Annotated in this window: 49 protein-coding genes (1 of these 49 only partly in view); 15 read left to right on the plus strand and 34 right to left on the minus strand. The window is 36.4% G+C overall.

All coding sequences use genetic code 11. The features are described from left to right. The 3 genes from ctaD to cyoE all read right to left on the minus strand — a co-directional run. Positions 1 to 588, minus strand: partial view of a cytochrome c oxidase subunit I gene (gene ctaD, locus ACFYKX_RS24210; RefSeq protein WP_389364413.1) — the 5' portion only. The gene continues 1281 nt to the left of window position 1, outside the view; only the first 588 of its 1869 coding nucleotides appear in the window; the start codon lies at positions 586 to 588; the stop codon falls past the left edge of the window. Positions 589 to 619: 31 nt separating this feature from the next. Next, positions 620 to 1690 (minus strand): cytochrome c oxidase subunit II, encoded by a 1071-nt coding sequence (gene coxB, locus ACFYKX_RS24215; RefSeq protein ID WP_389364417.1) that lies wholly within the window; start codon positions 1688 to 1690, stop codon positions 620 to 622. Positions 1691 to 1800: 110 nt separating this feature from the next. Beyond that, positions 1801 to 2736, minus strand: a complete 936-nt coding sequence (cyoE, locus tag ACFYKX_RS24220) for a heme o synthase (RefSeq protein WP_389364419.1) — start codon at positions 2734 to 2736, stop codon at positions 1801 to 1803. 719 nt (positions 2737 to 3455) lie between these two features. On the opposite strand from cyoE, the gene ACFYKX_RS24225 reads away from it, so the two are divergent. Continuing rightward, positions 3456 to 4382, plus strand: a complete 927-nt coding sequence (locus ACFYKX_RS24225) for a COX15/CtaA family protein (RefSeq protein ID WP_389364502.1) — start codon at positions 3456 to 3458, stop codon at positions 4380 to 4382. A 60-nt stretch (positions 4383 to 4442) separates the two neighbouring features. Here ACFYKX_RS24225 and pyc read toward each other — a convergent pair whose 3' ends face one another. The 4 genes from pyc to glsA all read right to left on the minus strand — a co-directional run bounded on the left by pyc (position 4443) and on the right by glsA (position 11082). Beyond that, the gene (gene pyc / locus ACFYKX_RS24230; protein ID WP_389364421.1) at positions 4443 to 7883 is read right to left on the minus strand and encodes a pyruvate carboxylase; all 3441 of its coding nucleotides are present in this window, start codon (positions 7881 to 7883) and stop codon (positions 4443 to 4445) included. A 178-nt stretch (positions 7884 to 8061) separates the two neighbouring features. After that, positions 8062 to 9270 carry an FtsW/RodA/SpoVE family cell cycle protein gene (locus tag ACFYKX_RS24235; protein ID WP_389364423.1) on the minus strand — a complete coding sequence of 403 codons (1209 nt, stop codon included), beginning with the start codon at positions 9268 to 9270 and terminating at the stop codon, positions 8062 to 8064. 406 nt (positions 9271 to 9676) lie between these two features. Further along, the gene (locus tag ACFYKX_RS24240; protein ID WP_389364504.1) at positions 9677 to 9958 is read right to left on the minus strand and encodes a YlaN family protein; all 282 of its coding nucleotides are present in this window, start codon (positions 9956 to 9958) and stop codon (positions 9677 to 9679) included. Positions 9959 to 10152: 194 nt separating this feature from the next. Further along, positions 10153 to 11082, minus strand: a complete 930-nt coding sequence (gene glsA / locus ACFYKX_RS24245) for a glutaminase A (RefSeq protein ID WP_389364425.1) — start codon at positions 11080 to 11082, stop codon at positions 10153 to 10155. Positions 11083 to 11296: 214 nt separating this feature from the next. Between glsA and ACFYKX_RS24250 the strand changes: the two genes are divergently transcribed. Beyond that, complete coding sequence (locus tag ACFYKX_RS24250; protein ID WP_389364426.1) at positions 11297 to 11794, plus strand: peptidyl-prolyl cis-trans isomerase; 498 nt, start codon at positions 11297 to 11299, stop codon at positions 11792 to 11794. A gap of 66 nt (positions 11795 to 11860) precedes the next feature. Here ACFYKX_RS24250 and ACFYKX_RS24255 read toward each other — a convergent pair whose 3' ends face one another. Next, on the minus strand, positions 11861 to 13189 hold the full coding sequence (locus tag ACFYKX_RS24255) for a PhoH family protein (protein ID WP_389364428.1): 1329 nt from the start codon (positions 13187 to 13189) through the stop codon (positions 11861 to 11863). Between the two features lie 230 nt (positions 13190 to 13419). Here ACFYKX_RS24255 and ACFYKX_RS24260 point away from each other — a divergent pair, with 230 nt between their 5' ends. Next, complete coding sequence (locus ACFYKX_RS24260; protein WP_389364430.1) at positions 13420 to 14022, plus strand: YhcN/YlaJ family sporulation lipoprotein; 603 nt, start codon at positions 13420 to 13422, stop codon at positions 14020 to 14022. A 36-nt stretch (positions 14023 to 14058) separates the two neighbouring features. On the opposite strand, the gene ACFYKX_RS24265 is transcribed toward ACFYKX_RS24260, so the two are convergent. After that, complete coding sequence (locus ACFYKX_RS24265) at positions 14059 to 14514, minus strand: pyridoxamine 5'-phosphate oxidase family protein (protein ID WP_389364432.1); 456 nt, start codon at positions 14512 to 14514, stop codon at positions 14059 to 14061. 272 nt (positions 14515 to 14786) lie between these two features. On the opposite strand from ACFYKX_RS24265, the gene ACFYKX_RS24270 reads away from it, so the two are divergent. Together ACFYKX_RS24270 and ACFYKX_RS24275 are read left to right on the plus strand one after the other, a co-directional pair. Continuing rightward, on the plus strand, positions 14787 to 14987 hold the full coding sequence (locus tag ACFYKX_RS24270) for a YlaI family protein (RefSeq protein WP_389364434.1): 201 nt from the start codon (positions 14787 to 14789) through the stop codon (positions 14985 to 14987). Next, positions 14981 to 15430 (plus strand): hypothetical protein, encoded by a 450-nt coding sequence (locus tag ACFYKX_RS24275; protein ID WP_389364436.1) that lies wholly within the window; start codon positions 14981 to 14983, stop codon positions 15428 to 15430. The genes ACFYKX_RS24270 and ACFYKX_RS24275 overlap by 7 nt, the downstream gene beginning before the upstream one ends. A gap of 17 nt (positions 15431 to 15447) precedes the next feature. On the opposite strand, the gene ACFYKX_RS24280 is transcribed toward ACFYKX_RS24275, so the two are convergent. From ACFYKX_RS24280 to typA, 3 genes are read right to left on the minus strand one after another with little or no spacing between them, the layout of a single operon-like run. After that, on the minus strand, positions 15448 to 15738 hold the full coding sequence (locus tag ACFYKX_RS24280) for a hypothetical protein (protein WP_389364438.1): 291 nt from the start codon (positions 15736 to 15738) through the stop codon (positions 15448 to 15450). Beyond that, positions 15738 to 16058, minus strand: a complete 321-nt coding sequence (locus ACFYKX_RS24285; RefSeq protein WP_389364440.1) for a YlaH-like family protein — start codon at positions 16056 to 16058, stop codon at positions 15738 to 15740. Before ACFYKX_RS24285 ends, ACFYKX_RS24280 begins: the two co-directional genes overlap by 1 nt. A 20-nt stretch (positions 16059 to 16078) precedes the next feature. Beyond that, positions 16079 to 17917 (minus strand): translational GTPase TypA, encoded by a 1839-nt coding sequence (gene typA, locus ACFYKX_RS24290; RefSeq protein ID WP_389364441.1) that lies wholly within the window; start codon positions 17915 to 17917, stop codon positions 16079 to 16081. A 294-nt stretch (positions 17918 to 18211) separates the two neighbouring features. Here typA and ACFYKX_RS24295 point away from each other — a divergent pair, with 294 nt between their 5' ends. Next, positions 18212 to 18397 carry a YlaF family protein gene (locus ACFYKX_RS24295; protein ID WP_389364443.1) on the plus strand — a complete coding sequence of 62 codons (186 nt, stop codon included), beginning with the start codon at positions 18212 to 18214 and terminating at the stop codon, positions 18395 to 18397. A gap of 56 nt (positions 18398 to 18453) precedes the next feature. On the opposite strand, the gene ACFYKX_RS24300 is transcribed toward ACFYKX_RS24295, so the two are convergent. The 3 genes from ACFYKX_RS24300 to ACFYKX_RS24310 all read right to left on the minus strand — a co-directional run bounded on the left by ACFYKX_RS24300 (position 18454) and on the right by ACFYKX_RS24310 (position 20203). After that, on the minus strand, positions 18454 to 18921 hold the full coding sequence (locus ACFYKX_RS24300) for a GNAT family N-acetyltransferase (protein ID WP_389364445.1): 468 nt from the start codon (positions 18919 to 18921) through the stop codon (positions 18454 to 18456). Further along, on the minus strand, positions 18908 to 19705 hold the full coding sequence (locus ACFYKX_RS24305) for an inositol monophosphatase family protein (RefSeq protein ID WP_389364447.1): 798 nt from the start codon (positions 19703 to 19705) through the stop codon (positions 18908 to 18910). Before ACFYKX_RS24305 ends, ACFYKX_RS24300 begins: the two co-directional genes overlap by 14 nt. 303 nt (positions 19706 to 20008) lie before the next feature. After that, the gene (locus tag ACFYKX_RS24310) at positions 20009 to 20203 is read right to left on the minus strand and encodes a hypothetical protein (protein WP_389364449.1); all 195 of its coding nucleotides are present in this window, start codon (positions 20201 to 20203) and stop codon (positions 20009 to 20011) included. Positions 20204 to 20440: 237 nt separating this feature from the next. On the opposite strand from ACFYKX_RS24310, the gene ACFYKX_RS24315 reads away from it, so the two are divergent. Beyond that, on the plus strand, positions 20441 to 21061 hold the full coding sequence (locus tag ACFYKX_RS24315) for a YktB family protein (RefSeq protein ID WP_389364451.1): 621 nt from the start codon (positions 20441 to 20443) through the stop codon (positions 21059 to 21061). Between the two features lie 108 nt (positions 21062 to 21169). On the opposite strand, the gene ACFYKX_RS24320 is transcribed toward ACFYKX_RS24315, so the two are convergent. After that, on the minus strand, positions 21170 to 21445 hold the full coding sequence (locus ACFYKX_RS24320; protein ID WP_389364506.1) for a UPF0223 family protein: 276 nt from the start codon (positions 21443 to 21445) through the stop codon (positions 21170 to 21172). A gap of 43 nt (positions 21446 to 21488) precedes the next feature. After that, the gene (locus ACFYKX_RS24325; protein WP_389364453.1) at positions 21489 to 22448 is read right to left on the minus strand and encodes an NAD(P)H-dependent flavin oxidoreductase; all 960 of its coding nucleotides are present in this window, start codon (positions 22446 to 22448) and stop codon (positions 21489 to 21491) included. A gap of 237 nt (positions 22449 to 22685) precedes the next feature. On the opposite strand from ACFYKX_RS24325, the gene ACFYKX_RS24330 reads away from it, so the two are divergent. Continuing rightward, positions 22686 to 24155, plus strand: coding sequence for an aminotransferase class I/II-fold pyridoxal phosphate-dependent enzyme (locus ACFYKX_RS24330; protein ID WP_389364455.1), 1470 nt, complete (start codon positions 22686 to 22688; stop codon positions 24153 to 24155). Between the two features lie 122 nt (positions 24156 to 24277). Here the strand turns inward: ACFYKX_RS24330 and ACFYKX_RS24335 are convergent, their stop codons facing one another. After that, a complete protein-coding gene (locus ACFYKX_RS24335) occupies positions 24278 to 24394 on the minus strand; it encodes a GapA-binding peptide SR1P (protein WP_389364457.1) in 117 nt (38 codons plus the stop codon). A 268-nt stretch (positions 24395 to 24662) separates the two neighbouring features. Then, positions 24663 to 24962: a DUF3055 domain-containing protein gene (locus ACFYKX_RS24340; RefSeq protein WP_389364459.1), complete on the minus strand. Its 300-nt coding sequence runs from the start codon at positions 24960 to 24962 to the stop codon at positions 24663 to 24665. 176 nt (positions 24963 to 25138) lie between these two features. Here ACFYKX_RS24340 and ACFYKX_RS24345 point away from each other — a divergent pair, with 176 nt between their 5' ends. Continuing rightward, entirely contained in the window at positions 25139 to 25573 is a 435-nt protein-coding gene (locus ACFYKX_RS24345) for a DUF1885 family protein (RefSeq protein ID WP_389364461.1), read from the plus strand. 33 nt (positions 25574 to 25606) lie between these two features. Here ACFYKX_RS24345 and ACFYKX_RS24350 read toward each other — a convergent pair whose 3' ends face one another. Continuing rightward, the gene (locus tag ACFYKX_RS24350) at positions 25607 to 26443 is read right to left on the minus strand and encodes a polysaccharide deacetylase family protein (RefSeq protein WP_389364463.1); all 837 of its coding nucleotides are present in this window, start codon (positions 26441 to 26443) and stop codon (positions 25607 to 25609) included. A gap of 215 nt (positions 26444 to 26658) precedes the next feature. Here ACFYKX_RS24350 and ACFYKX_RS24355 point away from each other — a divergent pair, with 215 nt between their 5' ends. Both ACFYKX_RS24355 and ACFYKX_RS24360 read left to right on the plus strand, forming a co-directional pair. Beyond that, the gene (locus ACFYKX_RS24355) at positions 26659 to 28173 is read left to right on the plus strand and encodes a glycine betaine uptake BCCT transporter (RefSeq protein ID WP_389364465.1); all 1515 of its coding nucleotides are present in this window, start codon (positions 26659 to 26661) and stop codon (positions 28171 to 28173) included. A 765-nt stretch (positions 28174 to 28938) separates the two neighbouring features. Further along, a complete protein-coding gene (locus ACFYKX_RS24360; protein ID WP_389364466.1) occupies positions 28939 to 29325 on the plus strand; it encodes a small peptidoglycan-associated lipoprotein in 387 nt (128 codons plus the stop codon). A gap of 86 nt (positions 29326 to 29411) precedes the next feature. Here the strand turns inward: ACFYKX_RS24360 and lpdA are convergent, their stop codons facing one another. The 5 genes from lpdA to ACFYKX_RS24385 all read right to left on the minus strand — a co-directional run bounded on the left by lpdA (position 29412) and on the right by ACFYKX_RS24385 (position 35883). Continuing rightward, positions 29412 to 30821, minus strand: coding sequence for a dihydrolipoyl dehydrogenase (gene lpdA, locus ACFYKX_RS24365; RefSeq protein ID WP_389364468.1), 1410 nt, complete (start codon positions 30819 to 30821; stop codon positions 29412 to 29414). A gap of 3 nt (positions 30822 to 30824) precedes the next feature. Further along, positions 30825 to 32162: a dihydrolipoamide acetyltransferase family protein gene (locus tag ACFYKX_RS24370; protein WP_389364470.1), complete on the minus strand. Its 1338-nt coding sequence runs from the start codon at positions 32160 to 32162 to the stop codon at positions 30825 to 30827. Between the two features lie 332 nt (positions 32163 to 32494). After that, entirely contained in the window at positions 32495 to 33472 is a 978-nt protein-coding gene (locus tag ACFYKX_RS24375; RefSeq protein ID WP_389364472.1) for an alpha-ketoacid dehydrogenase subunit beta, read from the minus strand. 3 nt (positions 33473 to 33475) lie between these two features. After that, a complete protein-coding gene (gene pdhA, locus ACFYKX_RS24380) occupies positions 33476 to 34591 on the minus strand; it encodes a pyruvate dehydrogenase (acetyl-transferring) E1 component subunit alpha (RefSeq protein ID WP_389364473.1) in 1116 nt (371 codons plus the stop codon). Between the two features lie 620 nt (positions 34592 to 35211). After that, complete coding sequence (locus ACFYKX_RS24385) at positions 35212 to 35883, minus strand: YkyA family protein (protein ID WP_389364475.1); 672 nt, start codon at positions 35881 to 35883, stop codon at positions 35212 to 35214. A 531-nt stretch (positions 35884 to 36414) separates the two neighbouring features. Here ACFYKX_RS24385 and def point away from each other — a divergent pair. The 3 genes from def to rnjA all read left to right on the plus strand — a co-directional run bounded on the left by def (position 36415) and on the right by rnjA (position 39500). Continuing rightward, a complete protein-coding gene (gene def, locus ACFYKX_RS24390) occupies positions 36415 to 36969 on the plus strand; it encodes a peptide deformylase (RefSeq protein WP_389364477.1) in 555 nt (184 codons plus the stop codon). A 647-nt stretch (positions 36970 to 37616) separates the two neighbouring features. Beyond that, positions 37617 to 37829, plus strand: coding sequence for a DNA-dependent RNA polymerase subunit epsilon (locus ACFYKX_RS24395; RefSeq protein ID WP_389364479.1), 213 nt, complete (start codon positions 37617 to 37619; stop codon positions 37827 to 37829). 3 nt (positions 37830 to 37832) lie between these two features. Beyond that, positions 37833 to 39500, plus strand: coding sequence for a ribonuclease J1 (gene rnjA / locus ACFYKX_RS24400; protein WP_389364481.1), 1668 nt, complete (start codon positions 37833 to 37835; stop codon positions 39498 to 39500). 55 nt (positions 39501 to 39555) lie between these two features. Here rnjA and ACFYKX_RS24405 read toward each other — a convergent pair whose 3' ends face one another. The 6 genes from ACFYKX_RS24405 to ACFYKX_RS24430 all read right to left on the minus strand — a co-directional run bounded on the left by ACFYKX_RS24405 (position 39556) and on the right by ACFYKX_RS24430 (position 46485). Continuing rightward, positions 39556 to 40215 carry a potassium channel family protein gene (locus ACFYKX_RS24405; RefSeq protein ID WP_389364483.1) on the minus strand — a complete coding sequence of 220 codons (660 nt, stop codon included), beginning with the start codon at positions 40213 to 40215 and terminating at the stop codon, positions 39556 to 39558. Between the two features lie 76 nt (positions 40216 to 40291). Beyond that, positions 40292 to 41206: a DUF4349 domain-containing protein gene (locus ACFYKX_RS24410; RefSeq protein ID WP_389364485.1), complete on the minus strand. Its 915-nt coding sequence runs from the start codon at positions 41204 to 41206 to the stop codon at positions 40292 to 40294. A 142-nt stretch (positions 41207 to 41348) separates the two neighbouring features. Further along, positions 41349 to 43175 (minus strand): ABC transporter ATP-binding protein, encoded by a 1827-nt coding sequence (locus ACFYKX_RS24415; RefSeq protein ID WP_389364487.1) that lies wholly within the window; start codon positions 43173 to 43175, stop codon positions 41349 to 41351. Between the two features lie 12 nt (positions 43176 to 43187). Continuing rightward, positions 43188 to 44942, minus strand: a complete 1755-nt coding sequence (locus ACFYKX_RS24420; RefSeq protein ID WP_389364489.1) for an ABC transporter ATP-binding protein — start codon at positions 44940 to 44942, stop codon at positions 43188 to 43190. A 430-nt stretch (positions 44943 to 45372) separates the two neighbouring features. After that, entirely contained in the window at positions 45373 to 45828 is a 456-nt protein-coding gene (locus tag ACFYKX_RS24425; protein WP_389364491.1) for a TlpA family protein disulfide reductase, read from the minus strand. Between the two features lie 108 nt (positions 45829 to 45936). Next, complete coding sequence (locus tag ACFYKX_RS24430; protein WP_389364493.1) at positions 45937 to 46485, minus strand: peroxiredoxin; 549 nt, start codon at positions 46483 to 46485, stop codon at positions 45937 to 45939. 450 nt (positions 46486 to 46935) lie between these two features. Between ACFYKX_RS24430 and ACFYKX_RS24435 the strand changes: the two genes are divergently transcribed. Then, a complete protein-coding gene (locus tag ACFYKX_RS24435; RefSeq protein WP_389364495.1) occupies positions 46936 to 47802 on the plus strand; it encodes a mechanosensitive ion channel family protein in 867 nt (288 codons plus the stop codon). A gap of 45 nt (positions 47803 to 47847) precedes the next feature. On the opposite strand, the gene ACFYKX_RS24440 is transcribed toward ACFYKX_RS24435, so the two are convergent. From ACFYKX_RS24440 to ACFYKX_RS24450, 3 genes are all read right to left on the minus strand, one after another. Next, a complete protein-coding gene (locus tag ACFYKX_RS24440) occupies positions 47848 to 48975 on the minus strand; it encodes an N-acetyldiaminopimelate deacetylase (protein WP_389364497.1) in 1128 nt (375 codons plus the stop codon). A gap of 89 nt (positions 48976 to 49064) precedes the next feature. Beyond that, positions 49065 to 49775 (minus strand): 2,3,4,5-tetrahydropyridine-2,6-dicarboxylate N-acetyltransferase, encoded by a 711-nt coding sequence (gene dapD, locus ACFYKX_RS24445; RefSeq protein WP_389364499.1) that lies wholly within the window; start codon positions 49773 to 49775, stop codon positions 49065 to 49067. A 239-nt stretch (positions 49776 to 50014) separates the two neighbouring features. After that, complete coding sequence (locus tag ACFYKX_RS24450; protein ID WP_389364500.1) at positions 50015 to 50899, minus strand: LysR family transcriptional regulator; 885 nt, start codon at positions 50897 to 50899, stop codon at positions 50015 to 50017. Positions 50900 to 51098 lie beyond the last annotated feature (199 nt).

Here is a 51098-nt window from a genome sequence, read left to right on the forward strand (position 1 = left end):
AGTTGACCAAGTAAATAATGGCATACGCATGTAAGTCATACCTGGTGCACGCATATTAATAATCGTTACTAAGAAGTTAATACCCCCGATTAATGTACCAGCACCCGAAATCTGTAAACCTAGTGCATAGAAATCAATACCGTGACCTTCAGATGCTAAAGAAAGTGAAGCATAAGAAGTCCAACCAGCATCAGGAGCTCCTCCTAAGAACCAAGAAAGATTTAAGAATACTCCTCCAAAGAAGAATAACCAAAATCCTAATGAGTTTAAGAACGGGAAAGCAACGTCACGCGCACCAATTTGTAAAGGTACGACTGCGTTCATAAAAGCAAATATTAAAGGCATTGCTGCCAAGAAAATCATCGTTGTACCGTGCATGGTTAGTATTTCATTATATAGACCAGCACTTACAAAGTCATTGTTAGGTACGGCTAGCTGGATACGGATAAACATTGCTTCAAGTCCACCCACGATAAAGAAAAATCCACCAGCTATTAAGTAAAGGATAGCTATCTTTTTATGGTCTACTGTAGTTAAGTAGTCCCAAATCGTAGCGCCGAACCCTTTTTTCTGAGCATAGGTACTCACAATTCTACCTCCCTTTCAAAGTAATCCCCTATTAATCTTGAACTTTTAAGTTCATTAAGTACTCCGTTAAAGCATCAAGCTCTTCTTCAGACAAGTCAGCATACGTACCAGTCATTGTGTTTCCTGGCTTATATGTTTCAGGGTCTCTTAACCAATTTTTAAGCGATTCTTCGTCATGTTCTAAAACCCCAGCAATACGAGCACGTTCTCCAAAGTTTGTTAAGTTAGGAGCTAAACGAGCAGCCTCTGGAGCTGAATTAGCAGGTGTAACAGCGTGACAGCCGATACAGCTGTTGTTAAAGATTTCTTGACCTTGTTGAGCTAAAGGTGTTTCTGCTTGGGCAGGTTCTGCAACAGCCTGCATATCAGTCACCCATTGATCAAAATCTGCACGAGAAACTGCTTTTACTTTGAAGTCCATTAAACCGTGAGAAGGTCCACAAAGCTCAGCACATTTTCCATAGAATAGGTTACCAGCTTCTTCAGCTTTTTCCGGATCAAATTCTAACCAGAATTGATTTACCCCATCTGTATTCGTGTCGATTTTACCACCAGCTGCAGGAATCCAGAAAGAGTGCTTTACATCAGAAGCTTTTACATTGAAGTAAACTCTTTCATCAGTTGGAACTACAAGCTCTTGTCCAGTAACGATTTTTTGGTCAGGATACTCAAACTCCCACCAATAAAGATTAGCACGAACGTTGACAACTAGTACTTCTCTTTCACCTTCTTCATTCAGTTCTTCCATAGGTGAAACATCTGCAAGTTCAAATGTAGATGTTACCGTAGGAACAGCAAGAATTAGAAGTAAAATGATCGGAATAACCGTCCAGATGATTTCTAATTTGTGACTTCCCTCAACTTGTTTAGGAATCTTCTCGTCTTTACGACGGAACTTGAAGATCACAATTAAGAAAATCAGTGTTACTACGACAATAACTCCCACCATTATCGCCGTACTTAACAGCATTAAATCATATTGCATTTTAGCAACTTCGCCGGCAGGTCTTAACGTTGATAAAAACGGTTCACCACATCCGGAGAGAATCAGCGTCATGATTGCAAGAACTGAAAACAGACGCCATTTCGCAAGCCTTTTCATAGCTTAATCAAACCCCTCTTTCGTGAAATATTTCTTTGAATTGTTTGATCGTAAAAATTTATAGATAAATCCCCTTTACCAAATTGTAAAGAAAGAATTTCCTAACATAATTAAATAAATGTGACTAATACCATAGCTACAAACATAATAGTCAGATATTGTAATGAGTATACAAACATTAATTTCGCCCATTTCAAATCGTCTTTCATTTTACTATGTCTTAAACCAAGTAGTAACCACCCAATGTTTAGAGCTGTAGCAAGAATGAGGAAAGGTATTCCTAACGAAGTGAGTAAAAGTGGAAGCGGTAACAATGCAATAACCCACAAAACTATATGCTTTTTTGTTGTTTGAAACCCTTTTACTACAGGAAGCATTGGAATCCCAGCTGCTCTGTACTCTTCCACTCTTCTCATTGCTAGAGCGTAAAAGTGTGGAGGCTGCCAGGCAAACATAATAAGGAATAAACTCCACGCCATTAGGTCCAAGTTTCCATCTACTGCAGCCCATCCAATAAGTGGTGGAACCGCACCTGAAATACTACCAACAATTGTATTAGAAACATGACGGCGTTTTGACCACATAGTATATACTACAACATAGCTAAAAACACCAATAAGACCCATTATTGCTGCTGTAACAGTAGTTAATAAGAGCAATAGCGTTCCTAGTGCCACAAGTAAAAGTCCTAATATTACAACCTTCGTAGGATGGGCTTTTCCAGTAACAGTTGGTCTATCCTTAGTTCTTTCCATTAAATGGTCAATATCCCTATCATAGAAGTTATTTAAAGTAGCTGATCCAGCTATGATTAAGGAAGATCCAATTAATGTGTAAAGAACGATATCAAGATTATTAATAAAACCTTTATTGGTAAAATGAAGCGCTAGCCACAAACCAGTAAAAGTTGTAATTAAATTAGAATTAACAATACCAATTTTAATTAGAGCTAAGAAATCCTTCCATGCATTTGCTTTTGGTATATCTGCATGAAGGCTTCCTTCACTATCAATAGCAGCTTCAGTAAAAGCCCTCGAGTTAGCCATAGTTGCTTCTCCTCCTTTATCCCTATCACAAACACAACAAAAAGACACTACAACAACTACTATAAAACATTATCTGTCACAATGCTATATTCGCGACGAAAAACGAGGGGACAATATCCAAAAAGTAAGAAAAATAGTTTTCACTATCAATAATGTAATAATATTGTTAAATATTTGTGCAGAAAAATAACTAATCCTCCTGTATATTAAATCACACTTTTAACCGTTTTTGTGAACTTTTTTTGAAATATTTTTGAATAATTTGTGTCGATAACGTAATTAAATCGGTTAAATGTTATTTTTCTACCATAACAATTGCTAATCAGTTAACATATTTAATAAGGATCCATGTGAATTATAATTTACAGCATTCATCTCAAAAATCAATTGTTCACTGGATACATGTATAAATAATACCCCTATATATTTCTAGCAAACTCACAGCTTAGATGCAACACTTTTTAATATAACGACTGTGGTAAATATTTATTAGTATTGTAAAATTGCATATTATTGTGTACTATCGAAAAAGTGGATTAAAAAAGGTTAATTTCTGTTCTTTTTTTAAAAAATCAGATATGATTATACCGCATAATTTATTTATGTTTCAAATGTATTATAACTCTCTACTTATATTTGACAAAAAATAAAGTTCCTAATGAAGAAGGTGATTTCTTTTGCGACTCCTTAAATGGTTTGCCGTTCTTACAACTATAGGCATGCTTCTTATACTATTGGGTGGAGCTCTCGTAACGAAAACCGAATCTGGAATGGGATGCGGGCGCTCTTGGCCATTATGTAATGGTGAGTTAATCCCAACAAACATTACTGCCGAGCTAGTTATTGAGTTAGCCCATAGACTCGTTTCAGGAAGCGTCGGAATAATGGTATTGGTCCTTTCGATCTGGTCTTGGAGGAAAATAGGTCATATACGTGAAACTAAATTTCTTTCACTGCTTTCGTTCTTTTTTCTTGTTCTCCAAGGTCTAATCGGTGCTGCAGCAGTTATTTGGGGACAATCAGACTTTGTTCTTGCGGCTCATTTCGGAATATCTCTTATCTCATTTGCAGCTGTTTTTCTTTTAACACTTCTTATCTTCGAAGTGGACAAGAAGTTTGAAGCGGAAAAACTAGTAATCGATAAAAGAATGCAGTCTCATATTTTTGGTGTTACCTTATACAGCTTCGTCGTTGTATACACTGGTGCTTTAGTTAGACACGTTGACGCAAGTTTAGTATGCCGAGATTGGCCATTTTGTATTAATACAGCTATTGGATTGCCCGATAACTTTTACGAGTGGGTGCAAATGGGGCACCGATTAGCGGCAGGCCTGATATTTATATGGATTGGCTATATCACTTTTTTAGCCATTAAAAATTATAAACACCAAAAAGTCGTCTACTGGGGATGGATTGTTGCTTTTACACTTGTATCATGCCAAGTAGTTACCGGTGCACTAGTGGTACTAACAAGATTAAATTTATTTATAGCACTTTCACATGCATTCTTTATTTCTTGTCTGTTTGGTGTGTTAAGCTACTTCATATTATTAACCTCCAGAAGCAAAAAGAATGCTATTGCGTTAAATCAAGAGAAAAAACAAGCTGTTAAAGATGTTCCAATCCCACCTGTTACAGCACAATAATTCATAAAAAAAGTTGCAGCTAATGCTGCAACTTTTTTATTTCAACCTTATTTTATAATTCTATTTAGATAGTTCAATTAGTAAATCCCCAGTTTGAATTGCTTCACCATTTGTTACATAAATATCCTTAACCACTCCAGAGAAAGGTGCTTGAACAGTTGTCTCCATCTTCATAGCTTCGGTGATCATAAGATGATCTCCTCGTTCTACCTTCTCACCTTTTTCCACTAGTACTTTAATGACCGTACCAGGCATGGAAGCAGCAATATGAGTTTCATTCTTCGGATCTGCCTTTACCTTAGAAGCAACCGTAGATTTAATGCTCTCATCCTTTATAACAACTTCACGAGGTTGGCCATTCAATTCAAAGTAAACCACTCTTGTTCCATCTGCTTGTGGTTGACCAATTGAAACTAGTTTAACAATTAGTGTTTTCCCTGTTTCAATTTCAATTTCAACCTCTTCACCGAGTCTTAATCCATACAAGAATGTTGGTGTATCTAAAACTGAAATATCTCCAAAAAGTTCTACTGTATTTGTATATTCCTTAAAAACTTTAGGATATAAAGCATAAGCAATAACTTCAAAACTCGTAACAGGTCGCCCTAATTCTTTAAACAATTCCTCTTTAATGGCTTCAAAATTAACATCCTCTAAAAGCTCTCCAGGTCGAACGGTTATAGGTTCCTTCCCTTTTAAGATTGCCTTTTGTAATTCAGCAGGGAATCCACCATGAGGCTGCCCTAAATAACCTTCAAAGAGTTCTACTACAGAATCAGGGAAATCTAGATTTTGACCTCTAGTAATAACATCTTCTTCTGTTAACTGGTTTTGAACCATATAAAGAGCCATATCCCCTACTACTTTTGAGGATGGCGTTACCTTCACGATATCTCCAAACATCTGATTAACACGGGCATACATATCTTTTACTTTATCCCACTGATCACCCAAGCCAACCGCTTTCGCCTGTTGCTGAAGGTTACTATATTGACCTCCAGGCATTTCATGCTGGTACACCTCTGTGTGAGGGGACATCATCCCACTTTCAAAGTCCTGGTAGTACTTTCTTACATCTTCCCAATAGTGCGACAGCTGTTCTAGAGCTTGAATATCTGTTGAAGGTCTACGCTCCGTACCTTCAAGAGCATAATACAGTGTATTTGCACTTGGCTGTGACGTTAAGCCCGCCATCGAGCTTAGCGCTACATCGACAATATCAACCCCCGCCTCAATTGCCTTTGCGTATGTGTAAATCCCATTTCCACTTGTATCATGAGTATGAAGGTGAATAGGAATTTCAATCGTTTCTTTTAGCTCAGATACGAGTGCATATGCAGCTTGAGGCTTAAGTAAACCAGCCATATCCTTAATTGCTAAAATATGAGCCCCTTGTTGCTCTAATTCCTTAGCAAGCATTTTATAATAATCTAGATCATACTTTTTACGCGTTGGATCTAAGATATCACCTGTATAGCAAATTGCTGCTTGAGCGATTTTACCAGTATTCCTAACTGCATCAATCGCTACTTCCATCCCTTTTACCCAGTTCAGACTGTCAAATATTCTAAATACATCTATTCCAGCGTATGCAGATTTTTCAACAAACTCACGAATAACATTATCCGGATAGTTCTTATAACCAACTGCATTAGAAGCTCTTAGAAGCATCTGGAATAGTACATTTGGAATTTGCTTTCTTAAAGTCAATAGTCGATCCCATGGATCTTCTTTTAAGAAACGGTATGCAACGTCGAACGTTGCTCCACCCCACATCTCATATGAGAACATGTCAGGTAATAGTTTTGCGGTTGGTTCAGCAATGTGCTTAATATCAATTGTTCTTACGCGTGTAGCAAGTAATGATTGGTGTGCATCACGGAAGGTTGTATCTGTTAACAGGACTTGCTTTTGATCCTTAATCCACTTTACTAGACCATCAGCACCTTGCTCATCAAGAATTTGTTTTGTACCACGCTCTGCTTTTAAAGAACTACTAACCTTTGGAATACGTGGTTCGTCAAAGACAGGTCTCTTTTTCTTTTCAATACCAGGAAAACCGTTAACCGTAACGTTCCCAATATAAGATAGCATTTTAGTCCCACGGTCTTTACTTACTGGGAATAAGAAAAGCTCCGGTGTTGTATCAATAAAAGAAGTATCATACTGGCCATTGATGAAGCTTTCGTGCTTCACTACATTTTCCAAAAACGGAATATTCGTTTTGATTCCACGAATACGAAACTCTCGTAAATTCCTAACCATTTTTGAAGCTGCTTGTTCAAATGTTAGTGCCCATGTAGAAAGTTTTACGAGTAATGAATCATAGTAAGGCGTAATAACGGCCCCTTGGAATCCGTTTCCTGCATCTAGACGTACACCAAAACCACCGCCAGAGCGATAAACCATAATCTTACCAGTGTCTGGCATGAAGTTGTTTAAAGGATCCTCAGTTGTAACACGAGACTGAATGGCGAATCCGTGAGTTTTAATATCTTCTTGTTTTGGTACTCCAATCTCTTTTGAATGTAGTCCATGTCCTTCAGCTACTAAAATCTGTGTTTGTACAATGTCCACACCGGTTACCATTTCGGTAATCGTGTGCTCTACCTGTACACGAGGATTTACTTCTATAAAGTAGAACTCATTGTTTGCAACTAGGAATTCAACAGTACCTGCATTAATATAATTTACATTTTTCATTAACCTAACAGCTGCTTCACAGATCGCTTCCCTTAGGTCATCCGAAACCGATACACTGGGAGCTACTTCAACTACCTTTTGATGACGACGCTGAACGGAGCAGTCTCTTTCATATAAGTGAATAATATTTCCTAGATGATCACCAAAGATTTGTACTTCAATATGTTTTGGTTTTTCTATAAATTTCTCTACATATACTTCATCATTTCCGAAAGCAGCTTTCGCTTCAGATTTAGCTCTTGTATAAGATTCTTTTAATTCTTCGAGGCTTCTAACAATTCTCATTCCACGGCCACCGCCGCCTAATGAAGCTTTGATGATGATCGGGAATCCGTACTTTTTCCCAAAGCTTACAGCGTCCTCTAGTCCTTCTATTGGACCATCGCTACCAGGAATAACAGGAATCTCAGCTAATTGTGCCTGTGTTCTCGCTTTAACTTTATCTCCAAACATATCGAGGTGCCTTGAGTTTGGACCAATAAAAATGATTCCTTCTTCTTCACATCTTCGAGCGAAGTTTATATTCTCAGATAAAAATCCATAGCCTGGATGAATGGCATCAACATCACTATTTTTAGCAATCTCGATAATTCCCTCAATGTCTAAGTATGCATCGATAGGCTTCTTACCCTCACCTACTAAGTATGCTTCATCGGCTTTATAACGGTGGTATGCACCAGAGTCTTCTTTAGAGTATACAGCTACTGTTCGAATATTTAGTTCCGTACATGCACGGAATACACGAATAGCGATTTCTCCTCTGTTAGCTACTAACACTTTGTTGATTTGTCTGCTCAAAAGAAACACCTCATCTAATATGTATTTTATTGTTTTTTGCACCGTTTATAATAGCTTTACTATTTCCAAAGGTTGACCAATATTACGATGCCAAAGAGTAAAATAAATGCATAAAGTTTATTAAGAAAATTCACTCTTTTTATATTGGATAAAAAGCGCTAGAACAAGTGTCCCGCGCCTATTTGCGAAAATAAAAAGGATTTTCTGAAAGATTTTCACTTTGTACAGCTTTGGTTTCTGGCTTCTTATTTTTATACTTGTTCTCATAGTTTACAAACATCGAAACATTCACAAGTATCCCCATTGCAATAGATAACTGAATGAGTGAAGAACCACCATAACTGACAAAGGGAAGCGGAACCCCTGTTAAAGGAATAATCCCTGAAATTCCACCTAAATTTATAAAACTTTGTATACCAATCATGCTTGAAATCCCTATTGCTAGTAAACTACCAAATGGATCTTTTCCTTTTAGACCTATTAAAATACCTTTTAGAACAATATATCCTAGGGCTAATAAAACAAAGCTTACGCCGAATATCCCCAACTCTTCGGCTATTACCGCCATAATAAAATCTGTATGTGATTCAGGCAGATAGCCTAGTTTTTGGACACTCTGTCCCAGTCCTAACCCTTCAATACCACCTGAACCCATGGCTAAGTATGAATTAACCAAGTGGTACCCAGTGGTTTGTTCAACAGAGAATGGATCAGCAAATGCTTCAAATCTTCCTAATCGAACTTTGGACAGCACTTTATCCTTTAGAATTAAGATAATTGGAATGGATAAAATCAGTCCTAAAATCCCTAATCGGAATATATTTTTCAGGTTCATTCCCGATGAGATAATAATGGTTCCTGCAATCAATACAATGATTGCTGCAGTACCATAGTCCGGTTGTAACGCAATTAAAAAACACACAAGAATTAAATATAATAGAGGGGGTACTACACCTTTATTAAATTCGTTTATGTATGACTGTTTTTTTGCATATACAGCAGACAAATAGATGATCAAACTCACCTTTACAAATTCTGAAGGTTGAATGCTAATTGGCCCTATCTTAAACCAGCTTTGCGCATTCCCTGCAACATGACCAAACACAAGAATAGCTCCTAACACGAACAACGATAAAAATACCATTGGAACGAGTATCTTGTTGCTCAACATTAGCTTGTATGGAAAAACCGCAAAGAATAAAAATACAAGTGAGGCACCGATAATATGTAGCTTTTGTCTATCGTAAAAATAATCACTTTCCACGCCATATCTTTGAATCGCAGTAACCATACTAGCACTGTAAATCATAATCAATCCAAAAATCGTTAATAATGCTACGACGAGTATCAATGAAAAATCATACGATTTAATAATTTTTTTTACCATTCAACCTCTTCCTCATCTTCTAGTTGTATTACTTATTCTACTATAGTATTAAATGTCCTGCATCAAAGAGAAGAAAAGTTAACGTGTAAAATATGGATGGGATGAAAGTGATATACCCATTATGACATACTAATCAATAAATGTGTTATACAAATTTTACGAATAGGTGAAATTTTTTATAATAAACGAACATGGATAATGGATACAGGGGAAGTTTTTTAAATCATATTACCTTTTAAAGGCTCTTTTCCTATACTTTGTTGCTATTTTAATACTACACTTTTAAACGGAGTATGGTGCATTGAGTCAGCGTTGGTGACCATATACGAATAGCAACAATATATGCGAAAACAGCCTTATAAAAAAACTCAAACATTCTTTTAAGATGTTTGAGTTTTTTAATTTTTTATTTTTTTTGTGAAGCATCATGAAGAGCAGAAAGTTCTCTTTCTAGCTTCTCTAAAATAGCTTTTCCTTCATTCTCCTCAATTAATCCAAGGCGAACGGCGAAATCTATCTCTCGAGATAACCCAAACATTTGAGTGTCCAACACTTCTTCATATAATGGACATTGAGGCATAGTTAAGTTATCCATCTGCACTTTTATAAGCTTCAATATCTTATCAGCGTCAGCCTTTAACAAGGCATTTGCTTTTTCACGATGATCCAGTACTGTTTCAGACGCCAACATTGATCCCCCCGTTTCCGAGCGATTATCTATCTTTAAATTTTATACGGAAGTATGAAAAAAAGCAAGAAATATACCAGTTTACAGTTTTCCCACAAAATATTCCGTATAAATTTCCCCTATGTTTATTCTAATATGAAAAACAACTTATTTATAGTAAAAACTTTATGGAATTTAACTAGTAATTTTTTCAGCTAGAATATACTAAAGTCATATTCATTTGCTAAACTTTGAAGAAGTTTCAACCCTGCTATGCTATTCCCTTTCTCATCAAGAGCAGGGCCAAATATACCAATCCCATATTTCTCTGGTACAACAGCCATAATACCGCCAGAAACACCGCTCTTTGCTGGTATTCCTACTTTCATGGCAAATTCACCAGATGCATCATACATCCCACAAGTCACCATAAAGGTTTTGCATATACGGGCAATATCTTTTGGGATTATTGTTTCTCCGGTGTCCGGATCTTGACCATTTAACGCAAATACCGCACCAATTCTCGCTAAATCAAAACAATTCATCTCAATGGAGCATTGTCTAGTATATAACTCCATCAATTCCTCTATATCCCCCTCAATAATTCCATGCTGCTTCATAAAGTAACACAAGGCTCTATTTAGATGTGCTGTTTCATATTCAGATTGTGCAACTTCCTTATCGTAATCAACCTCGGCATCACTTGCTAGTTTTTGAACAAAAATAATCAGTTTGTCCCACTTATCTTCTAAATCATATCCTGGGATCATGTTTGTAACAGCGAGTGCCCCTGCATTAATCATTGGATTTAGGGGCTTAGAGGGAATGGACGTTTCAAGCTTCGAAATGGAGTTAAACGGGTCTCCTGTTGGCTCCATCCCAACCTTCTCGAAAACATAATCTTTTCCTCGTTCCATTAATACTAAAGCTAGAGAAAGAACCTTTGATATACTTTGGAGTGTAAATTTCTTTTGATAGTCACCCGCATATAAGCACTCTTTCTTTATATCATATAGAGCAATTGATAAATCTTCTCCATTTACTTTACCTAGGGCAGGTATATAATCCGCAACTTTCCCATGTTTTGTAAGGCTTCGCACTTGTGCAACGAGTTCTTCTAAGTGTTCATTTGTTTCGCACTTCATTCTTGGTACCCCTTTTTGTTTTTTTGTTAGTTTGAATGATAATGAACCATTTCATCCTTTATAGGGTACGAAAAATGACATTTAATCTGTTTATCGGTATACTTTTATAGTACTCAACCTTTTAAAGAAGTAAGGAGTAGGAATACCATACTCCCAAATGCTTTCGAATGATGCTCCTTAGTGACATAAGGTGTAAAAACATAGGAGGACCATGATGGAAAATATTATTTCAATTAAGGGAAAAGTGAAGTTTCCCATTACTTTAGATCCTGGTGTTTGGATATTTGATGATCGTAAGGTAGATTTAAACACTTATTTTGATTCAATTCCAACTTCAAAGGATGAGCTTGAGGATTATAAAAAGGCAATTTCAGCACACTGGGATAGAGAGATTATGGAGGGAGCTGTTTATCCTCCTACTCTTAAAACAGAGAAAAAATTTGAAAAAGAAAAAGTACTTACAGGAACCTTTGGTATTCCACTAAAGCCTTTTCTAAAAAATGCTGAGATACAAGAAGATGCCAAGGTCTTAGTCATTGAAACTGCTAATGATGAAATCAAATTGTCATTCGATAAAGCCAATGAACTAATACTGGGGTTTTCAAATGAAGGAAAGCCTCTAAGAGACGATGGTCCAATTTATGTTTTTTACGGGAATGGGTCTAATCGAGATAACCCAATTAAAGCAGTAAAGGCCTTTAGGATAGACTAAAATGGAACAAGGGGCTAACTAAGCCCCTTTTTTTGTTAGGTCAAATGATAACCACTCATTTTCGCTTTAGAGAATATCTGCTGCTAATTGAGCAAGCCCAGAGCGCTCTCCCTTGAATAATTTAACATGTCCAGAAATTTGTTGGTTTTTAAACTTCTCCACTACATATGTGAGGCCATTATTATAAGCATCTAGATATGGATGATCAATTTGTTCAGGATCTCCCATGAGGACAATCTTGCTTCTTTCTCCTACACGGGTTAAGATCGTTTTGACTTCATGTTTTGTTAGGTTTTGCGCCTCATCAATAATGATAAATTGATCTGGAATACTTCTTCCCCTAATATAGGTTAAAGCCTCAACTTCAATAGATCCCATACCAGCTAATATAGCATCTAGTTCCCCGGGCTTCTTAACATTAAATAGATATTCTAGGTTATCATATATCGGCTGCATCCACGGTCTAAGCTTTTCCTCTTTTTCACCAGGCAAAAATCCTAAATCCTTTCCAACAGGTACAATCGGTCTTGCAACCAGGAGCTTTTTGTATTCCCCATAATCCTCTGTCTGCATTAATCCAGATGCCAACGCAAGGAGTGTCTTTCCGGTCCCAGCTTTCCCAATTAGTGTTACCAGCGGAAGATCCTTTCGTAGGAGAAGCTCAATGGCCATGGTTTGTTGAACATTCCTTGGCCTTATTCCCCATATATGGTCGTGATCAAAGACAAGCTTCTTAACATGGATACCCTTATGGTCCACCATTCCCACTGCTGATGATGAAGAGCCTAGCGAGTCTCTCATAATTAAAAACTGATTTGGATAAAAATTAAGGTTGGATATTTCAGATAATCTTAGTTCTCCTTTTTCGTAAAAGAGATTTAGTGCATCAATACTTACATATAGCTCCATACTACCAGTGTATATATGGTCATTTTCAATTACACGATCACTTAGAAAATCTTCGGAGTGTAATCCAATCGCATCAGCCTTAACTCGAACTAATGCATCTTTACTAACTAGAGTCACTCGTCGTCCATCATCTTTTGTTTCTTCTTCAAGAGATAAATTTTTTGCAACAGCAAGGATTCTATTGTCATTCGTTTTTTCAACAAAAATATCTTGTAATTGATGAAATGATCGGTGATTTAATTCAATTCTTAGGGCACCACCATTTTCAAGAGGGATTTTTTCGTGAAGTTTTCCAGTTTGCCTAAGACTGTCAATTAGCCTGGAAACTTGTCTGGCGTTTCTACCTATTTCGTCCATATACCGCTTTTTAGAATCAACTTCCTCTAGTACTACTGCTGGAATTACTACTTCATTATCTTCAAAGGAAAATATCGAATATGGGTCTTGTAATAAGACGTTGGTATCTAACACGTATATTTTACTCAATACTATGCCTCCTGCTCCTTTTGGGTCTTTATTTATGTTTGCTACCGTAGGACGGATAGAGCTTTTGTAAAATATATGATTTCTCGAATAAAGATAGAAGAAATTTTGCACAATAATCGATAATGAATCCTTTAAAAGGTTAATTTTTTGTGATTTTTTCCCTATAGAAAAGATTGCAAGGAGAATTTTTACAGAATAATGAAAGTGAATACTAGTCGGAGGTGAAGCTAGTGAAAAAGGTTTTGCTCTTAACTTTAATGGCTATGACCATATTATCTGGTTGTGGTACAAATAATGAGGCACAAAACGAAAAACAAGAGGAACCACACACGATTAATGTTAAAGAAAGTACGATACAAAATGTTGATCGGTACTCAGGACAAGAAATCTCAAAACATCTAGTAGAGCTTGCAACGAGTTTACCTAATGTAAATGATGCGACTGCCGTTGTTCTAGGTAGATATGCTATTGTGGGGATTGATGTAAATGAAAAGCTTGACCGATCAAAAGTAGGATCAATCAAGTACTCTGTGGCTGAGAGCTTAAAAAAAGATCCACATGGGGCTAATGCTGTTGTCATTGCAGATCCAGATATGACAGCAAGACTTAGAGAAATTGGTGAAGATATTGAAAATGGCAAGCCTATTCGGGGGATAATGAATGAACTTGCAGCCATTTCTGGAAGATTGATGCCTGAAATACCGGCTGACATTATTGAACCTGACCCAGAAAATTCATTTGAAGATCCTAAAAACAAACTGAATAATAAAGAAGAAAAACAGTTTGAAGAACATCGTGAAGAACAATCTAAACATCATCTAAATCAAAATTAAAAATTGTATTAAAACATAAAAAGCTTAGTCCAGGGACTAAGCTTTTCTCATTGCCTCCATCACTTGATTATCAAGACGTGCTGCCGCATCTTTATCGTATGTTTTATCATATTCTGGCTCAACAGTTATCTTAGAACCATAAAACATAACATCTCTAACTTCACTAATTTTGATTTCGACTAGAGCGAGCTTTAGAGGTACTTCTTCTAGTTTTTCAACTTTAACCGCAGCTTCTCCAGCGATGGAATATGTAGATTCATTAGCAATTATATTAACAACTACTTTATTGTTATTTTGAATGTTTTGAATAATTCTTGAGCGATTATCAACAGCAAAGTATACTGTCTCCTCATCTTTTGCAAGAATCCATGAAATAGCACTTACATTTGGTCCATTTGTTTCAAAGTCAACTGTTGAAAGTGTTACAAAACGCTCTTTCTGTAATTGGTCATATAATGGTTTAATTAATTTTGGTTCAACTTGGTTTGCCATCCATATACCTCCTTTTTTCACTATAACCATATTACTACTATTCCTTTATTACAACAAATTAAACACTCTCAAAAGGAGTGATTTTTTTCGATTCTTATAAAAATTTATGTAATCCCTATAATTTGTTTATGAAAAGGGTTAATTCAATTAACAGAGCCTTTTATAAAATGATATAGTATAATTACAATGAATTAACATGATGATTCAACAAAAGCTGTTTTTGATATAAAAATCTTATAAAAAATATAGAAAAGATATTAAGAGGTGTACTTATGCGAGTAAAATGTGTAATATGCGATAAAATTGAATCTATTCAGGATGAGTCTTTTCAAGCAAAGCGACTTCGTAACCGTCCTATTCATACTTATATGTGTAAACCTTGTGAGACGAGGATTACAGAGCGAACCAACGAGAGAATAGCTACAGGGAACTTTAACCTTTATCGTTCACGTAGCGTAGAGGATGAATGGTAAGTCGTATACTTAATGCTACAGTCATCGGAATCATTTCTGGAATCGTCCTTGGTGCAGTTCTAAAAGTGATAGAAGAACAAACAACAAAAAAGGTCTACACACTATTATTGAATATTGATTTTATTCCTATATTAAATTCAATTCAGTTTGGTGAAATGGGTGAGTTTTTGTTTCACTTGCTGTTCTCGATTATATTGAGCTTTATCTATATGTCTTGGACGGAAAAATCTAGCCCAAACTCAGCCCTAGCCTACTTTGTAAAAGCTTCCATCGTCACATTTCCTACTATTTTATTGTACTTCCCATTAAGTTTTCTTGCTTTAAAAGAAGTCCCAGCCATCAATGATATACAATCCATTATGTTTTGGACTTTTGGACATTTCATGTATGTCATAGCCTTATCAGTTTTAGTGTATCTTCAACAGAAGAAACCCCGCTCATAGGTTGAGCGGGGTTTTTCCTATTCAGAAGGATAATTATGATACTTCTCAGGCTCATTGTTAATCTGGTTCAACATCACGTCAATCAATTCTTGTGGGAACCTGCTTGATTTTGATTCGCCATCTATTTTATAAGACACGTAGTACATAATCTCGTCTTTTGTTATTTCTATGTCTGCAAGCGCATGTTCTTCAGTTAATATTTCATAAAACATTTGTTCAGTTTCTACCGCAGCTGTATCATCCGGTCTAGCGTCACTGACAATTTTAATGGTTAACCAATTATAGAGTGCATCTTGTAAAGATTTCATTATTCTTTAACTTCCAAATCTTTGTTTTTTCGTTCCTGTTTAAGACGGACTTTATAGATAATTAATATCAAAGCAGCAATTGCTAACCCTTCTAATATAGGGAACCTATATGAGAACACTAGAAGAATAATACAACCTATAATAAGACAAGTATATACCACAATATTCTTTAAAATCGGTAGCTTTTTTGCAAAACCTAATCGGTATACGATGATGGTCAAAATAATAATGGAAATAAATTGTAACCATACACCTATCTGAACATCAGTAAGTTCAATAAAGAAACGTAAGCTCGGTGTAAATCCATTAAGTTCTTCCAAACTTCTCCTCTCCTTTAAACCTAGCTCATTTCAGCATATTTCTTTTTCTTAGCAATTCTGTCACGCTCATTCTTGTCTAGAATCTTTTTACGAAGACGAATGGATTCTGGAGTAACCTCACAGTATTCATCATCATTTAAATACTCTAAAGCTTCTTCTAAAGTCATGATTTTTGGCTTTTTCATCGTTGTTGTTTGGTCTTTGTTAGCAGAGCGGATATTCGTTGCTTGCTTAACCTTTGTAATATTTACTGTAATATCATTTTCACGGTTATGTTCGCCGACAATCATACCTTCGTAAATTTCAGTTCCAGGTTCAACGAAGATCACACCGCGGTCTTCAACGCCCATAATTCCATAAGTGGAAGCTTTACCTGTCTCCATAGATACAAGTACACCTTGGCGTCTTCCTCCAACTTGACCTTGAGCCATAGGCTGGTAGCTATCAAACGTATGGTTAATAATTCCGTATCCACGAGTTAACGTTAAGAACTCAGTTGTATACCCAATTAATCCACGTGCTGGAACCATAAAGATTAATCGAACTTGTCCAGTTCCATTGTTAATCATGTCTAACATTTCACCTTTACGAGCACCAATCGACTCCATTACAGCACCTGTGTGCTCTTCAGGGACATCAATTTGAACGCGCTCAACAGGCTCACATCGAACTCCATCAATTTCACGCACAATTACTTCTGGCTTCGATACTTGCAGCTCATATCCTTCACGACGCATGTTTTCAATAAGGATAGATAGGTGAAGTTCCCCACGCCCAGAAACAATCCAAGCATCCGGAGAGTCTGTATTTTCAACTCGTAAGCTCACATCTGTTTGAAGCTGAGCACGTAGTCTTTCCTCAATTTTCCTTGATGTAACATACTTTCCTTCTCTACCTGCAAATGGACTATTATTAACTACAAATGTCATTTGAAGTGTTGGCTCATCAATTCTTAATACAGGTAGCGCTTCTTGATGCTCAACAGGACAAACTGTTTCCCCAACATTGATATCTTCCATACCTGATACGGCAATTAAATCACCAGCGTATGCTTCTTGAATTTCTTGACGTTTTAGACCGAAGAAACCGAATATTTTAGTTACACGGAATTGTTTAACAGATCCATCTAACTTCATTAAGGCAACTTGTTGCCCAACTTTCATCGTTCCACGGAATACACGTCCAATTCCAATTCTTCCTACATAGTCATTGTAGTCAAGTAATGCTACTTGGAATTGTAACGGCTCTTCACGATTATCAACTGGCGATGGCATGTGCTCAACGATAGTATCGTATAGGCATTCCATGTTTTCGTCCTGTTTTTCTGGGTCTAGGCTTGCTGTACCATTAATGGCAGAAGCATAAACTACTGGGAATTCAAGTTGATCCTCATTTGCTTCTAATTCAATAAACAAGTCAAGAACCTCGTCAATAACTTCTGTTGGACGCGCAAAATCACGGTCTATTTTATTTACAACAACAATTGGTGTTAAGTTTTGCTCTAACGCTTTTTTCAGAACGAAACGTGTTTGAGGCATACATCCTTCATATGCATCAACTACTAGAAGTACACCATCAACCATCTTCATGATACGCTCTACTTCTCCACCGAAATCAGCGTGGCCTGGCGTATCAAGAATATTAATTCTTGTATCTTTATATTGGATCGCAGTATTCTTCGCCAATATGGTAATCCCACGTTCTCTTTCTAAATCATTGGAATCCATTGCACGCTCTTCGACATGCTCGTTTGTACGGAAAGTACCAGATTGCTTTAGTAATTGGTCCACGAGTGTTGTTTTACCATGGTCAACGTGGGCAATGATGGCGATATTACGAATATCTTCTCTTAATTTCAACTAATTTCACTCCTGCCTTTATTGTTCAATCAAATAGATTAGCTTTTTTTATCATAACTGAAACATTATAACATAATTGAAGTGGAAACCTAAAAGCTTTTTGTGTAAAATAGTAATCATATTCATTTTTTATTGCTTTTTTGTCATTTGAGTTTTGGATGATGATTACTTTTTATACTTCCTAGCTAAACGAACTAAGCTTTTTCTAAATAGTTTCTACATTATTTATAAAAAATCTCCCTAAGTTTGTTTGGTATTATAGAACTAAGTAAACACCTAAAGGATGTTGATTATATGAAACAAATTAAATGGCCATTATTATTTTTTGCATTTGCATCAGCAGCATGCATGATTTGGACAGGTATTGCTATTGGATTTCGCAGCCCCCTTGGAACCATTGCATCATTAATCGCTCTAGTCATCGTAATGGGCTTTGGGTTTAAGACAAAGAAAAAAATGCGTGAGAACGGGGAACTATAAGCAAGTAAAAAAGATTGGCTTGTGCCAATCTTTTTTACTTGTTACCGATGTTTATTTTATAGAGGATAAATCATAATCATATATGAGTAATCCTCACTTTTTTCCACCTTTAGTTGTTCAAAGCCACATTTTGAAAGAAAGTCCATCCATTCTGATTGATGTATCGGAACCCCTGCAAAAACCACATTGTTCCCTAACTCTTTACATTCCTTACATATACCTTGGATGATTCCTCTACCTATGTCTGTTCTTCTAAATTCTTTGGTCACCAAAACTGTACCTATCCATGGTTTCCCATTAGATGGGGCTTTGTCGAGATGAAAGGAGATGGCGACTGTTTCACCTTCCCTCTCCCATACCCTCCATTTTCCCTTTAATTGAGCATAACTTTCGACAAAACTGGTAATGTCTTGATAATTTATAAGTTCTTCTTTCTTCCATTCCGGACTTTCATCAGCAAGCTTCTTTAAAAAAACTAAATCATTAAATTCCATTTTTCGAGATTGTACTTTACCATTTTCCATCTCGCAAATATTCCTTTAAAACTACATCATGAAAACCAGGCTTACTAATAAATACTGAATTTTGATTTAAAAAATCGATTGGTTCTCCTTTTAGTGTTGATGCGACACCACCCACTTCTTCTACAAGGATAATTCCAGCTGCAAAGTCCCATGGCGATAATCTTAAAGTAATATAGGCATCTAGCCTTCCTGATGCTACATAAGCCATTTCTATTGCAGCTGATCCATATGACCTTGTTCCACGTACATCTCTTACTAGAGAGGCTAAGATAGTAGGATCTATTCTTCTATTAGCCGTTACCCAAGTGGAATTTAGTCCTATTACAGCTTCCGAGACAGGCACACTACTTAATTTTCTTAGTGGGCGTTCATTAAGAAAAGCTCCCTCTCCCTTAATTGCATGATAGAGCTCATCATGAACAACATCATAAATTAAACCAATTTTTCCAACACCATTTTCATAAATACCGATAGAAATGGCAAAGTTACGTTTTTGATGAACAAAATTCATCGTTCCATCGATAGGGTCTATGATCCAAACAACCCCTGTTAGCTCATTGAGTTCATCTCCAAATCCTTCTTCACCTAGAATTTTATGATCTGGAAACTTTTCATTAATTTTTGAAATAAAAAATTTCTCCGTTGCTTTATCGATGTCTGTCACTAAGTCGTTGGCATTAGACTTTGTTTCAATATGTAATGTTTTTTCGAACGAATTGTTTATTCGATCCCCCGCTTCTTTAATCCATAGCTTTGCAGATTTATCAATTTCTTCCCAATTCATTTAGATCAACTTCCTTTGTAGTCTCTAGTAGCCTAAAGATTAGTTATAACTAGCTTAATTCAATGTCAATAAGAGTTCAAACTTTATACTCCCCATCTAGATAATATTTCATTTGTAAATTAATAGGATGGAAGCAGTTGTCCTTAACAAAATCTGTTAATCTTAAAGGGGCGAGAAAAAATTAACGAACCCTACTGTTAAGTATAGAGTTCGCATTAAGGTGAATATAACAGGACTAACCTAGTTTTTTTCATTTTTTCTAAAGTACTCCTTGTCATTGTTATAAGCTAAACTTCTAGTAGGTTAAAGAGCCTTTAACTTTAGAAGTTCCAACCTAATTTTTTCTAACTTTTCTTTTGTTTCACTTTGCTTTTTTTCATTACTTTCTTGCATTGCTTCGTAAAGGGTTGCTAATTCATAATCCATTTCCATACGTAATACAGCTGTTCTTTCTTTTTCAACCGCTTTCTTTTTCAAATTATTCATAAGCTGTTTCATGGACAAACACTCCTTTCTGACATTTTTTATTTATTCAGACTATTTTTACTTTTATAATATGAGCGAAGTATTTTAGTTGCAACTAATTTGTGCTCTAACCCAATTTATTCTTAGATTAAAAAAGAATTAGGACCACACCCAAGTAAACATCCTTCTAAATGATCAAAAGTGGCTTATCTTATACTTTTTTCTAACAATATGCTACAATATCTGACAAAGTTACTAGGAGGTAAAGAAATGTCATTTTCAGGTTTTACTAATACAGATTTTGATGTTTTTAACATAGATGGTCTTGACGAACGGATGGAAGCACTTAAAATGAACATTCGTCCAAAATTAGAGGAGCTAGGTAAGCACTTCTCCCCTACCCTATCCGCTTTAACAGGGAATGAAATGTTTCCTCATGTTGCGAAACACGCTAGAAGAACGATTAATCCACCAAAGGACACTTGGGTAGCCTTTGCTAGTAACCCTAGAGGATATAAAATGCTTCCTCATTTTCAAATTGGATTGTGGGAGACTCATGTATTTATTTGGTTTGCAGTGATTTATGAGGCTCCAAACAAAGAAGATTTTGGTAAAAAACTAGGAAAAAACCTTAAAAAGATCTACAAGGAAACTCCAAAAGATTACGTGTGGTCTGGTGATCATACAAAACCAGAAGCAGAATTACATAGCAAAATGTCTATAGATGACTTACAAACATTATTTGAACGATTACAAAGTGTTAAGAAAGCTGAAATCTTATGTGGCCTTCATATTCCTAAGGAAGAAGCCATTAATATGTCACCTAATGAGTTTCTTGACAAAGTCGATAGTGTATTTAAAACCTTATTACCCCTATACAAATTGGCATAAACGTGAAACGTTGCCCATTTTAATTACTTAAACGTTTTTGAAAAATCCAGAGGCTGAATATGTTCATACTAAAAACCACCCTTTGAAAAAAATCAAAGGGTGGTTTTTTTATTTATTCATTTTAATTCTTTCTCCAGATTCGCTTTCTTTACTTAGCTTTATTGTCCGATAAGAAGAATAGCCGCTCATTTCTTCAAACTCTCCGCAGACCTTCTTTTCCTCAGCTTTACTTGGTACTATTTCTTTAAACCTCCGATAAGAAGCTAACAACGTATCTCGGTCTATGCCTTTTTCATAAGCCATTTCAATGTGCTCAAAAAACTTTATGACATCAACAATTTCCTCTGTTGACCACTGATAATCTATTGGGTATTGATATTCCATAATTTCACCTACTTTATATTTAGAATACACGACAGTTCCTATTCTAGTTTGCCCACTTCCCTCTAATCTTTTCCGCATCAGAAATCATCTTATTGAAAAGCTCCTGCACAGTCGGAACGTCTTTGATTAATCCCATTACCTGACCAGCCCATGCATAACCCTCATCGAGTTTTGCCTCATGGATATACTTTTTATTAGCGTTTCCAGATATATAGTTCTTGAGTTCTTCATATCCACCTTGGGACTTTTCAATCTCAAGGATCTTATTAGTCCAAGAGTTTGAAATGGCTCTAGCTGGTGCCCCTAATGAACGCTTAATAACGACAGTATCGCTTTCTGAACCTTTCACAAGATTCATTTTATATTCATCACAAGCATGCACACACTCTTTTGTTGCAATGAATCGAGTACCCATTTCAATCCCCTCGGCACCAAGGCTTAACGCAGCCATTAATCCCCGGCCATCTCCTATTCCACCGGAAGCAATAACTGGGATGGTAACAGCATCTACCACTTGAGGAATTAATACCATCGTTCCAATATCATCACGTCCTAGATGGCCTCCCCCTTCTTGGCCAACCACCATCACGGCATCAGCTCCTAGCTCCTGTGCTTTTACGGCCTGTCTTTTGGCAGCCACAAGGACAAGTTTCTTTATATTTGTTCCTTTTAATTTTTCAAAAATAGGAGTTGGATTCCCACCAGTCATCGTAATAACAGGTACCTCTTCTTCGATTGCAATATCTAAGAAATGCTCAAAAGGTCTTCCATGCTGTCCAATTGCAAAATTCACCCCAAAAGGGTTATCCGTTAATTTCTTTACTTTTTGTATTTCTTCTCTAAGAGCTTCAGGGCTATCTAATGACATGGCAGTTATTTGCCCAAGGCCACCAGCATTTGAAACGGCTGCTGCTAAATCAGAGTATGCTAAGTGGGCTAGTCCCCCCTGAATAATTGGATATTTAATATTAAGCAATTCAGTTACTCTTGTGTTCCAGTTCAATATTTCTCCCTCCACAAAGTATCTTTTTATGTCTTATTTCTACTTTTATGTTTTAATTTCCTGTAATCTTCTAAAACTAATTAAAGAATCAACGAAACTTAGACATTTCTAACTATGCAAAGAAAATGAATAGTGCTATAATTCATTTGTTTTATCATATATGGACTCCCTCTATATCTGAAACGATCTAAGGGGACTCATATTTATTACAAAATATTAAAGAGGTGTGGGAAACAGTTGTCTCAATTTGATACACCGTTATTCAGCGGTTTACTTAAACATGCAAAAAATAATCCGGTTCAATTTCATATCCCAGGACATAAAAAAGGTACCGGGATGGATCCAGAGTTTCGTGACTTTATTGGTGAAAATGCATTATCCATTGATTTAATAAATATAGGACCTCTTGATGATCTTCATCAGCCCAAAGGTATGATCAAGCAGGCCCAAGATTTAGCTGCAAAAGCTTTCGGAGCTGACCATACTTTCTTCGCTGTACAAGGAACTAGCGGAGCGATTATGACCATGGTGATGACCGTATGTGGACCTGGAGATAAAATTATTGTTCCGAGAAATGTTCATAAATCTGTTATGTCAGCAATCGTATTCTCAGGTGCTACACCAATCTTTATCCATCCAGCTATTGATGAGAAGCTAGGAATATCACATGGGATTACGACTGACTCCGTATCAAAAGCGTTAGAACAGCACCCTGACGCTAAAGGAGTACTTGTGATAAACCCTACTTATTTCGGGATTTCAGCTGATTTAAAGAAGATTGTAGAAATTGCTCACTCTTATCATGTCCCTGTACTTGTTGATGAGGCGCACGGGGTTCATATTCATTTCCATGAGGATTTACCGATGTCTGCAATGCAAGCAGGTGCTGACATGGCAGCAACTAGCGTTCATAAGCTTGGTGGCTCCATGACTCAGAGCTCTGTTTTAAACGTGAGAGAAGGACTTGTTAATGTAAAGCGTGTACAATCTATATTAAGTATGTTAACAACTACCTCTACTTCTTATTTGCTTCTAGCATCTTTGGACGTTGCAAGAAAAAGATTAGCTACAGAAGGAAGAGATCTAATTCAAAAAACCATTGAGCTTGCTCAATCCATGAGAAAAAGAATAAATGAAATTGAACATTTATATTGTGTTGGGGAAGAAATCTTAGGTACAAAAGCTACATATGATTATGACCCGACTAAGTTAATTATCTCGGTTAAAGAGCTTGGCTTAACAGGTTATGACGTAGAAAAGTGGCTACGTGAAAAATACAATATTGAAGTTGAGCTTTCTGATTTGTATAACATCCTTTGTATCGTTACTCCTGGGGACACTGAAAAAGAAGCGGACATTTTAATAAATGCCCTTTCTGATTTATCAAACACTCCATTAAAGAGTACACAGATTGTGGATGCTGAAGTTCTATTACCTGATATCCCTGTCCTTGCATTATCTCCACGTGATGCATTTTATGCTGAAACTGAACTTGTTCCATTTGATGAATCAGAGGGCAGAATCATAGCAGAATTTATCATGGTCTATCCACCAGGTATTCCTATTTTCATACCTGGAGAAATCATCACTTCAGAAAACCTAACTTATATTAAGAAAAATATTGAAGTAGGACTTCCTGTACAAGGTCCTGAAGATTACGATTTAAAAATGCTTCGAGTTATCAAAGAACATAAAGCCATTATGTAGGTAAATGCAGCCTTTCCTGTTTTAGGAAAGGCTGTTATATTTCTCCCCTGCTACAATTTACAGTGATTTAGAAACAAAAAAAGAGCACACATTAGTATGCTCATATTCATCATTATTGAAATTTATTTTTCGTCCTTATTATCTTCGCAACAGTCACACTTTGCATAAAGCACGGTTACTTTTTCATCTTCAAAATGATCAATTGTTGAATTGCAAGCTTGGCATACAAGTGTACCCATCTTCATTCCCCTTTTCGTGTAAGTAATCTCGTAAACTTTGAAAGCGCTTTAAAATCTTTAATTAAATAATAATATAACATAATTATATTTTCAAGCCTAATTTGTATAACACATTTAAAAATCTTAACTGTATATTCGTATGTATGATTACATCAGCTTTTATAATAGTATGGCAGATTCTTCTAAAGTATTACGATGAAATAATCCTATAGAGAATTCCTCCTATTAAAAAATAAAACAGACCTGATCCGGCCTGTTTTACATGTATTTAATCATATTGTTCTTCAAATGGTACGGTCGGCAATGCGCCTGAAAAGAACTCAACTAGATCTGCTGCTTGTTGTCTTTCTTGGATTCTAAATACAGTTTGTATATGTTCGATGTCTTCGAGGTCTTTAGGGTCGAGGAGAGTTGAGCGGCCTGTTTGCATACAAATAACAAGAGGTTTTCCGAAAAACATATTTGTGTAGACAATTCCAAAGTCGTAACGAGTTGTTTCGGTTGTAAAACCAACAAAACGTACCTGAACTTTTTCATTCTCATCATAAAGCTTATCAAATAGCTCCATAAGTTTCCTCCTTTGATTTAATATTTAGAATATTATTATAATTCATATTTTACTATTTAGCAACCTTCATAATAATTCCGCTAGTAGTTGTCACTTTATTTTATTCAGTGCTAGAATATAGAAGGGTTTATTAAATGTAAAAGTATTATGTAAAAGAAATATGGGGGGATAGATGAATGGCAAGTAATGCTTATATCAAACTTGTACCATCATCAGCAAAAGATCACGTTACAACTGATGAGCTTAAGGAGTTATTTAATTATTACAAGGAAATTACTGCTAAAACAGGTGAACAAGTAAGTTGGGGATATAATGATGCCTCGTTTCCTTATGAAATAAAAGAGAAACCTGAGGGAAAGGGAACATGGTTCTATCTTTTTTCAAACAACGACCGTTATCAAGCGATACTGCTCGGTGTAGATAAAGAAGTGGTAAAAGATGAAGATGGTACAGAACGAGAACAAACATACATACAGGTAACCCTTCCTGAATTATCTACTTATGGAGACAAAGGGAAAGCAAATGAGTTCTGTAAATTCTTGGCGAAAAAGCTCCAAGGAGAACTTCACTTATTTAATGGAAGAGTTATGTATTATTATCCAAGAAAGTAGATTTTAAAGAAGGCGACCGTAGAGGCCGCCTCTTTATTTTGGTGTCTCAATTAACCCTGGATCCACTATTTCAAACCCCTTTGCCCTTAGACCTTTCACAATGTCTTCTAATGCAGCATTTGTCCATTCCCTGTCATGCATTAAAAGGTTAGCCCCCTTCATTAGCAACGGGGTATTAACCATTATATCTACTAGGGATTCTTTTGTTTGAAAATCCTTCTCCCAATCGTATCCATAAGTCCAATTCATGAGGACCATTTTTTCTTGCTCTACGACTTTTTTGCTATATTCAGTATTGGCTCCAAAAGGTGCTCTAAAAAACTTCGGTTTCTCTCCGATAATTTCTTTAATTCTATTATTTAAGGATACAATTTGATCGTATTGCTCTTCTTCAGTTAAGTCCTTCAATGAATGATGACTATAAGTGTGGTTTCCAATCGGAAATCCTAGATCATATATTTCTTTTAAAATTTTGGCTTCTTCCTCAGTGTCAATAAAGTGCCCGTTCACAAAAAATATGGCCTTAACACCCAAATTATCAAGAGTTTTTGCCATTTCCAATGCATATTGCTGTGGTGCATCGTCAATCGTTAATAAAACGACTTGATCATTCGCAGTACCAGTTGGCTCTATCAACCAGTTTGATTGGTTTACTTTGTACTCTGCTTCCCTTTGTTCTACGTTAACTTCTTCAATCTCTTCCTTCGACCCACTTTCGGTAGAACCAGCTTGTACATCTTCTTTTGTTTCAATTGTAGGCTCAACTTTGTTGTCTGAACCCTCTTCTTTTATGGGCATGCTTACTTCTTCCTGGCTACACCCAATGAGTATCAAAGATAATAATAAGGCGATATAGAATATGTTTTTCATGGTGTATCCTCCCGTTTTCATGACTAGTACATAAATCTACTATGGTTGAGAGGGAAATTACATGCTCCTCTCACTGTGTTCTTTACATCATCACTTTTCCTGTATCTATCTATCTTTATTTTAACAACTATGTGAAGGCACTTAAATGATTAATCAGAATAATTTTTCCACTGCGATAAATACTCAATATATGGAATAAAAATCGGAGGGGTTTGATGAAGCGGCTAACACCTGTATTCACAGTTTCGGTCATTGTAACCGTTTTATTTATAGTTTGGGGACTACTGCCTAAATCTATATTACCTAATGGAAACTTAGATCATGTAACAACTATGGTCCAGAGCTTAATTTTAGAAAAGTTTGGATGGTTTTATTTGTTATCTGCTTCTACGTTTCTTGTGTTTTCTATTATCCTGATCTTCACTAAATATGGAAATATTCGCTTAGGTAAGGATAGCGATACACCAGAGTATAATTATTTAACCTGGTTCGCCATGTTATTTAGTGCTGGTATGGGAATCGGTTTAGTATTTTGGGGTGTATCTGAGCCAATGTACCACTATTATTCTCCCCCATTCTTAGAAGGTCAAACACCCGATGCAGCAAGAGCAGCGATGAGATACTCCTTTTTCCATTGGGGGTTACACCCATGGGCGATCTATACAGTCATTGCATTGGGTCTAGCTTATTTTCAATTTCGAAAAGGAGCACCTGGTGTAATTAGCTCCATTTTACGCCCTGTTTTTGGAGACAGAGTAGAGGGTGGTCTAGGTGTATTAATCAACTTTGTTGCCGTGTTTGCTACGGTGTTTGGGGTAGCAACTTCTTTAGGACTTGGAGCCATTCAAATAAGTGGAGGGCTTTCTTATTTATTTGAAGGAATCAACAACACCATCGGCACGCAATTAATTATTATTGCAATAGTAACCGTCCTATATATGCTTTCTGCTCAGACCGGTTTAAATAAAGGTATAAAATACTTAAGTAATTTGAATATCATTCTGGCTATTTCTTTATTATTATTTTTACTGTTTGTAGGTCCCACTAATTTCATAATGGATTTGTTTACGACTACCATTGGGGCCTACCTACAAAACCTTCCTTCAATGAGTTTTCGTTTAAGCCCTTTTGATCAAGAACTAACCTGGTTTCAAGATTGGACTATTTTCTACTGGGCTTGGTGGATCGCCTGGGCACCCTTTGTTGGTACTTTCATTGCTAGAATATCAAAAGGAAGAACGATTAGAGAATTTGTAATAGGAGTTTTAGCCGTTCCTACGATATTTGGTGCGCTATGGTTCTCCGTTTTTGGTGGAACAGGTATATACCTAGAGTTTTTTGAAGGCAATCCAGTCATGTCAACCATTGAAGAAAAAGGGATGGAAGTTGCTCTATTTACTGTATTTGGGTACTTCCCTTTATCCACAATCTTGTCGTTATTAGCTATTTTTCTAATTACAACGTTCTTTATTACTTCAGCTGATTCCGCTACCTTCGTTTTAGGGATGCAAACGACGAATGGGAGTCTGAATCCCTCTAATCAAGTTAAGTTTGTATGGGGAATCATACAATCCGCTTCAGCTGCCATATTGCTATGGACTGGGGGTCTTGAGGCGTTACAAAGGGCCTCTATCATTGCTGCCCTACCTTTTACAGTAATCATGTTACTGATCGTTGTTTCATTAGTAAAAGCTTTTAACAGTGAAACTATTCATTTCAAGGACAAATAAAAATTTACATTAAAAGACGGCAAATTTTAAGGTAAGTTAGTTAGTGATAGGAGCGGCTAAGCGCTTGACTTTTGGGGATTAGCGTTTCAAACAAAAATCCCACAGGAGCTCGCGACGAAAAGGCTCTGCGAACGCCGCTTAAATAACAAGCACCTGGAACAGAAATCAAAAAAGAGTCTTATTAGATATATAAAAGGGTATCGAGAATTCACTAGATGCCCTTTTGACAACAATATTGGGCAACCTCTATTGGTTGCCTTTTACTCTAAATGGACCCTTATCAATACTGTAGCACTCTAAGTTAACGGACATCATCTTTTTACAAAAATATTAATATGCAAAAAAAGTGATCGCAAAATGAAACGAGCTATAAAGAATTAAACTTGCCATTGTTATAAAGAAGGTTTTTCTTCGCGACTGCATGATGTAGTTTCCAATAAGTATGGCGATGTAAAAAAACACAAAAAACATCAAAATATTATATATTAGCTGATCATGCTTCGATAGCCACTCTATTAAAGTATATCCACTCCATATAATTAGCTGTATTAGTATCACTGTATAAGTCTTCATGTTTATCCCATTCCCTAATATAATCTCATTTGAAAATTACAGAGAATGTTAAATGTGTTTATTTCCCCTGTAATTTTTCATTTATGTAACATTTAGGTGACATTACCGGATAATGAACCTTTGTATGATAAAATATGGTCTAAATTGAGGAATTATTCTGATTTATATTTATAGTAAAGTGAGGCAATAGAAATGAGAAGGATCCCACTTATCTTAATCGTTTCTCTATTAGTGATAACCACTTCTTGCAAGAGCAAGGGTAGTGAACTTGGTGGTGAACTTAATATTGATGACAGTATAAAACAAGTGATATTCTTTTCAGATGAAACAGAGTATCAATATGAAGCCTCATATTATGATGCCATCATTGAACTCAAAAAAGAGTTTCCTGAAGAAATGAAGAATATGAAAATCCTCCCCCCTACTGAAGCTAAAAGATATTATAGTACGTTCAAGGTAAAAGAATGCCCAGCAATATTCGTCTTATACAATGAGCAAATTGTTGCACAGGTACATGGAGAAAGTTCTAAGGAACAAATTATACAACCAATTGCTAAAGCTTTATCGACAGGTTTATAATTTTTTCTTTTCTTACATCTTATGTAAATTCCTAAAAATCATTCAAAAAGTCCTTTTCCGATTTGGAAAAGGACTTTTAAGTATATTTATTTTACAACATGTATTGGGTTACCTAGCGCAACTTCAGCTGCTTCCATCGTAATCTCACCAAGTGTAGGGTGAGCGTGGATAGTCATAGCTAGGTCTTCTGCAGTCATACCTGCCTCAATTGCTAGACCAAGTTCTGCGATCATATCAGATGCACTTGGACCTGCAATTTGCGCCCCAATTACTAATCCATCCTCTTTACGTGTTACAAGTTTTAAGAATCCGTCAGCATTATCTAATGCTAACGCACGACCATTTGCTGCAAATGGGAATTTAGCCGCAACGATATCGATCCCTTCATCTTTAGCTTGCTTTTCAGTATAACCAACTGATGCAAGTTCAGGATCAGAGAATACAACAGCTGGAATTCCAAGATAATCAATTTCAGCGTTATGCCCGCCAATTACCTCAGCAGCAATCTTCCCTTCGTATGAAGCCTTATGAGCCAGTGGTGGCCCCTCAACAACATCGCCAATAGCAAAAATATTACTTACATTAGTGCGGCATTGCTTGTCAATTTTAATGATTCCGCGTTCACCTAGTTCTACACCCGCTTGCTCTAATCCAAGCTCATCTGTATTAGGGCGACGACCAACCATAACGAATACATAATCAGCATCAACTGTTTTTTCTTCGCCTTTTACCTCATACTTAATCGTTACTCCGTCTTCTCTTTCTTCTACACCTTTAGCAAGGGCCTTTGTAATAATTTCGGCACCTTTCTTTTTAAGGTTTCGGGCAACAATAGAAGACATTTGTTTTTCAAATCCATTTAAGATTTCGTCTGCACCCTCTAGAATTGTTACTTTAGTCCCGAAGTTAGCATAAGCACCGCCAAGTTCAGTTCCGATATATCCTCCACCAATAACAACGATGTGATTAGGAATTTCTTGAAGAGCAAGTGCTCCCGTAGAGTCTAATACACGCTTTGTATATTTGAATGTAGGTAATTCTATTGGACGTGAACCTGTTGCAATAATCGCATTTTTAAATTTATAAGTTTGAGCTGAATTTTCATCCATAACACGTACAGTTGTATTATCTACGAAATAAGCTTCACCACGAACGATATCAATTTTATTACCTTTTAAAAGTCCTTCAACTCCGCCAGTAAGTTTTTTTACAACTCCGGCTTTCCATTCTTGGACTTTAGTGAAATCAACTTTAACATTCTCAGCTGTAATCCCGATTGAGTCAGAATGCTTAGCTGTTTCATAACGGTGACCAGCAGCGATTAATGCTTTTGATGGAATGCAACCAACATTTAAACAAACGCCACCAAGATTGCCTTTTTCAACGATTGTTACTTTTTGACCAAGCTGTGCAGCACGAATAGCCGCTACATATCCACCTGGTCCAGCACCAACGACAAGAGTATCTGTTTCAATAGGAAAATCTCCAACTACCATTTATTACGCCTCCATTAACAATAGTTCTGGATCGTTCAACAAACGCTTAATATGGTTAAGTGCATGTTGAGCAGTTGCACCATCAATAATTCTATGGTCAAAGCTTAAAGATAATGCTAATACAGGAGCTGCTACAATTTCTCCATCTTTTACAATTGCTTTTTCAGCAATTCTTCCAATACCTAAAATAGCAACTTCAGGATGGTTAATTACCGGTGTAAACCATTGGCCTCCAGCTGAACCAATGTTCGTAATCGTACAAGACGCACCCTTCATTTCTTCACCTGAAAGTTTTCCATCACGAGCTTTTGTTGCAAGTTCGTTAATTTCATTAGAGATAGAGAAAATCGATTTGCGATCTGCGTCTTTCACAACAGGAACTAGCAGTCCTTTTTCAGTATCTGCAGCAATACCAATGTTGAAGTAGTGCTTGTGAATAATTTCGCTAGCAGCATCATCTATAGATGTATTAAGCGCTGGATATTCACGTAAAGCACTTGTTAATGCTTTTACCACATAAGGTAAGAATGTAAGCTTAATTCCTTTGTTTGCTGCAACCTCTTTGAACTTCTTACGATGTGCAACAAGTTTTGTTACATCAATCTCATCCATTAAAGTAACATGAGGTGCAGTATGCTTAGAGTTTACCATAGCTTTAGCAATTGCCTTACGGATGCCGCTCATTTTTTCGCGAGTTTCTGGATATTGACCCTGAGGTACAACTGGTTTAGAAACTTTAGTCTCTTCTTGTGCTTCAGTAGCATCAGCTTGTGGTGCTTCAACAGCTGTTTCAGCTGTAACTTTTGCTCCACCACTTAAGAATGAATCGATATCCCCTTTTAATACACGACCATTTTTACCTGAACCTGCAACTTGACGAATGTCTACACCTTTATCTCTTGCATACTTACGTACTGATGGCATAGCGATTACACGACGGTTCGGATCTACAGCCGTTTGAGTGTCAGCGATTCCATTATCTGTAGTGCTTTCAGCATTAGCTGTTTCTTTTACTTCTTTTGTAGGTGCTTCAGTTTTCTTTTCTTCTTGCTTAGGAGCTTCCTCTTCTTCATGGTCTCCTTTGAACTTTAAGTTCTCATAACCTGGAGCGTCAAACGTTACAAGCACTTGTCCTACAGTTGCAACAGTTCCTTCGTCTACTAGTATTTCCTCTACCGTACCTGCTACTGGAGAAGGAATTTCAACTACTGCTTTATCATTTTGGACTTCACATAAAACATCATCTTCTTGAATTTTGTCGCCTGGCTTTACAAACCATTTAACAATTTCACCTTCATGGATACCTTCACCGATATCAGGCAATCTAAATTGAAATGCCAATGGATTCAACCTCCTATTAATGCAATCCGTATTATGTTTTTAAGAACATATAGGGTAAATGGACCGATCCATTTCCCCCTTAATGCGCGTCATTTCATAAGGCTGTTTTTGCATAGATTGTTGCTATTCGTAATTATCTCGAACACGGATTCTATGCCGCTTCATGGCATCTTTTCTTCCCAGACCAATGAAAACAGCACCATCATCCATTTAAAAGCAGTTCTAAGTATTTCAATAACAACAAAGTTTACGAAAAGAGCCTTTCATCATGTCACCGATAACTCATTATTCAGCTATAGATTCCCCATAATGAAATATCTTAGTTAGATTTATTAGAAATTAAGTACTTTTTTCGCAGTTTCAATAACATCCTTGTAATTAGGAAGCCATACTGTTTCAGCTTGTGGGAAAGCAAATACTGTATCAGGTGCTGCTACACGTAGTACAGGAGCCTCTAAGTGTAAAATAGCACGATCATTGATTTCCGCTACAATGTTTGCAGCTACTCCAGCTTGCTTTTGTGCTTCTTGAACAACAATTGCACGACCTGTTTTTTCAACAGATCCGATAATAGCGTCCATATCAAGTGGAGCAACTGTACGTAAGTCGATAACCTCTACTGAATGACCTTCTTTTTCAAGCTCTTCAGCAGCCTTTAGTGATTCATGAACCATTGCACCATAAGTAATAATAGATAAGTCCGTACCTTCTCTCTTAACGTCAGCTTTACCTAAAGGAATTGAATACTCCTCCTCAGGTACTTCTTGGCGGAATGAACGGTATAATTTCATGTGTTCTAGGAAAATAACAGGATCGTTATCACGTATAGCAGAAATTAATAACCCTTTTGCATCATACGGAGTTGAAGGGATAACTACCTTAAGTCCAGGTTGTTGTGCCATTAGACCTTCTAAGCTATCTGCATGCATTTCCGGTGTATGAACACCTCCACCAAATGGTGAGCGGATTGTTACTGGTGCATTATATCTCCCACCAGAACGGTATCTCATACGAGCTAATTGACCAGAAATAGAATCCATTACTTCATATACAAATCCAAAGAACTGAATTTCAGGAACAGGACGGAAGCCTTGTAAAGTAAGACCAACCGCTAAACCACCAATACCAGATTCAGCAAGTGGAGTATCAAACACACGATCTTCGCCAAATTCTTTTTGAAGACCCTCTGTTGCACGGAAAACCCCACCGTTAACCCCTACGTCTTCACCGAAAATTAATACATTCGGATCATTTCGTAGTTCTGTACGTAACGCATCCGTGATTGCTTGAATCATTGTCATTTGCGCCATGGCTTACTTCGACTCCTTTTCTTTATAAATTGCATATTGTTCTTCAAGGTTTTGTGGCATTTCTTCATACATAATAGAAATTAAGTCAGTAACTTTTTGTTTCGGAGCATTATCTGCTTCTTTAATCGCTTCTTTAATATCTTCTTTCGCTTTTTCAATGACTTCATTTTCCATTTCTTCGTTCCAAATACCCTTCTTCTCTAGGAATTTACGGAAACGAACAAGTGGGTCTTTCTTTTCCCACTCATTATCTAAGTCAGCTGTACGATAACGAGTTGGGTCGTCACCAGCCATTGTGTGTGGGCCATAACGATATGTTAAAGTTTCAATTAACGTTGGACCTTCTCCATTAATTGCACGCTCACGCGCATCACGAACTACTGCATACACAGCTAGTGGATCCATTCCATCAACTTGAACTCCAGGAATACCAGCAGCTACCGCTTTTTGTGCAATTGTTTTTGCAGCAGATTGTTTTTCTACTGGAGTTGAAATCGCGAAACGGTTGTTTTGAACGATAAAGATAGCTGGCGCTTTATAAGCTCCTGCAAAGTTAATACCTTCGTAGAAGTCCCCTTGTGAAGCCCCACCATCACCTGTGTAAGTAATCGCAACCGTCTTTTGACCACGCTTCTTCATTCCTAACGCAACACCAGCTGCTTGGATGATTTGCGCACCGATAATAATTTGTGGCGCAATCACATTTACACCTTCAGGAATATTTCCACCTTGGAAATGTCCTCTAGACCATAGAAAAGCCTGAGCTAACGGGAATCCGTGCCAAATCATTTGAGGAACATCACGATATCCAGGTAAAATGAAGTCTTCTTTTTCAAGTGCGAATTGAGACGCAAGTTGAGAAGCCTCTTGACCAGCAGTAGGTGCATAGAAACCTAAACGTCCTTGTCTGTTAAGAGAAATTGAGCGTTGATCTAGTATACGTGTATAAACCATACGACGCATTAACTCTTGAAGTTGCTCATCGTTTAAGTCCGGCATTGCTGCCTCATTTACTACTTCTCCATCCTCGTTAAGAATTTGAACCGTTTGGAACTGATCTTCAACTTGTTCTAACTGTTTTTTAGCATTGAACTCTGCCTTCTTCGTATTAGAAGCCATTTGAGTCACCTATCCTTTCTAATAAAAGACGTTATTAAAAGTTAAATACACAAAAATTAGGATACCCAATTCTGAACCATATTAGAAACGATTCAATTAGCTAGTAAGCTGTGACCTAACCATTGAAATCATGTTTATCTACTGAAATACGAAATCTAGTCTATTTTCAAACATACTTTAAATAGTTTTCCACAGTTTTTTCTAGAAAAAACCTATTTGAATCTTTTTTGCTTCCTAATATTTATGTTATTTCTAAAATAGGATTGCTGAAGGAGCGTTTCCTTGTTTTGGAAACCAACTTTCATTCATGAATATCATATTCTGTATTAGTTTGAATTGCAACTAAAATGATACAACATCCTAACCTGTTTTTTAGTTTACAATATTAAAAACAACCCCGTCAATTAATTGGTGTTATGTTTTTTTATCATTTTCACATTAGTAATATAATTTCCCTTACATAAATCTGTACTACTATTTGTTTATAACTGTATTATAAAAAGTAGATCTTTTGAAAACTGTTATAATAAAGATACTCATTTAATAATTATATTAATAAAGTAAAACATTCCCATAAAACAAAAAAGTCGGCACAACTAAATGCCGACTTTTTTCTACTATCATTCAGACTTTTGTTTTATATCTAGCCCAGCTTCTTTGTAAAATTCGAGCTTAATATCATTATATTTCTCTGTTTTCTCATTAAATGTTTCATTTGCTTTCAGAACTTTTGCATAGATTTCATTAATTTTCGTAATCTGCTCTTCAAGCTCATCAATGGAAAGGTCTTCTTGTTTAAATAAATTATATAATTCTCTATCATATTGAATTCCAGTAGAGTAGTTTTCATATAATTCCTCGTGTGTCTCGTAACGTTCAAGCATGGTTTGATGAAGAGCATTAGCTTTTTCTCTCAGCTTTTCTTCTTCTAACTCTTCAATAAAAGGTACTATTGCTACGAACTGTTCTTTGGATGAGGTAATACTTTGTTTTTCTCTATCAATATGTTCTTTTCTCTGTTCAACAACTGCCAGTGCTTCATCAGAGAGCTTAACAATCTGATCGAACTCTTTCATTCCTAAAGAAATGATCTGATCATATAGCACTTTTTCTTTTCTCTCAAGTTCGACAAGAGGGTCTTGTTGCTCCTCAAAGTCCTTTTCTGTTGCTACCACTGTTTCTAGAAGTTCATAGATTTTATCTGTTGGAGTTTGTTTATTAAGACAACCGGTCATGACAAGCATAACAATCACAAACACCATAAAGAGACAAGTTTTACGAAAAATCGACATGTCGTACCCCCTTACTATAACAATTCTTACTATATCGATAGTTGTGTTGTTTGACAATACTGTTACTGCGAAAAAAGTGTCGAAAGGTAATGGCAGCTTGTCCTAATTACTGTATCTTATTCTTTAACTTAAATACTTATGACAAGATAATAAAAAAACATGTTTTTGTCTTTAAACGATTACAATCGATATTAACATTTCTTCCCTTCTCTGTTAGACTTATGTTTAATGTTATAACAAGGTTCTTTTCGTAAACTTTGTTGCTATGAAGTACTTTAAACTGCTTTTAAACGGATGATGGTGCTGTATTCTTTATTTTGGGGAAGAAAAGATGCCACGAAGCAAGAAGAAACTACCCTTTGAAATAGCCGGGAGTAGGGCTTTTTTATGTTTCTTTTCATTTAAGTACTGATGAAGAAGTAATTCAAAATAGCAACAATGAATGTGAAAACAACTTATAACAAACATATTAATATAAGTTCATACCATATATAAGGGATACTTGTAATATCGTTATTAGGAGTGATGAGTGTGTTAACGATGGATGATATTATTAGGGATGGTCACCCTTCTTTGCGTGAGGTAGCGAAAGAAGTACAACTTCCAGCATCTGATGAGGATATAGAAATTTTAGCTAGTATGCTTGAATACGTAAAGAACAGTCAAAACGCAGAAAAGGTAAAAAAATATGGCTTACGACCTGGAATAGGGTTAGCAGCTCCTCAAATAAATGTGTTAAAACGAATGATTGCTATTCATCTGAACGATGAAAAGGGTGAGACCCACAGTTATGCGCTTTTCAACCCGAAAGTAGCTAGTCATTCTGTCGAAAAAGCATACTTAACCTCTGGAGAGGGATGTTTATCTGTTGATGAATCCATTCCGGGCTTCGTTCCAAGATATGCAAGAGTAACGGTAAAGGGTTTTGATATAGAGGGTAAAGAGGTTAAACTTCGCTTAAAGGGTTTACTATCGATTGTATTTCAACATGAAATTGACCATCTAAATGGAATCATGTTTTATGATCATATTAATAAGAAAGATCCATTTTCTGTACCAGAGAATGCTATTGGTATTGAAAGGTAACCCTAATAAAACACTAGGACTACACGAATATATTTAGTGTAGTCTTTTTTATATTAATTCCGTCACATTTAGGACTTTTTACACCTTAATTATTCTTACAAATTCCATCTTTAACCATGAGAAATTAATCTATTTTGTCATATAATAGAATTAAGAGATACAATATTTTGAACGATAATTCTTTACATTGGACAAGGATGGTTTAATATTAGAAATAAGGTAAGGAGTTGATCCACAATGTTAAAAAAGCTTAGAAGAAAGCTTGCAAAACAGTGGAAAGACATGCTACGTAAAAAGTCCATTGCTTAATGTACGAGCCCTTCCAACTTGCGGAGGGCTCATTCCTTATTGTAAAATTGATATTTGACCGACTTTACATATATTCATTATTAGTTTTTCTAGCAAATTTTACATGGTATTAACTATACCTGAATGTTACATTGAACTAGTCTACCTTTTTTGTAAAAGCATGCAGAAATCTTGGTTGCATGGTTATGCAATGTTTTACTTCCATGAGTGGGCACAAAGTTTAGAATCAGCCCCTAATAATCAAGTACTTAAAATTAGCCATAAAGAAAAAACATGAAAAACATGTTAATTTTTTATATAATAGAAAAAGTTACTAACGGACGAAGGAGAGAATTTTTATGATTTTTAAAGTTTATTTTCAAGAACTAATTAAAGAAGTACCAGTACGTGAAAACACAAAAACAGTATATGTTGAGGGAGACTCTGAAAGAGAAGTTCGTACAAAGCTAGCAGACCGCCCATATAACATTGAATTTGTAACCGCTGTTACAGGTGATTTCTTAGAGTACGAACAACAAAACCCAGATTTTAAAGTATTGGAGATCGAATAATTTATGAAATTTGTAAAAAATGACCAAACAGCCGTTTTTGCCCTTGGCGGGTTAGGCGAAATTGGTAAAAATACTTACGCAGTTCAATTCCAAGATGAGATCATCCTTATTGATGCGGGCATTAAATTTCCTGAGGATGAGTTACTTGGTATTGACTATGTTATTCCTGATTACAGTTATTTAGTTAAAAATGAAGAAAAAATAAAAGGATTATTCGTAACTCATGGTCACGAAGACCACATTGGCGGTATTCCTTATTTATTAAGAGAAATTAACATTCCTATTTACGGTGGAAAACTTGCACTAGGACTTATTCGAAATAAGCTTGAAGAGCATGGTCTACTTAGACAATCTAAATTAATTGAAATTAAAGAAGATGATATCATCAAGTTCAGAAAAACATCGGTTACTTTTTTCCGAACTACACACAGTATTCCTGACTCCTATGGGATTGTTGTAAAAACTCCTCCGGGTCAGATCGTTCATACGGGTGATTTCAAATTCGACTTTACGCCAGTTGGAGAACCTGCCAACTTAACAAAGATGGCTGAAATCGGAAAAGAAGGTGTTCTTTGTTTACTATCGGATAGTACGAATAGTGAAATCCCTGATTTTACTATGTCAGAACGCCGTGTCGGTGATAGTATTCAAGATATCTTTAGAAAAATTGAAGGCAGATTAATTTTTGCTACATTTGCTTCGAATATTCACCGTCTACAACAAGTTGTAGAAGCAGCAGTTATGAATGGTAGAAAAGTTGCCGTTTTCGGAAGAAGTATGGAAGCAGCTATAAATATAGGGTTAGAATTAGGATATATTAAGGCACCGAAAGAAACGTTTATTGAACCACAGCAAATTAATCGTTTACCAGCAAATCAAGTAACGATTTTATGTACAGGAAGCCAAGGGGAACCGATGGCTGCACTGTCTAGAATTGCAAATGGTACGCATCGCCAAATTCAAATTATTCCTGGAGATACCGTTGTATTTTCTTCATCCCCTATCCCCGGAAACACAATTAGTGTGAGTAGAACGATTAACATGCTTTTCCGCGCAGGTGCTGAGGTAATACACGGATCTTTAAGTGATATTCATACTTCTGGTCACGGTGGACAACAAGAGCAGAAATTAATGCTCCGCCTCATGAAGCCAAAGTTCTTCATGCCAATTCACGGTGAATATCGTATGCAAAAGATGCATATAAAACTAGCTACGGACTGTGATGTGTTAGAAGAAAACTGCTTTATCATGGACAATGGAGAAGTTCTTGCTTTAAGTGAAGATACAGCACAAATTGCTGGTAAAGTACCATCAGGAAACGTATATATTGATGGTAGTGGTGTTGGAGATATCGGAAATATCGTATTAAGAGATCGTCGTATCCTTTCTGAGGAAGGACTCGTTGTTGTAGTCGTAAGCATTAACATGAAGGACTTCAAGATAGCTGCAGGTCCAGACATTATTTCTCGTGGATTTGTTTACATGCGTGAATCTGGGGATTTAATTAATGATGCTCAATCTCTTATTGCAAAACACCTAAATAAAGTCATGGAAAGAAAAACAACTCAGTGGTCTGAAATTAAGAACGAAATCACGGACACACTATCACCTTTCCTTTATGAAAAAACAAAACGCAGACCAATGATCCTTCCGATTATTATGGAAGTATAACAAAGGCATAAAAAAACCCTCGCAAATAATTGCGAGGGTTTTCATTTTGAATATTTTATATCATAACCTTTTTCTCAAATCTTGATATATCAGAATCTGCCCCAATAACAATCAAAATATCGTCTTCAAAGATCTTTTCGTTAGCTTGTGGGGATACAATGATATCGTTTCCTCTTTTTATGGCTACAATATTGATTCCGTACTTTGCACGGATATCAAGTCCGATAATCGTATTTCCTCCTAGTTTATCACTAGCAACAATTTCTACAATACTGTGCTCATCAGAGAGTTCCAAATAATCCAACACATTATTTGAGACGATATTATGTGCAATCCTTTTGCCCATATCTCTTTCAGGGTGGACGACTTGATCTGCACCAATTTTTCTTAATACTTTCTCATGATAGTCATTTTGAGCTTTAACCGTTATATTATTTACGCCTAGCTCTTTTAAAATAAGTGTCGTTAAGATACTGGCTTGAATATCATCACCAATCGCAACAATAACATGGTCAAAGTTTCTGATTCCTAGACTTTTTAACATGGATTCATCTGTAGAATCTCCGACAACAGCATGAGAAGCGATCATCGAGAACTCATTTACTTTATCCTCATTGTTGTCAATTGCCATAACTTCCATGCCTTGCTCTGCTAATGCTCTACAAATACTTCCCCCAAAACGTCCAAGGCCAATTACTGCAAATTCCTTTTTCATAAAGTCTCCTCCGAAGTGCGAGTTTACATATGTCCCCATTTTAGCACAGTTATTAAAAAATTTCTGTGAAATGGTGTTATTCTCTAGGTTTTTTCAATTGATTAGTCTTTTTAACAACTACTACCACAGCTGTAACGATGATAGATAATAGCAATAAAATTGGAATGTTTCCTAGAATCACTACAACTAAACTAGAAAATACATTAAGCAATAAATTGGTACTTGATGCAAATTGCTTCTTCGTCCGTTCCCAAGTATTTAAATCATGATTTTGTAGGCTTGGAACCACGATTTTGTCCTCGCTTAAGTGAATGGTAACCGTCGAAAGTGCTGTTTGGTTTTTAATGTATTTCATCTTACCTGTAATCTGCTCAATCTCTTGTTGAACAACAGCGAGGTCATTTGAAATTCTTAGAAGATCTTCCGTCTTCGTTGCATTTTTCATAAAATCCAATAATCTCTCTTCTACAACCCTTTTAGACTTAAGTCTGGATTCTAAATCAACATATTCCTCCGTTACATCTTCCCCACTAACAGAACGATCAAATACCTTTACAGCTAGTCCTTCAGCTTCATTTAAGAACGTCTGAAAATGCTCTTCAGGTATCCTGAGAGTGATTGTCCCACTTAACCTTTCATCGCCTTCTCTGTATGTACTTGATTCCACAATATATCCACCGAAGAAACTGGCTTTTTCTTCGATTTGCCTTTGTGCTTTCTCAAAATCTTCAACTTGAAGGTTCAAATGAGCATTGTAAATGACCATTCGATTGCTTGTAACGACTGTTTTGGTTTTGTCTGCGTCAACTGATTCGCCTTCAGAAAATGCTAGTCCAGCCTCTTCATTAGATGAATTGGAAACACTTGTGTCCATATCTGCTGAAGTTGATTCTTGTTCACTAGTTTTACTGTCCCCACTACTGCATGCTGATAGAAGGAAAATCAATAAGAGTGCAAATAATAAAGCCACATTTCTTAACGTTAATTTCATAACCCGCACCACCCCTTTATAGATATCGACGATTGAATCGTTCAAAAGTTACAATAGTGAGCTTATATTGATTCTAAATTCTATGAGCCAAGTCTCTCGTCAATAACCATTTTAAAAAAAGCAGAACCATAACTGGTTCTGCTTATACAGCATTTAACATATTGAACTGAGCCTTCACAAGACGATAGTATTCTCCCTTGTGATTCATGAGCTGCTGATGGTTTCCTTGCTCAATGATTTCACCATGATCAAGAACGAAGATATTATCAGATTCCCTTATGGTTGATAGCCTATGAGCAATAATAATCGCTGTTCTTCCTTCTAAAAGTGTTTTTAAAGCTTCTTGTATCTTCACTTCTGTTTCAGTGTCGATACTCGCTGTAGCTTCGTCTAGAATGAGAATTCGAGGATCCGCTAATAGTGCTCTAGCAAAAGAAAGCAATTGTCTTTCACCAACGGAAAGAATATTCCCTCTTTCCTCTACTTCTGTCTCGTAGCCGTTAGGTAATTTCTCAATAAAACTATTCGCACCTACAGCCTCTGCAGCTTTTTTAACTTGTTCATCGGTTGCATTTGGGTTTCCGAATCGGATATTCTCTATGATGGTTCCAGAGAAGATGAACGTATCCTGAAGTACAACACTAATTTGGTGTCTAAGACTCCTTAGTGAAACATCTCTTAGGTTATGTCCGTCAATTTTTACCGTCCCATCTGTTGGGTCATAGAATCTACTTATAAGGTTAGCGATAGTAGTTTTACCTGATCCTGTATGACCTACTAATGCAACAGTTTGACCGGCCTTCATTTCGAGACTAATACCTTTAAGAGCGGTCCTCTTTGCATCATATGAAAATACGACATTCTCAAATTCGATGTGCCCTTTAATATCCTTCAAATCAATCGCTTTTTCACTTTCTGCAACAATAGGCTTTTCATCTAGGAATTCAAAAATCCTCTCAGAAGATGCCATCCCCATTAAAAGCTGGTTATATACTTGCCCAAGTCTTGAGATTGGCTCCCAAAACATCCCTAAGTAGAAGGCAAAGGAAACAAATACCCCAATGGAAATTGACTGACCTTGAATTAAAGAAGCACCAAACCAAATTAGTACAGCAGTTCCTAGAGCATTTGTAAGCTCAACGAGAGGTCTAAACATCGCATTTTTTTGTGATGCAACTCTCCAGCTCTCATAGTTTTCATTGTTTACACCATCAAAAAAAGCCATGTTTTCTTTTTCCTGTGTAAACGATTGTGTCACTCGGATTCCTTGGATACTCTCATTTAAATGGGAGTTTAATTTAGACTGTTTAATACGTACAGTTTGCCATGAACGTCTAATATTTCTACGTAAACTTGTAGATATAAAGAACATGATCGGTAAAATCACCATGATTGCTAATGTTAATTCAGGGCTTAACGAGAACAGAATAAAGAAAATACCGATTAACAAAATCATATCCATTAATAGATTAATAACACCGTTCGTGAACAGTTCCTGTAAAGAGTTTATATCATTCATAATCCTTACAAGAATCGAGCCTGCTGACCGTTGATCAAAAAATCGGTGAGACAATCCTTGTACGTGAGTAAAAAGGTGTTTTCTTAAGTCATAAATGACACTTTGCCCTAATTGATTCATCCATTTTATTCGGAAAAAGTTCGCTACATATGAAGCAGCATAGAGACCGAATATTAATAACACTAGATATGTTAACATCCCAGTATTTCCATCAATAAGAGCTTTATCAAGGGTGTAAACACCAATTAATATTGGAATAATTAATCTTACTGCAGTATTTATGATTACCATTAATATCGCAAGCGGAAGCAAGTTTTTACGATAAGGCTTCATATAACTAAACAATCTGAGCATCTGCTTCCAGTTAAAAGGCTTTTCAATCACTTGATCCGTCGAATATTGGAATCTTTTTAAAGCATTTTCATGTATCTCTGCTTTACGATTTTTCAATATGGCACCTCCTTATCCTGTTTGAGACTGAAGTACTGTTTTCTGATCTTTATACTGAATATCAAATACACGCTGGTAAGGTCCATTGTTTTTTAATAAGTCATCATGAATTCCTCTTTCAACAATGCGGCCATCCTCTAGTACTAGAATTTCATCAGCGTGCTTTAAAGAAGATATCCGGTGCGCAATAATGAATGTTGTACGGTCCTTCATAACCTCATTTAAAGCCTTCTGAATATTGAATTCAGTCTCCATATCGACCGCACTTGTAGCATCATCAAGAATTAATATACTTGGGTTTACACAAATTGCTCTAGCGATGGCGATCCTTTGTTTCTGTCCACCAGACAGTCCCATTCCTCTTTCCCCTAACATCGTGTCATACCCGTCAGGTAGCTCCATAATAAAGTCATGGGCTTGAGCTCTTTTTGCAGCATCAATGATCTCATCCATCGTTGCTTCAGGACGACCATACGAAATGTTTGCCTTAATGGATGATGAAAATAAAAACGACTCCTGAAGAACAAAACCAATATTGCTTCTTAATGAGCGCAGAGCATATTGATTTACATTAATTCCATCAATGAGGACTTCTCCTTCGGTTGGTTCATAAAAACGTGTCATTAACTGTGTAATACTCGTTTTACCTGAACCGGTTGAACCAATTAATCCTATTACTTTTCCTGGTTCAGCTTTAAAAGAGATGTTGTAAAGTGCCTCTTGGTCTTCTTTTCCATAACGTAGAGTGACATCTTTAAATTCAACTCCACCCTCTAACTTTTCAGTTAAGATTGCGCCATCCTTCTCCTCAATCTCATTCTGTTCTTCCAATATTTCTAGTAATCTTTCACCGGAAGCTTTAGATTGAGAGAATAAGTTAATCACAAAACCTAAGTTCATGATTGGCCACATGATGTACCAGACTAAGCTATAGAAAGCCACTAGCTCCCCTGGTTTAAGTTGATTATTAAATACTAAGTATCCACCGTATGCTAATAGCAAGACAACACTCATATTTCCTAAGAACTCCATAAGTGGGAAATACTTTGCCCAAATGTTTGATGTAAATAAGTATTTGTCTTTATAGTCACCATTGGAGTTATTAAACTTACCAATCTCAAAATCTTCTCTTGATAGTGACTTAACGGTATTAATTCCGCTAATATTTTCTTGTACATTTGTGTTAAGTTTTCCAAAAGACTTACGGATGCCTCTAAAAGCTGGATGTACAGCCTTATCAAATCGAAAAACGACTACTGCTAAAAACGGAAGAGTTGCTAAAGTAACGAGCGTTAATGGAATAGAGTAATAAAACATTACTGAGAACGTAATCCCGACTAATAATATAAAACGGATTAGTTCCGCAAATCCAAAGGACAGGAAGAATCGAAATCCTTCAACATCAGCTGTTAACCTAGACATTAAATCCCCTGTTTTAGCATTATCATAATAACGAAAAGGCAAAAACTGTAGTTTTTCATATAGAGAGTTTCTTAGCTTGTAGACTGACTTAATCCCGAATAAATCGCCTGTATATTGATGAATATAAGTTCCAATTCCTTTTACGACCATAATTCCTACAAAGCCAAGAGCTAAATATGGTATCCACCCGTATTTTCCACCTAACACCACCTCATCAATGGTTAACTGAAGGATAATGGGGTATACCACAGTAATCCCAGTAACCAACAACAGAAAACCAATTGACCAGAAAAAGTAACTTTTAAAAGGCCAATAAAACTCCTTTAACTTTTTAAATGTTTCCAAGAAATTTCCTCCCCTCTTGTTGTCAGAAATATAAAAAGATTAAAAAACTTAAGCATAAATATAAATATAACGGGTTTCGAAATATTTTTCCACCTTTTTGTTCGAATTTTCCACTTTTTTGCACAAAAAAGTATGATTAGTTATAAGAATTATTAATTTTTTGTTTTATTACAAATAGAGGGCACGATAGGATGGGATGTAAGATTCGAAATCTGTTCGTTTTGGGACTTGAGTGGTAGATAATAGAATGTTTGAATTTGAAGTGATCGGTCGAGTACAGAATAGGGCAGCAGAATGTTTGGTGTTTGTGACCGAAGCTGAGCCTTGTGTTCGGACTCGAACAGCTGAAAACACAATCCTAGTGCCTGAAGTTAACACTGATTGAATTAAACCGAACGAAAAAAGATCAGGTAATCCTGACCTTTGACAATCATTCAGCTTTATCCACTTCATCTAGGACCCGATTTACACGTTTCTCAAGCATCTTCATTCCGCTTCCACCAGCTTGAAAATGACGAAGCTTTCCTAACCTGTCAAATACATAGTAGGCTGGAACATATTGATTTTCAAAAGCCTCAGTTAATTTGCGCTCGCCATCCACAAAAATGGGCTGTGTGATTCCATGGTCATCGGCTGTTCTTTTAATCAATTCTAGGTTTAGGTCTTCTTCTGTACGTGGCATATGAACAGCCACTACATGAAGCTTCTCTTTATACTCATCACGGAATTGGTTCACTTGCGGCATTGCCTCTTTACACAAATAACAACTTACTGACCAAAAATGGATTAGTGTTGGTTGTTCCCCTAGTAGTTGATTTTTTGTAACCTTTCCATTTAGCCACTCCGTAGCACCGTTCAATTCCGGCATTGATTCTCTTAATTTCATATATAATAGTCCTCCTCTGTTTTTAATACTATTCCACAGTGATTATGTATGTAACATGACTATTTAGAAAAGACCTAACAATGTTAGGTCTTTGACTTTTTATGCGAATTAAACGGTTAACGTTTTTTGGCCAGGCTTCCAGTTTACTGGGCAAAGTCCACCCGTTTGAAGGGCTTGCAGTACGCGTAGAGTCTCATCAACGTCACGTCCAATGTTATTATGGTTAACAACTGAATACATCATTTCTCCTTCTGGGGAGATGATAAACAATCCACGAAGAGCAATCCCTTCTTCTTCTATAAGTACACCATATTCACGTGAAACCACATGGTTCGTGTCAGCTGCTAAAGGATGTCTTATATCTCCTAAGCCGTTATCTTTACGATCAGTTTTAATCCATGCCAAATGAGTATGGATGGTATCCGTTGATACACCAATTACTTCGGTATCTAAATCTTCGAATTCATCATAGCGGTTAGAAAGAGCGATGATTTCAGTTGGGCATACGAAAGTAAAGTCCATCGGATAAAAATAAAGCACTGTCCATTTTCCGTTCTTCATGTTCTCTTCTAGGCTTACTTTACCAAACTCTTTGTTTGCTAATACTGCATCCATTTCAAATCTTGGTGCTTGTTTTCCTACCATCCGTTCTGCCATGTTCAAAACCCTCCGATAGCCTTTTAAATTGAGAATAATTACAACAAATTATCAGTAGTTTCATTATAAAAATAAAAATCACACCGTTATTACAGCGTTTTAATCAATCAAAAATTATAATAATTATAATTTTATAATTAATACAATCAAAATAGTGAAAACTACTACACTAGAAAAATAATCATGTAACCCATAAATTACGCTTATATTTCAAGTTTAACATTTAATTTTTCGGGAATAAAAGAATAGCACTGATATTGACAGAAAAAACGTTAAACGCGTTCAAAAAATATACATAACTTCTATTCTCTGAGGGATTAGACATGAAAAAATTAAAAAATTGTTGTTCCGCATTTTTCAATCCCAATCAAACATATTATTTATCAAGCGACAAAATCTTTGTTATACTGACAAACTATAAACTAAAAGTAGAAGGGAAGATTCTAAAAATTGGATTTGTTAATAGGATTAAGTCAACTGGGAATTAACTTAGAAGATTTTGATTTCGAGGCTTTTTTAATAAAGGCTGGGTTAGTACTTTTAAAAGTCATTCTTATTTTTATTGCATTCTTTATCGTTAAAATAATGGGAAACAAGCTTATACATAAGAGCTTTCAAAAAGTCCAGAAAAAGGAGCAAGTGTCCATTGGACGGGCTAAAACCCTTGAGAGCTTAACCAAGAATATATATTCCTATGTATTAATGTTTGTGTTTTTTGTTACTATTTTTCAAATTTTTGGTATCGATGCAACAGCTATTTTAGCAGGAGCGGGGGTAGTTGGCCTAGCTATCGGTTTTGGGGCACAAGGTTTAGTAAGCGATGTTGTAACAGGCTTCTTTCTGTTATTAGAAAAGCAAATGGATGTTGGTGACTATGTAACAACAGCTAGTTTTTCTGGTGTCGTTGAACAAGTAGGACTAAAGACTACACATATTAGAGGTTTCGACGGAACGCTTCACTATGTACCAAATAGAGAGATTACAAGCTTAAGTAATCACTCTCGAGGAAACATGCGAGCTTTAGTAGATATCGGGATTTCATACGATGATGATATCGATCGTGCTATTGAAGTATTACAAGCTACTTGCGATAAAATTTCCGCTGATGAACCATCTATTGTTGAAGGTCCAAACGTATTGGGAGTACAGACTCTAGGTTCTTCCGATGTTGTCCTTAGAATCATTGCTAAAACAGAAAATATGGAACAATGGGCAGTTGAAAGAAAGCTTCGTAAAGCATTAAAAGAAGCTTTAGATGCAAATGGAATTGAGATTCCTTTCCCTCATCAGGTTTATATCGAGAAAAAGGCAGAATAGCGGTGCATGTAAAAACCGGAACTTCCAATAGTTCCGGTTTTCTTCTTAATTACCTTTATAAGATATATACTTAGAAATAAAGTTAATAGCTGTAACTATAGCATCCTCATTAGGGTTCAATTTTGCATGGTGTAACCCATATTCTGATTGTACTCCAAGCCAAAACATAAATCCTGGAATTTCTTCAAGCATATATCCGAAGTCCTCTCCTGTCATGGCTTCCTTACACTTAATGACATGGATATTTGTCTCTTTGCGGACAAACTCCATAAACTCCCTTGTTAACTGTTCTTCATTATATACTTGGTGATACATACTTCCATAATCAATTTTAACCTCACACTCATATCCAACACCAACACCATGAACAATGGCTTCAATTCGCTTCTTTACTTTTTTCATAGATTCCACTGAAAGAGTACGAATGGTGCCTTCTAATCGCGCGTTTTCAGCGATGATATTTTGAACCGTTCCCCCTGTTATCTTCCCAATCGTAATAACAGCACTGTCCAAAGGATCAACATTTCTAGCAATGATGGTTTGGAGCTGACTAACAAGAGAACAAGCAGCAACCACCATATCATTTGTATGGTGCGGGTACGCGGCATGTCCTCCTTTCCCTTTCAAATCAATGAAAAGTTCAGAGGTATTTGCAAAAAGTAACCCCTCTTTAACTGCAATCTCTCCAACGGCATATTCAGGTGCTATATGGAGTGCTAAAATCATGTCCGGTTTCCATTCCGTCATGATGTCCGTATTTAACATCGGCTCAGCACCACCAGGTCCTTCTTCAGCAGGCTGAAAGATAAAAAGAAGGTTGTCGTTTATACGATTATGAACAAAGTGAGTAATCAGTCCGAGGGCAATACTCATGTGCATATCATGACCACAGGCATGCATCTCGTTTTCATGGTTTGACTTAAAAGGTAGACCTGTTTCCTCTACAATAGGAAGACCATCTATATCCGCTCTATATCCAATTGTCTTAGAGGGTGATAACCCTTTAATTCTTACAAAAATTCCGGTCTTCCATGTCTTTATTTCTATATACTCTTGTGGTAAAGAGTTTAAGTAGTTTAACAAATAAGACTGTGTCTTAAATTCTTTAAAACCTAATTCAGGAATTAGGTGGAGGTCTCTACGAATTTGAATAAATGGATTAATTTTGCTCATAAAAGATTCCCCTTTAAAAACATAAGGTTTCAAGTTCACAAAAACTCTACTAAAAAGCGTGGACTATTCATCCACGCTCCCAGAAATTATTATAGTTGACGTAATGCTTGGATTACTTCAGTTTTCGATAATGTCTTTTCATCTGCTTGCTTAATAACACGAGCAGGGATCCCGGCAGCAACTGCGTTAGGCGGTACATCTTCAATTACTACTGCTCCAGCAGCAATTCTAGCACCTTTTCCAACTCTTACTCCCTCTAGTACAACAGCATTAGCACCAATTACAACATCATCTTCAATGATAACTGGATTTGCTGATGGTGGCTCAATTACTCCAGCAAGAACCGAACCAGCACCAATGTGACAGTTCTTCCCTACTGTTGCACGTCCTCCAAGGACAACGTTCATATCAATCATCGTGCCTTCGCCTACAACTGCTCCAATATTAATAGAAGCACCCATCATAATAACAGCGTTATCACCGATTTCCACTTGATCACGGATAATAGCTCCTGGCTCAATACGGGCTTTAATGTTTTTCATATCTAATAGAGGAATCGCAGAATTTCTACGGTCATTTTCAACCACATAGTCCTCAATTTTATCTTTATTAGCTTCTAGAGCAGCACTAATTTCAGCCCATTCACCGAATACTGTACCCGCTCCACCAGTGATAAATGTTTTTGAACTTGCGCCAAAATCGATTCCTTCTAAATCACCTTTAACATAAACCTTTACAGGTGTAGATTTTGTGCTGTTTTGAATAAAAGCAATGATTTCGTTTGCATCCATCATTTTCATTAGAAAACCTCCAGTATGTACAATCTAATATAACTTATATTAAAGCGAACAATGAATGGTCGTATTTTTATACAACTATTCTTTTATAATTGTTCTATTATTACGAAATTGATTCTAACAAACAAAAGGTCTTTATTCAAGTGAAGAAAACTATGATTCAACAATAAATAAGGCCACACAACAAGGGCAACTGTCCACCCTTAGATATTTCTGTGGATTAATCGCCAACTAACAAATCACTATTCACTTTCATCATTTATATGCTCCTTAATTAACTCTACAAAGGCTTGGACCTGTTTCAGCTGAAAGGCTGATTCATAGCCAAGAAGCCATGTGTCCCTTTTAACAGGCTCGTGGTTCTCGTTCATTAACGGGATTTTAAAAATGTCCTGTTTCACCTCATTTAGAGTTATAGCAGGAAGGATCGCGTAACCAATCCCGTTAAAAGCCATCTGTTTACAAGTTTCAATTTGATCAACCACAACTGTTCTTTTAGGTGCTGTCTGAAATTGCCGATGCCACCAATCTTGTATTTCTTGATAATAGTTTGAGTCACTTTTAAATTGGATAAATGGTCGATCCGTTTCAAGGACTTGTTCTGGTTTCGTAATTTCTTTATCCACGAGATACAAGCTATCTTGAAAAAGGTGGATTTTCACCCCTTTCCAATCGGGCGTTCCCCTTATGATTCCGATATGTACTTGATCTTCGTATAAAGATTTAAGGATTTCACTGCTCCATCCAGTAACGAGTGAAATTTTGGCATGAGGATAACGGTTAATAAACTTTTTTAACACTTGCGGAAGCCAGTTCTGTCCAACGATTGAGGCAACTGCAATCTTTAGCGTACCATGGACCTCAGAGTTAAGTGCATTTATTGATTCTTTTACTTTTTCTTCCTTATCTAACACTTCATTCACAAACCTTATAACAAGCTCACCAGCAGGAGTTAGAGATAATCCTTTTTGTGAGCGGATGAAAAGCCTAGTTCCCCATTCTTTTTCAATATTTTGTAACCTTTGTGATAAAGCTGGTTGTGAAACAAATAGCCGCTCAGCAGCTTTTCGCATATTCATTTCAGAAGCTAAAACAGATAGTAGGTGAAACTCGGATAACGTTGACATACCTCACCACTTTTTCATAAGTTTTACTTATATTATATCCCAAAAAATCACCGTATTCATTATCAACTCAATATCGAGTAGGAGGAGGTGACGAACCTCCGACCTCTCACACCACCGTACGTACGGACCCGTATACGGCGGTTCAATCTTATACTAAGCATGTACTTTATTGTAATGTTGAACACAAGAGATTAGTCCG

The organism is Cytobacillus spartinae (genome assembly GCF_042865285.1).
Classification (GTDB): Bacteria; Bacillota; Bacilli; order Bacillales; family Cytobacillaceae; genus Robertmurraya_A; species Robertmurraya_A spartinae.

What these genes read in the sequence shown, in the direction of transcription:
- coxB (WP_389364417.1), bottom strand. Translation starts at nt 1,690, where the DNA reads ATGAAAAGGCTTGCGAAATGGCGTCTGTTTTCAGTTCTTGCAATCATG.
- cyoE (WP_389364419.1), bottom strand. Translation starts at nt 2,736, where the DNA reads ATGGCTAACTCGAGGGCTTTTACTGAAGCTGCTATTGATAGTGAAGGA.
- ACFYKX_RS24225 (WP_389364502.1), top strand. Translation starts at nt 3,456, where the DNA reads ATGCTTCTTATACTATTGGGTGGAGCTCTCGTAACGAAAACCGAATCT.
- ACFYKX_RS24235 (WP_389364423.1), bottom strand. Translation starts at nt 9,270, where the DNA reads ATGGTAAAAAAAATTATTAAATCGTATGATTTTTCATTGATACTCGTC.
- glsA (WP_389364425.1), bottom strand. Translation starts at nt 11,082, where the DNA reads ATGAAGTGCGAAACAAATGAACACTTAGAAGAACTCGTTGCACAAGTG.
- ACFYKX_RS24250 (WP_389364426.1), top strand. Translation starts at nt 11,297, where the DNA reads ATGGAAAATATTATTTCAATTAAGGGAAAAGTGAAGTTTCCCATTACT.
- ACFYKX_RS24265 (WP_389364432.1), bottom strand. Translation starts at nt 14,514, where the DNA reads ATGGCAAACCAAGTTGAACCAAAATTAATTAAACCATTATATGACCAA.
- ACFYKX_RS24270 (WP_389364434.1), top strand. Translation starts at nt 14,787, where the DNA reads ATGCGAGTAAAATGTGTAATATGCGATAAAATTGAATCTATTCAGGAT.
- ACFYKX_RS24275 (WP_389364436.1), top strand. Translation starts at nt 14,981, where the DNA reads ATGGTAAGTCGTATACTTAATGCTACAGTCATCGGAATCATTTCTGGA.
- ACFYKX_RS24280 (WP_389364438.1), bottom strand. Translation starts at nt 15,738, where the DNA reads ATGAAATCTTTACAAGATGCACTCTATAATTGGTTAACCATTAAAATT.
- ACFYKX_RS24295 (WP_389364443.1), top strand. Translation starts at nt 18,212, where the DNA reads ATGAAACAAATTAAATGGCCATTATTATTTTTTGCATTTGCATCAGCA.
- ACFYKX_RS24300 (WP_389364445.1), bottom strand. Translation starts at nt 18,921, where the DNA reads ATGGAAAATGGTAAAGTACAATCTCGAAAAATGGAATTTAATGATTTA.
- ACFYKX_RS24305 (WP_389364447.1), bottom strand. Translation starts at nt 19,705, where the DNA reads ATGAATTGGGAAGAAATTGATAAATCTGCAAAGCTATGGATTAAAGAA.
- ACFYKX_RS24310 (WP_389364449.1), bottom strand. Translation starts at nt 20,203, where the DNA reads ATGAAACAGCTTATGAATAATTTGAAAAAGAAAGCGGTTGAAAAAGAA.
- ACFYKX_RS24315 (WP_389364451.1), top strand. Translation starts at nt 20,441, where the DNA reads ATGTCATTTTCAGGTTTTACTAATACAGATTTTGATGTTTTTAACATA.
- ACFYKX_RS24320 (WP_389364506.1), bottom strand. Translation starts at nt 21,445, where the DNA reads ATGGAATATCAATACCCAATAGATTATCAGTGGTCAACAGAGGAAATT.
- ACFYKX_RS24335 (WP_389364457.1), bottom strand. Translation starts at nt 24,394, where the DNA reads ATGGGTACACTTGTATGCCAAGCTTGCAATTCAACAATTGATCATTTT.
- ACFYKX_RS24340 (WP_389364459.1), bottom strand. Translation starts at nt 24,962, where the DNA reads ATGGAGCTATTTGATAAGCTTTATGATGAGAATGAAAAAGTTCAGGTA.
- ACFYKX_RS24345 (WP_389364461.1), top strand. Translation starts at nt 25,139, where the DNA reads ATGGCAAGTAATGCTTATATCAAACTTGTACCATCATCAGCAAAAGAT.
- ACFYKX_RS24350 (WP_389364463.1), bottom strand. Translation starts at nt 26,443, where the DNA reads ATGAAAAACATATTCTATATCGCCTTATTATTATCTTTGATACTCATT.
- ACFYKX_RS24355 (WP_389364465.1), top strand. Translation starts at nt 26,659, where the DNA reads ATGAAGCGGCTAACACCTGTATTCACAGTTTCGGTCATTGTAACCGTT.
- ACFYKX_RS24360 (WP_389364466.1), top strand. Translation starts at nt 28,939, where the DNA reads ATGAGAAGGATCCCACTTATCTTAATCGTTTCTCTATTAGTGATAACC.
- lpdA (WP_389364468.1), bottom strand. Translation starts at nt 30,821, where the DNA reads ATGGTAGTTGGAGATTTTCCTATTGAAACAGATACTCTTGTCGTTGGT.
- ACFYKX_RS24375 (WP_389364472.1), bottom strand. Translation starts at nt 33,472, where the DNA reads ATGGCGCAAATGACAATGATTCAAGCAATCACGGATGCGTTACGTACA.
- pdhA (WP_389364473.1), bottom strand. Translation starts at nt 34,591, where the DNA reads ATGGCTTCTAATACGAAGAAGGCAGAGTTCAATGCTAAAAAACAGTTA.
- ACFYKX_RS24385 (WP_389364475.1), bottom strand. Translation starts at nt 35,883, where the DNA reads ATGTCGATTTTTCGTAAAACTTGTCTCTTTATGGTGTTTGTGATTGTT.
- ACFYKX_RS24395 (WP_389364479.1), top strand. Translation starts at nt 37,617, where the DNA reads ATGATTTTTAAAGTTTATTTTCAAGAACTAATTAAAGAAGTACCAGTA.
- rnjA (WP_389364481.1), top strand. Translation starts at nt 37,833, where the DNA reads ATGAAATTTGTAAAAAATGACCAAACAGCCGTTTTTGCCCTTGGCGGG.
- ACFYKX_RS24405 (WP_389364483.1), bottom strand. Translation starts at nt 40,215, where the DNA reads ATGAAAAAGGAATTTGCAGTAATTGGCCTTGGACGTTTTGGGGGAAGT.
- ACFYKX_RS24410 (WP_389364485.1), bottom strand. Translation starts at nt 41,206, where the DNA reads ATGAAATTAACGTTAAGAAATGTGGCTTTATTATTTGCACTCTTATTG.
- ACFYKX_RS24425 (WP_389364491.1), bottom strand. Translation starts at nt 45,828, where the DNA reads ATGAAATTAAGAGAATCAATGCCGGAATTGAACGGTGCTACGGAGTGG.
- ACFYKX_RS24430 (WP_389364493.1), bottom strand. Translation starts at nt 46,485, where the DNA reads ATGGCAGAACGGATGGTAGGAAAACAAGCACCAAGATTTGAAATGGAT.
- ACFYKX_RS24440 (WP_389364497.1), bottom strand. Translation starts at nt 48,975, where the DNA reads ATGAGCAAAATTAATCCATTTATTCAAATTCGTAGAGACCTCCACCTA.
- dapD (WP_389364499.1), bottom strand. Translation starts at nt 49,775, where the DNA reads ATGAAAATGATGGATGCAAACGAAATCATTGCTTTTATTCAAAACAGC.
- ACFYKX_RS24450 (WP_389364500.1), bottom strand. Translation starts at nt 50,899, where the DNA reads ATGTCAACGTTATCCGAGTTTCACCTACTATCTGTTTTAGCTTCTGAA.